The 57,671-nt window shown below is 55.5% G+C and carries 56 protein-coding genes and 2 riboswitches (2 of these 58 running past the window's edge); of the genes, 44 read left to right on the top strand and 12 right to left on the bottom strand.

Annotated features, from left to right (window positions below; translation table 11 throughout):
• Nucleotides 1-397, bottom strand: the 5' end (the start) of a protein-coding gene (locus HED22_RS13020) for an ABC transporter ATP-binding protein/permease (RefSeq protein WP_167722859.1). Its footprint begins 1,478 nt before the window's first position; the window shows 397 of its 1,875 coding nt (coding positions 1-397); its start codon is at nt 395-397; its stop codon lies beyond the left edge, outside the window.
• Nucleotides 398-653: 256 nt separating this feature from the next.
• Between HED22_RS13020 and HED22_RS13025 the strand changes: the two genes are divergently transcribed.
• From HED22_RS13025 to HED22_RS13055, 7 genes are all read left to right on the top strand, one after another.
• Nucleotides 654-1,940, top strand: coding sequence for a glutamate-5-semialdehyde dehydrogenase (locus tag HED22_RS13025; protein ID WP_167722861.1), 1,287 nt, complete (start codon nt 654-656; stop codon nt 1,938-1,940).
• Complete coding sequence (locus HED22_RS13030) at nt 1,937-2,545, top strand: nicotinate-nucleotide adenylyltransferase (RefSeq protein WP_167722863.1); 609 nt, start codon at nt 1,937-1,939, stop codon at nt 2,543-2,545. The genes HED22_RS13025 and HED22_RS13030 overlap by 4 nt, the downstream gene beginning before the upstream one ends.
• A gap of 54 nt (nt 2,546-2,599) precedes the next feature.
• Entirely contained in the window at nt 2,600-2,989 is a 390-nt protein-coding gene (gene rsfS, locus HED22_RS13035) for a ribosome silencing factor (protein WP_368484502.1), read from the top strand.
• Between the two features lie 82 nt (nt 2,990-3,071).
• Nucleotides 3,072-3,530, top strand: a complete 459-nt coding sequence (rlmH, locus tag HED22_RS13040) for a 23S rRNA (pseudouridine(1915)-N(3))-methyltransferase RlmH (RefSeq protein ID WP_167722865.1) — start codon at nt 3,072-3,074, stop codon at nt 3,528-3,530.
• A 227-nt stretch (nt 3,531-3,757) separates the two neighbouring features.
• On the top strand, nt 3,758-5,521 hold the full coding sequence (locus HED22_RS19745) for a methyl-accepting chemotaxis protein (RefSeq protein ID WP_167722867.1): 1,764 nt from the start codon (nt 3,758-3,760) through the stop codon (nt 5,519-5,521).
• 204 nt (nt 5,522-5,725) lie between these two features.
• Nucleotides 5,726-7,534, top strand: coding sequence for a methyl-accepting chemotaxis protein (locus HED22_RS13050; protein WP_167722870.1), 1,809 nt, complete (start codon nt 5,726-5,728; stop codon nt 7,532-7,534).
• A gap of 53 nt (nt 7,535-7,587) precedes the next feature.
• Nucleotides 7,588-8,361, top strand: a complete 774-nt coding sequence (locus tag HED22_RS13055) for a DeoR/GlpR family DNA-binding transcription regulator (protein WP_167722872.1) — start codon at nt 7,588-7,590, stop codon at nt 8,359-8,361.
• 11 nt (nt 8,362-8,372) lie between these two features.
• Here the strand turns inward: HED22_RS13055 and HED22_RS13060 are convergent, their stop codons facing one another.
• Both HED22_RS13060 and HED22_RS13065 read right to left on the bottom strand, forming a co-directional pair.
• The gene (locus tag HED22_RS13060; protein ID WP_167722874.1) at nt 8,373-9,707 is read right to left on the bottom strand and encodes an aspartate aminotransferase family protein; all 1,335 of its coding nucleotides are present in this window, start codon (nt 9,705-9,707) and stop codon (nt 8,373-8,375) included.
• A complete protein-coding gene (locus HED22_RS13065) occupies nt 9,704-10,705 on the bottom strand; it encodes a phosphotransferase enzyme family protein (protein WP_167722876.1) in 1,002 nt (333 codons plus the stop codon). The genes HED22_RS13060 and HED22_RS13065 overlap by 4 nt, the downstream gene beginning before the upstream one ends.
• A 237-nt stretch (nt 10,706-10,942) precedes the next feature.
• Here HED22_RS13065 and fabG point away from each other — a divergent pair, with 237 nt between their 5' ends.
• On the top strand, nt 10,943-11,722 hold the full coding sequence (gene fabG / locus HED22_RS13070) for a 3-oxoacyl-ACP reductase FabG (RefSeq protein ID WP_167722878.1): 780 nt from the start codon (nt 10,943-10,945) through the stop codon (nt 11,720-11,722).
• Nucleotides 11,723-11,803: 81 nt separating this feature from the next.
• On the opposite strand, the gene HED22_RS13075 is transcribed toward fabG, so the two are convergent.
• Both HED22_RS13075 and HED22_RS13080 read right to left on the bottom strand, forming a co-directional pair.
• A complete protein-coding gene (locus HED22_RS13075) occupies nt 11,804-12,337 on the bottom strand; it encodes a dihydrofolate reductase family protein (RefSeq protein ID WP_167722880.1) in 534 nt (177 codons plus the stop codon).
• Nucleotides 12,338-12,499: 162 nt separating this feature from the next.
• Nucleotides 12,500-13,939: an L-serine ammonia-lyase gene (locus HED22_RS13080; RefSeq protein WP_167722883.1), complete on the bottom strand. Its 1,440-nt coding sequence runs from the start codon at nt 13,937-13,939 to the stop codon at nt 12,500-12,502.
• A 69-nt stretch (nt 13,940-14,008) separates the two neighbouring features.
• A riboswitch (glycine riboswitch) is annotated at nt 14,009-14,130 on the bottom strand.
• A 3-nt stretch (nt 14,131-14,133) separates the two neighbouring features.
• A riboswitch (glycine riboswitch) is annotated at nt 14,134-14,239 on the bottom strand.
• A 273-nt stretch (nt 14,240-14,512) separates the two neighbouring features.
• Here HED22_RS13080 and gpmI point away from each other — a divergent pair.
• The 10 genes from gpmI to HED22_RS13130 all read left to right on the top strand — a co-directional run bounded on the left by gpmI (nt 14,513) and on the right by HED22_RS13130 (nt 24,987).
• On the top strand, nt 14,513-16,105 hold the full coding sequence (gpmI, locus tag HED22_RS13085) for a 2,3-bisphosphoglycerate-independent phosphoglycerate mutase (RefSeq protein ID WP_167722885.1): 1,593 nt from the start codon (nt 14,513-14,515) through the stop codon (nt 16,103-16,105).
• Nucleotides 16,083-17,438 (top strand): murein hydrolase activator EnvC, encoded by a 1,356-nt coding sequence (locus tag HED22_RS13090; protein WP_167722887.1) that lies wholly within the window; start codon nt 16,083-16,085, stop codon nt 17,436-17,438. Before gpmI ends, HED22_RS13090 begins: the two co-directional genes overlap by 23 nt.
• A complete protein-coding gene (locus HED22_RS13095) occupies nt 17,435-18,736 on the top strand; it encodes a S41 family peptidase (RefSeq protein ID WP_167722889.1) in 1,302 nt (433 codons plus the stop codon). Before HED22_RS13090 ends, HED22_RS13095 begins: the two co-directional genes overlap by 4 nt.
• A gap of 58 nt (nt 18,737-18,794) precedes the next feature.
• Complete coding sequence (locus tag HED22_RS13100) at nt 18,795-20,327, top strand: divergent polysaccharide deacetylase family protein (protein WP_167722891.1); 1,533 nt, start codon at nt 18,795-18,797, stop codon at nt 20,325-20,327.
• Nucleotides 20,328-20,364: 37 nt separating this feature from the next.
• Entirely contained in the window at nt 20,365-20,910 is a 546-nt protein-coding gene (locus tag HED22_RS13105) for an RNA pyrophosphohydrolase (protein WP_167722893.1), read from the top strand.
• A 78-nt stretch (nt 20,911-20,988) separates the two neighbouring features.
• On the top strand, nt 20,989-21,177 hold the full coding sequence (locus tag HED22_RS13110) for a hypothetical protein (RefSeq protein ID WP_167722895.1): 189 nt from the start codon (nt 20,989-20,991) through the stop codon (nt 21,175-21,177).
• Between the two features lie 121 nt (nt 21,178-21,298).
• Nucleotides 21,299-22,105: a methyltransferase domain-containing protein gene (locus tag HED22_RS13115; RefSeq protein WP_167722897.1), complete on the top strand. Its 807-nt coding sequence runs from the start codon at nt 21,299-21,301 to the stop codon at nt 22,103-22,105.
• A 34-nt stretch (nt 22,106-22,139) separates the two neighbouring features.
• Nucleotides 22,140-22,985 carry an alpha/beta fold hydrolase gene (locus tag HED22_RS13120; protein WP_167722899.1) on the top strand — a complete coding sequence of 282 codons (846 nt, stop codon included), beginning with the start codon at nt 22,140-22,142 and terminating at the stop codon, nt 22,983-22,985.
• A gap of 219 nt (nt 22,986-23,204) precedes the next feature.
• Entirely contained in the window at nt 23,205-23,882 is a 678-nt protein-coding gene (locus tag HED22_RS13125) for a hypothetical protein (protein WP_167722901.1), read from the top strand.
• Between the two features lie 118 nt (nt 23,883-24,000).
• The gene (locus HED22_RS13130) at nt 24,001-24,987 is read left to right on the top strand and encodes a squalene/phytoene synthase family protein (protein WP_167722903.1); all 987 of its coding nucleotides are present in this window, start codon (nt 24,001-24,003) and stop codon (nt 24,985-24,987) included.
• 74 nt (nt 24,988-25,061) lie between these two features.
• On the opposite strand, the gene pgk is transcribed toward HED22_RS13130, so the two are convergent.
• The 3 genes from pgk to HED22_RS13145 all read right to left on the bottom strand — a co-directional run bounded on the left by pgk (nt 25,062) and on the right by HED22_RS13145 (nt 27,858).
• Entirely contained in the window at nt 25,062-26,258 is a 1,197-nt protein-coding gene (gene pgk / locus HED22_RS13135; RefSeq protein ID WP_167722905.1) for a phosphoglycerate kinase, read from the bottom strand.
• Between the two features lie 138 nt (nt 26,259-26,396).
• Entirely contained in the window at nt 26,397-27,242 is an 846-nt protein-coding gene (dapF, locus tag HED22_RS13140; protein WP_167722907.1) for a diaminopimelate epimerase, read from the bottom strand.
• Between the two features lie 109 nt (nt 27,243-27,351).
• On the bottom strand, nt 27,352-27,858 hold the full coding sequence (locus tag HED22_RS13145; RefSeq protein WP_167722910.1) for a hypothetical protein: 507 nt from the start codon (nt 27,856-27,858) through the stop codon (nt 27,352-27,354).
• A gap of 402 nt (nt 27,859-28,260) precedes the next feature.
• On the opposite strand from HED22_RS13145, the gene ccoN reads away from it, so the two are divergent.
• From ccoN to leuB, 20 genes are all read left to right on the top strand, one after another.
• A complete protein-coding gene (gene ccoN / locus HED22_RS13150) occupies nt 28,261-29,733 on the top strand; it encodes a cytochrome-c oxidase, cbb3-type subunit I (RefSeq protein ID WP_254870024.1) in 1,473 nt (490 codons plus the stop codon).
• A 14-nt stretch (nt 29,734-29,747) separates the two neighbouring features.
• On the top strand, nt 29,748-30,479 hold the full coding sequence (gene ccoO, locus HED22_RS13155; protein ID WP_167722912.1) for a cytochrome-c oxidase, cbb3-type subunit II: 732 nt from the start codon (nt 29,748-29,750) through the stop codon (nt 30,477-30,479).
• Nucleotides 30,480-30,494: 15 nt separating this feature from the next.
• The gene (locus HED22_RS13160) at nt 30,495-30,656 is read left to right on the top strand and encodes a cbb3-type cytochrome c oxidase subunit 3 (protein WP_167722914.1); all 162 of its coding nucleotides are present in this window, start codon (nt 30,495-30,497) and stop codon (nt 30,654-30,656) included.
• Between the two features lie 15 nt (nt 30,657-30,671).
• Nucleotides 30,672-31,544 (top strand): cytochrome-c oxidase, cbb3-type subunit III, encoded by an 873-nt coding sequence (ccoP, locus tag HED22_RS13165; protein WP_167722917.1) that lies wholly within the window; start codon nt 30,672-30,674, stop codon nt 31,542-31,544.
• A gap of 314 nt (nt 31,545-31,858) precedes the next feature.
• On the top strand, nt 31,859-33,358 hold the full coding sequence (gene ccoG, locus HED22_RS13170) for a cytochrome c oxidase accessory protein CcoG (protein ID WP_167722919.1): 1,500 nt from the start codon (nt 31,859-31,861) through the stop codon (nt 33,356-33,358).
• Between the two features lie 32 nt (nt 33,359-33,390).
• Nucleotides 33,391-33,912: a FixH family protein gene (locus tag HED22_RS13175; protein WP_167722921.1), complete on the top strand. Its 522-nt coding sequence runs from the start codon at nt 33,391-33,393 to the stop codon at nt 33,910-33,912.
• Nucleotides 33,909-36,332, top strand: a complete 2,424-nt coding sequence (locus HED22_RS13180; protein ID WP_167722923.1) for a heavy metal translocating P-type ATPase metal-binding domain-containing protein — start codon at nt 33,909-33,911, stop codon at nt 36,330-36,332. The genes HED22_RS13175 and HED22_RS13180 overlap by 4 nt, the downstream gene beginning before the upstream one ends.
• Before the next feature lie 4 nt (nt 36,333-36,336).
• Nucleotides 36,337-36,525: a cbb3-type cytochrome oxidase assembly protein CcoS gene (gene ccoS, locus HED22_RS13185; protein WP_167722926.1), complete on the top strand. Its 189-nt coding sequence runs from the start codon at nt 36,337-36,339 to the stop codon at nt 36,523-36,525.
• A gap of 79 nt (nt 36,526-36,604) precedes the next feature.
• Nucleotides 36,605-37,303, top strand: coding sequence for a cyclic nucleotide-binding domain-containing protein (locus HED22_RS13190; protein WP_167722928.1), 699 nt, complete (start codon nt 36,605-36,607; stop codon nt 37,301-37,303).
• Nucleotides 37,304-37,516: 213 nt separating this feature from the next.
• Nucleotides 37,517-38,362 carry a 3-methyl-2-oxobutanoate hydroxymethyltransferase gene (gene panB, locus HED22_RS13195; protein WP_167722930.1) on the top strand — a complete coding sequence of 282 codons (846 nt, stop codon included), beginning with the start codon at nt 37,517-37,519 and terminating at the stop codon, nt 38,360-38,362.
• Nucleotides 38,363-38,407: 45 nt separating this feature from the next.
• Complete coding sequence (gene panC, locus HED22_RS13200; RefSeq protein ID WP_167722931.1) at nt 38,408-39,277, top strand: pantoate--beta-alanine ligase; 870 nt, start codon at nt 38,408-38,410, stop codon at nt 39,275-39,277.
• Between the two features lie 231 nt (nt 39,278-39,508).
• Entirely contained in the window at nt 39,509-40,996 is a 1,488-nt protein-coding gene (ffh, locus tag HED22_RS13205) for a signal recognition particle protein (protein WP_167722933.1), read from the top strand.
• Between the two features lie 149 nt (nt 40,997-41,145).
• Complete coding sequence (gene rpsP, locus HED22_RS13210) at nt 41,146-41,559, top strand: 30S ribosomal protein S16 (RefSeq protein WP_167722935.1); 414 nt, start codon at nt 41,146-41,148, stop codon at nt 41,557-41,559.
• 47 nt (nt 41,560-41,606) lie between these two features.
• A complete protein-coding gene (rimM, locus tag HED22_RS13215; protein ID WP_167722937.1) occupies nt 41,607-42,281 on the top strand; it encodes a ribosome maturation factor RimM in 675 nt (224 codons plus the stop codon).
• 3 nt (nt 42,282-42,284) lie between these two features.
• The gene (gene trmD / locus HED22_RS13220) at nt 42,285-43,001 is read left to right on the top strand and encodes a tRNA (guanosine(37)-N1)-methyltransferase TrmD (protein ID WP_167722938.1); all 717 of its coding nucleotides are present in this window, start codon (nt 42,285-42,287) and stop codon (nt 42,999-43,001) included.
• A gap of 3 nt (nt 43,002-43,004) precedes the next feature.
• Nucleotides 43,005-43,412, top strand: a complete 408-nt coding sequence (gene rplS / locus HED22_RS13225; RefSeq protein WP_167722940.1) for a 50S ribosomal protein L19 — start codon at nt 43,005-43,007, stop codon at nt 43,410-43,412.
• 543 nt (nt 43,413-43,955) lie between these two features.
• The gene (gene leuC, locus HED22_RS13230; RefSeq protein ID WP_167722942.1) at nt 43,956-45,362 is read left to right on the top strand and encodes a 3-isopropylmalate dehydratase large subunit; all 1,407 of its coding nucleotides are present in this window, start codon (nt 43,956-43,958) and stop codon (nt 45,360-45,362) included.
• Between the two features lie 12 nt (nt 45,363-45,374).
• Nucleotides 45,375-45,563: a hypothetical protein gene (locus HED22_RS13235; protein WP_167722944.1), complete on the top strand. Its 189-nt coding sequence runs from the start codon at nt 45,375-45,377 to the stop codon at nt 45,561-45,563.
• Nucleotides 45,564-45,567: 4 nt separating this feature from the next.
• Entirely contained in the window at nt 45,568-46,179 is a 612-nt protein-coding gene (leuD, locus tag HED22_RS13240; protein WP_167722946.1) for a 3-isopropylmalate dehydratase small subunit, read from the top strand.
• 105 nt (nt 46,180-46,284) lie between these two features.
• Nucleotides 46,285-47,388, top strand: a complete 1,104-nt coding sequence (gene leuB, locus HED22_RS13245; protein WP_167722948.1) for a 3-isopropylmalate dehydrogenase — start codon at nt 46,285-46,287, stop codon at nt 47,386-47,388.
• 58 nt (nt 47,389-47,446) lie between these two features.
• Here leuB and sigJ read toward each other — a convergent pair whose 3' ends face one another.
• From sigJ to HED22_RS13265, 4 genes are all read right to left on the bottom strand, one after another.
• Entirely contained in the window at nt 47,447-48,466 is a 1,020-nt protein-coding gene (sigJ, locus tag HED22_RS13250; RefSeq protein WP_167722950.1) for an RNA polymerase sigma factor SigJ, read from the bottom strand.
• Nucleotides 48,453-48,887, bottom strand: a complete 435-nt coding sequence (locus HED22_RS13255) for a carboxymuconolactone decarboxylase family protein (protein WP_167722952.1) — start codon at nt 48,885-48,887, stop codon at nt 48,453-48,455. Before HED22_RS13255 ends, sigJ begins: the two co-directional genes overlap by 14 nt.
• Nucleotides 48,888-49,023: 136 nt before the next feature.
• The gene (locus HED22_RS13260) at nt 49,024-49,440 is read right to left on the bottom strand and encodes a hypothetical protein (protein WP_167722954.1); all 417 of its coding nucleotides are present in this window, start codon (nt 49,438-49,440) and stop codon (nt 49,024-49,026) included.
• A 236-nt stretch (nt 49,441-49,676) separates the two neighbouring features.
• Complete coding sequence (locus HED22_RS13265) at nt 49,677-50,900, bottom strand: cyclopropane-fatty-acyl-phospholipid synthase family protein (RefSeq protein WP_167722956.1); 1,224 nt, start codon at nt 50,898-50,900, stop codon at nt 49,677-49,679.
• A 410-nt stretch (nt 50,901-51,310) separates the two neighbouring features.
• Here HED22_RS13265 and HED22_RS13270 point away from each other — a divergent pair, with 410 nt between their 5' ends.
• The 6 genes from HED22_RS13270 to HED22_RS13295 form a co-directional block, all read left to right on the top strand.
• Nucleotides 51,311-52,333, top strand: a complete 1,023-nt coding sequence (locus HED22_RS13270; RefSeq protein ID WP_167722958.1) for an aspartate-semialdehyde dehydrogenase — start codon at nt 51,311-51,313, stop codon at nt 52,331-52,333.
• Nucleotides 52,334-52,523: 190 nt separating this feature from the next.
• Nucleotides 52,524-53,474 (top strand): sugar-binding transcriptional regulator, encoded by a 951-nt coding sequence (locus tag HED22_RS13275; RefSeq protein WP_167722960.1) that lies wholly within the window; start codon nt 52,524-52,526, stop codon nt 53,472-53,474.
• 198 nt (nt 53,475-53,672) lie between these two features.
• The gene (locus HED22_RS13280; protein WP_167722962.1) at nt 53,673-54,983 is read left to right on the top strand and encodes a sugar ABC transporter substrate-binding protein; all 1,311 of its coding nucleotides are present in this window, start codon (nt 53,673-53,675) and stop codon (nt 54,981-54,983) included.
• Between the two features lie 151 nt (nt 54,984-55,134).
• The gene (locus tag HED22_RS13285; protein ID WP_167722964.1) at nt 55,135-56,007 is read left to right on the top strand and encodes a carbohydrate ABC transporter permease; all 873 of its coding nucleotides are present in this window, start codon (nt 55,135-55,137) and stop codon (nt 56,005-56,007) included.
• Nucleotides 56,008-56,016: 9 nt separating this feature from the next.
• Nucleotides 56,017-56,847: a carbohydrate ABC transporter permease gene (locus tag HED22_RS13290; RefSeq protein WP_167722966.1), complete on the top strand. Its 831-nt coding sequence runs from the start codon at nt 56,017-56,019 to the stop codon at nt 56,845-56,847.
• 39 nt (nt 56,848-56,886) lie between these two features.
• A protein-coding gene (locus tag HED22_RS13295; protein WP_167722968.1) for an ABC transporter ATP-binding protein crosses the window boundary here: on the top strand, nt 56,887-57,671 show its 5' portion. 223 nt of this gene lie beyond the right edge of the window; only the first 785 of its 1,008 coding nucleotides appear in the window; its start codon is at nt 56,887-56,889; the stop codon falls past the right edge of the window.

The following is a 57,671-nucleotide window of genomic DNA, read 5'->3' on the forward strand; positions in this document are numbered from 1 at the left end:
GTTCAAAGACGCTTAGGGCGGATCGACGAATAGCACGTTGTGCCACCTTGGCAAAGACCGCATCGCGCATCTCGCCAAAGGCCGAAACCAAGATCCGCACAAGGCCATAACCCACAATCAGCGCCACCGGCACGACGATCAGGGCTGTGGTATCGGTCGACCCCGACTGGGCCGCGTTTGCGGCTGTATCACCGGCCTTGTCCACACCGCCAAGCGCATCGACTGCATATTTGTACAGTACCGGGATATAGACATTAGCAACCTTCGCCCCGACCAGAAACAGCAAGGCCAGAACAACACGTACCTTCAATTCAACTTCGCCGCGCGGCCACAAATAGGGCAGGAACGTCTTGACGACGCCGAACTCTGCACGCGCAGTCGGTTGATCGGAACCCATATTTTTCAAAATCTTATCCCCAATCAGAAACCGGGCAGCATTGCGGTACGTGCACGGCATGTCTTTTCATTCTGTGATCAACAGATGGACCGATCAAACTAATTTGGCAAGCATCCAGCGCCGTTTATCCATGAAGGTCATTGCAGATAGCCGGTTTGACGGCTATTTTGTCAATTTGTTGATAAAATCTCAAAAACAAGGCGTCTGGTAGCTAATTACCAGCCCTGCCTTTACCTTTAGGAACGGAACCAGGACCATGACGGCGCTTGCCAGTATCGAAAGCCAGGATATCGCTGCATTGGTGCGCGATATGGGAATCAAGGCCCGCAAGGCGGCACTCGAACTCGCACAGGTCCCGGCCGAACCAAAAGAAGCCGCGCTTAAGGCCGCCGCAGCCAAGCTGCGCGAAAACTCCGATGCCATCCTTGCCGCCAACGCCAAGGATATGGAAGCCGGCCGTGCCAAAGGCCTGACAGCGGCCTTGCTGGACCGTTTGGCACTTGATGCTGATCGTATCGAAGGCATTGCCAAGGGTATCGAAGCGGTTGGCGAACTGCCCGACCCTGTCGGTCGTGAACTGGCCCGTTGGAGCCCGGAGCATAACGGCCTTGATATTGCCCGCGTATCCGTTCCGCTTGGCGTGATCGGCATCATTTATGAAAGCCGCCCGAACGTCACGGCCGATGCCGGTGCCATGTGCATCAAATCGGGCAATGCCGCCATCCTGCGCGGTGGTTCGGAAAGCTTCCATTCATCGCGTGCGATCTTTGACTGCATGGTGGCGGGCATCCGTGAAGCCGGCCTGCCCGAAAACGCCATTCAGATGATCCCGGTCACCGACCGTGCCGCTGTTGGCGAAATGCTGAAACTGTCGGACTATATCGACGTCATCGTTCCGCGCGGTGGCAAGTCGCTGATTTCGCGCATCACGGATGAAAGCCGAATTCCGCTGTTCAAGCATCTTGAAGGGCTGTGCCACACCTATGTCCACGCCAGCGCCGATCCGCAAAAGGCCGTCGATATTGTCGTCAATGCGAAGATGCGCCGCGTCGGTATTTGTGGTGCGACGGAAACCGTTCTGATCGACAGTTCGGTCGCAGGGCGCCTTTTGCCGCGCATCGCCGAAGCACTGGTTGCCAAGGGCTGTGAGCTTCGCGGTGATGAAACCGCACAGGCGATTGATGGCCGCATCAAACCGGCCACAGCCGACGACTGGGTCACCGAATATCTTGATGCGATTGTTTCGATCAAGGTTGTCTCGGGCGTCGAAGAAGCGGTTGATCACATCAACACGTTTGGCTCGCACCACACCGATGCAATCGTTGCCGAAAACGCCACCGCGACGGCCACTTTCCTGAACGGGGTGGATTCCGGGATCGTGATCGTCAATGCATCAACCCAGTTTGCCGATGGTGGTGAATTTGGCATGGGTGCCGAAATCGGTATTTCTACCGGCAAGCTGCATGCACGTGGCCCGGTCGGAGTCGAACAGCTGACCAGTTACAAGTATATCGTCCGTGGCCAGGGTCAGACCCGTCCATGACGTCGGCCGCCCCCAGATCACATGCGGCCCCACCCCGGGTCGGCCTGTTGGGCGGGTCGTTCAACCCCGCCCATGAAGGCCATCTTCACATCTCGCTCGAAGCCTTGAAACGCTTGCAGCTTGATGCGGTCTGGTGGCTGGTTTCGCCGCAAAACCCTTTGAAGTCATCTGCGGGCATGGCGGATATGGCCGACCGGTTTGATTCGGCACTGATGATGGCAAAGCATCCCCGCATTGTTGTTTCTGCAATTGAAACGGAGCTTGGAACCCGCTATACGGCCGATACTCTTGCAGCCTTGCAACGCCGTTTTACCAGAACAAAGTTCGTTTGGCTGATGGGAGCAGACAACCTGGCCCAGTTCCATAAATGGAAATGGTGGGAAAGGTTGATTTTACGTGCTCCCATTGCGGTTCTTGACCGTGAGGGGTATTCTATCAAGGCATTGTCCGGAACCGCCGCGCGCCGTATGGAACGCTGGCGTATTCCCATGGACAGGGCGGGTTTGCTGGCCGATCTAGATGTTCCGGCCTGGGTATACCTGCCAATCAAGCGCCATCCGGCCTCTTCGACCGCAATTCGCGCCGAAGGCAGATGGCAGGTGTAAGCATCGCAGCGATGTCTTTGTCGGGCCTTCCCGACCATCGCGCGAAACATTAAGGTGGCGACCATAGGTACCGCAAAACAGACTCTTAAACCTGGCGAAATGCTTTCGCTGATCAAGAGTACGCTTGAAGATGACAAGGCCGAAGACCTTGTCACCATTGATCTGACCGATAAAACCTCCCTTGCTGATCACATGGTTATTGCAACCGGCTCGTCCTCGCGTCGGGTGGCAGCCATGGCTGAGCACATTGTCGAAGCCATCAAGGAAGCTGGCCAGGGCCGTGCATTGGCCGAAGGCAAGGAACAGGGAGACTGGGTTCTGGTGGATACGGGCGATGTCATCGTGCATCTGTTCCGTCCGGAAGTTCGGGCCTTCTACAACATCGAAGAGATGTGGGGCGTTGAAAACCCGGCCCTGAAACAGCAGGCAGCGCGGCTGTACTAACAGCCCGCGCTGTTTGGCGCTTGCCCGCAGTCATCGGGACAGGCATCAAACAGATATCTGCGTAACGGTCTGGATCGAAAACATGCAAATCACCCTTGCTGCGGTGGGCCGGATGAAATCCGGTCCCGAGAAAGATCTGTTTGACCATTACGCTGCCCGACTGCGCTGGCCATTCGTGCTGCGCGAAGTCGAAGAAAAAAAGAAGCTTCCCCCCAATCAGCTCAAAGACCGCGAGGCAGACCTCCTGCTTGGCGTCATTCCGGAGAATGCCTTTCTGATCGCGCTGGATGAGCGCGGCAAGGAATATGGCTCGATCGAGTTTTCGCAAAAGCTTGAAGGCTGGATGGATCAATATGCCGGCAATATCGCCTTTGCCATTGGCGGGGCGGACGGGCATGGTGCAGCGCTGAAATCACGCGCCAACACGCTTTGGTCGCTGGGCAAGGCTACCTGGCCGCATATGCTGGTGCGTGCCTTGATTGCCGAACAACTGTTTCGCGCCCACGCCATTCAGACCAACCATCCCTATCACCGCGAATAGCGGCGCCGTCGCTTAATCTGCATCGCAGCATAAAGGTAGTAGAAACCCCACCTGTGGTGGAAGGGGACCTATACCCATGCTCAATCAAGACTAGAGAAAACAAAGAACTTTTCTCATTTCTGGCGCATGCTGCCTTGCAACATAGCCCTCCCCCGGCTAACATTCCCGAGAAGAAAAAAATATTCCCTAAATCAAAAAGACTCTTGGGCAATGGTAAGGCTTTGAACATGGAACAAACCGTTTTGACCGCGCAGAATGGCGAAACTGCAGGCCAAGTCGCCCAAACCAGTGCAAGTATCGAAGACCTGATGCGCGGGATTTCCACCGCACTGGATTACATCCAGCATCTTCTGGAATTTGCCAATACTGCGGGCGAAACCCAGGACAGCCTGATGCGCGAAATTGACGTGCGATCAAACAATCTGCGCGCAGGCCTTGATGATACCGGCCGCGAGATCGAAAACAGCACCAGTGTCGCCCAGGATGTTCAGGCTTCTACCCGCGCCACTGTCGCCGAAAAGACCGAAGCCATCCGCACCGATCTTGAACGTATCAGCGCCGAACTTGAAACAAAGGCCGAAGGGGCCAACAAGGTCCTGAGCGCGATTGAAGATATCGGCAAAGGAATCAAGCTTTTGGCCCTGAATGCCTCAATTGAGGCTGCACGTGCCGGTGACCATGGCCGGGGGTTTGCCGTGGTTGCCAAGGAAGTTGGCAATCTGGCCCAAAGCACCATGCAACGTACCCATGAGGCCGTCGATCTGATTGACCTTTCCGATGTGACCAAGGCACTGCGCGAAAGCATGTCCAATATTGGTAGCGACCTTGATAGCCTCGGCAATGAAATCGAAGGGTCGCTCACAACCCTTCAGGAACGCTTTGCCAATATGTCCGGGCGTTTGGCCGATATTTCCGAACATAATCAGGTGGTGTTTGAGCTGCTGGCCGGAAGCAAGGATGCTTCTGCCCGAACGCGCGGCAAAGTGACATGGGCGCACGAAGACACCAAGACACTTGGCGCAAGTCTTGCGGATGCAACCACCGCGCAGACCAACCTCAGCCGGTTCCTTAATACGCATCACTTGCACGATGATCCGACCTATGACCGCCTGGCCGACATCAAGGCGCGCGGCAAAATCCGCATCGCGATTGAACCGGCCTTTGTCGGGTTGTCATTCCGCCTCAAACCCAACGATCCGCTGCGTGGCCTTGATGCTGATTATGCAAGGGCGCTGGCCAAATGGCTGGGTGTTGAGTGCGAGTTTGTCGAACACCCGTGGGATTTGCTGACCGAACTGTTGTTCGTCGGGGCAAAACCCGGGGCACCCACCGCTGATGTGGTCTGGAGTGCGCTTCCCCCCAGCGACTTCTACAAAGGTGTCGCCTATTCCGACACATACACCTATCTGAATTTCGCGCTGTGTCGTCGGGCTGGAAATACCGAGATCAATCGCCTTTCGGATTTGAATGGCAAGGTACTGGGCATCATCAATGACCCGGTGGCATTTCAGGTTCTTGAAGAACAGGGATTGCGCTGGGCGGACAATGAAAACAAGCCCGGCGGCATTGCGAAGCTTTCCAATCTGATCGCCTATAGCGACCAAACCCGCCTGCATGATGCGCTGGCCGACGGGGCGGTTGATGCCTTTGCGGTCGATCAGCCGATCTTCCACTGGGCAGCCAACAACCCCGAAAGCCCGTGGCATGGCCGTATCGAAGTTCTGCCGGGCAATCTTCTGCCATTGCCATATTATTATACCGCTGCGGTCGCGGCCGAACCGGCATCGTGGAAACTGCTTTGTGCGATCAACGAATTCATTGCTGAATTCCGCAACACGTCCGAACGTGCCGAGATCGAAAAGCTTTGGCAGGGTCAGGCATTGCAGCATCACCTGACCTACAAGGACGAAGCCGGGAACCTGATCGGGGCCGAAGAACTCGCCACCCTGTATCACGCCCACTGCCGCAAGTTCGGTTTCGCAGACAGCTAGACATTGCATTGCAATATTGAATGCCGCTTTACGAGCGCGTTTCGCACAGCGGCGTTTGAAAAGCGTTGCAACTTCAGCGCATCACAAGACCTGTTATCAACTTTCACAGTATGCTGCCTTGCAACATTTTCCACCGAGCGATAGAGTTTCCTTATAAGAAATAAAAATTCACAAAATTCAGTGGCAGTGGTGAGGCTTTGAAAAATGGAAGAAACCATCATGGCTCCGCGTGCGGATTTGGTCGATCAGGACAATCCGCAACAATCATCGGACACGCCACCAGCGCTGCCTGATGCCGATGACCGACAGGTCGATCAGCTCGACGCGCTGATGCGCGGCATTTCCACAGCGCTTGATTACATCGAAAACCTGCTGGAATTCGCCAATACGGCTGGTGAAACCCAAGACAGCTTGATGCGCGAAATCGATGTGCGATCGAACAATCTGCGCACTGGCCTTGAAGAAACGCGTCGCGAAATCGAAGAAAGCACAGCCACCGCCAACGATGTGCAGGAAAGCACGCGTGTAACGGTTTCATCAAAAACCGATGCCATTCGTGGCGATCTTGAAAAGATCAGTCAGGATCTGGAAACCAAGGCCGAAGGTGCGGCAAAGGTTCTGAGTGCGATTGAAGATATCGGCAAGGGCATCAAGCTTCTTGCCCTTAATGCAACAATCGAGGCCGCCCGTGCGGGTGATCATGGGCGCGGCTTTGCCGTGGTTGCCAAGGAAGTCGGTAATCTGGCGCAAAGCACCATGCAACGCACCAACGAGGCCGTCGACCTGATTGATCTTTCGGATGTCACCAAGTCTTTGCGCGAAAGCATGGGCAATATCGGCAATGACCTTGATAGCCTGGGTGGCGAAATCGAAGAGGCGCTTGGTGGTCTCAAGGACCGCTTTGCCCAGATGTCCGGACGCCTTGAACATATCAGCGGCCACAATCAGGTCGTTTTCGAATTGCTGGATGCCAGCAAGGATTCATCGGCCCGCACGCGTAGCAAGGTCAGTTGGGCATCTGGCGAAATCGGCAAACTTTCTGACTGCACCACCGATGCGACAAATGTCGCAACCAAACTGTCGCAATTTCTGGCAACCAACCATATCCCGGAAGACCCGGCATATGACCGGCTGGCCGACATCAAGGCGCGCGGTAAAATCCGCATCGCCATTGACCCGGCACTGGTCGGTGCATCCTTCCGGCCGCAAAAAGGCGGGCCGCTCAAGGGTATTGATATCGACTATGCCGAGGCCTTCGCCAAATCCATCGGTGTTGAATGCGAGTTTATTGAACATCCATGGGATCTTTTGACCGAACTTCTGTTTGTCGGCAAAAATGCCGGACAGCCGCCCGCCGATGTTGTCTGGTGCGCACTGCCGCCCAGTGATTTTTACAAGGGTGTCGCGTTCTCAGATACTTACACCTATCTGAACTTCTCGCTGATCCGCCGTCCGGATAACACATCGATCAACACCATTGGCGATCTTGAGGGCAAGGTTCTGGGGACGGTCAATGACCCGGCCGCCCTTGCTGTACTCGAAGATGTCGGTCTGCGCTGGGCCGATAATGAAAACAAGCCCGGCGGCATTGCCAAGCTTTCCAATATGATTGCCTATGGTGATATTTCACGGGTGCATGATGCGGTCGCCGATGGTGCAATTGATGCCTTTGCCGGTGATCATCCGGTATTTTACTGGGCGTCTAGAAACTCGCAAAGCCCGTGGCATGGCCGTATGGAAGTCTTGCCCAAACCGATCCTGCCGCACCCGTTTTTCTATGTCGCGGCGGTTGCAGCCGAACCGGCCTCCTATCAGCTGCTTTGTGCCATCAACACCTTCATTGCCGATTTCCGCAAGACGCCGAAACGTGCCGAGATCGAGAAGCTTTGGCAGGGTGAGGCCATCGAGCATCACCTTACCTACAAGGACGAGGCTGGAAACCTGATTGGGGCGGACGAACTCGCCAGCAGCTATCATGCCCATTGTCGCAAATTCGGGATTTCGACAGACTAAATGACTGCTTAAAACGGCTGGCGCGATGCGGGTGCGGGCACTATCATCGCGTCATGGCAGCGAACAAGAAATCCCTTCGACAACAACGCATTCTGCGTGAACTCGACCACGAACCGTCGCTTCGGATCGCGGATCTGGCAGAACGGCTGAATGTCTCGAATGAAACCATTCGACGCGACTTTGACGAACTGACGTCGCAAGGGTTGATCAACCGCACCTATGGCGGGGCGGTCCGCCGTCAGGCCAGCGAGCCGGGGCTTAATGAACGTCATCAGCTTCACATTGCTGAGCGTGAAAGCATCGCCAAGCAAACGGTTCCGGTTCTGGCCGGTACACGCCATATCATGATCGGTTCGGGTGCAACCACGGTTCATGTCGCCAAACGACTGGCGGTGACCATGAACGATCTGACAGTGATCACCCATTCCTTTGGTGTCGCAACGGTTCTTGCCATCAATCCGACGATCCGGGTGATCATGGCACCGGGCCTTTATCACGCACAGGAAGGTGCCATGCATGGCGCACAGACCGTGCGGTTCTTGGAGAACTATCGGGTGGAATGGGCCATTCTCGGGGCCAGCGGCCTTGATGAAGATGGGGCTAGCGATGCATTGATCGAGGCGGCTGATGTCTATTCCGTCATGATGGAACGCGCGACGCGCAGCATGATCGTTGCCGATCACACCAAGTTCAATCAGGCCTTCCCGGCGCGCTATTGCGATTGGACGTCTGTCGATGTTCTGGTCAGCGATGAAAGCCCGATGGGCATGCTTGATGAAGCTATTCGTGCAAGTGGCTGCACGATCAAGGCTGCGACACGCAGCTAACAACGTGCTTCCTAGCGGCAGGCACGCAGGGACTTCGCCAGGGCCTCGATAAAGAAATCAACCTCGGACGATTTCAGACACAGCGGCGGGCGAATTTTCAACGTCTGCCCATATTTCCCGGCTGCCCCGATCAAAACGCGATGTTCGCGCATGGCGTTGATAACGTCACTGACCAGTTGCCCGCTGGGGTTTGCCGGATCACCATCAGGTGCCAGATCAACACCGATGAACAACCCCGCGCCGCGAACGTCCGTGATGCGTCCATCGATGTCGGCCAGATGCAGCAATCCTTCACGCAATGACTTGCCGCACAGGGCGGCATTGGCCTGAAGGTTTTCATCGCGGATGACATTCAAAACGGCAAGTCCCGTCGCCGATGCCACCGGGCTTGCGGCAAATGTGTTGAAATATCCGACATCGTCGCAAAATGCGCTGAGCAATTCCGGGCGCACAGCAATGCCTGCCATCGGAAAGCCATTGCCCATCGGTTTGCCCATGCTGACGATATCGGGTTCGACATCGTGGCGGGCAAAACCCCAGAAAGCATCGCCGGTTCTGGCAAAGCCCGGCTGCACCTCGTCAGCAATAAATATCCCACCGGCGCGATGAACAACGGCTATCGCCAAACGCAAGAAACCGCGCGGATTGGAAAACACACCATCACTGGAAAAAATGCTGTCGGCGATCAGGGCGGCAACACCGTATCCGCGATCCCGCAAAACCAGGACGGCCTTGTTCACCTCATCAGCAAAGCCGGCAGCAATATCATCACCATAGGCAAGCTTGCCGGGGGCCGGGACAGCGATGACATGATCGGGCAGATTGCCGCGTTTGAGTGCCGATGGCGAAATCTCGGTCACGGCTGTTGTATTGCCGTGGTAGGCAGCCTCGGTAACGATGATTCCGCGCGCCCCGGTCGCCCGCCCGGCAATGCGCAACGCAAGGTCATTGGCCTCACTTCCGCTGCAGGTCAGAACGATGTTTTCAAGATAATCAGGGAAAGTCGCCTTGAGACGATCAAGATATTCCTCGGTCGTCTGATGCAGATAGCGACTGTTGATATTAAGCTTTGCCGCCTGATCAGCCATCGCAGCCACCACACGCGGATGGCAATGCCCGACCGACGGTACATTGTTATAGAAATCAAGATAGCTGGTGCCATCAGCCGAAGTCATCCAGCAGCCAGACCCCGACACCATTTCAATCGGATCGCGGTAAAACAGAACCGATGCCGCCCCGAAGTTCCGGGTGCGTCGCGACAACAGGTCATCACTGGTGCCGGACTGACCGACTGACGTTTTACCGTTATAGGCATTCATATCAAGAATGGGGCGCGCAGATTTCATTGTGCACTCTCGGCGCTCAGGTAGTCCTTTGCCATTTGAAGGGTTCCGGCCGTAAAGCCTGTGCCCATTTCCTGCGCGGTCGGTGTTTCCGGATGGCTTGCGATCCATGCCGTCAGTAACAAACGCCGCAACATCACAAAGCTATCAAGCATTGCTTCGTCATCATCCGAGAACGGCGCGACAGTGCGGTATCCTTCAACCCATGCTTCCTTGAGTGCCGGGACAATCGGATCAAGCTCGATAAAGCTGATGGCAGCGGCAAAGTCGTAACCAAACCAGCCAAAACCACAGTCATCGAAATCAATCACCCCCAGCCGATCCCCATCGACCAAAAGGTTGGCCAAACGCAGATCGGCATGGATCAGGCCATAGCGATCATTGTCCATCCCGAAAGCCGACAATTTCTGATCAAGATGAATACAAAGACGTTCAAGCAATGCCAGACCATCCGCATAAAGGCCCGGTGCATCGCGCCAGTCCCCCCAATGCGGATTGGCCCCAAGCGTTGTGTCAAAGGTCCAGCTTTTGCGCACAAAATTAACCGAACGCGTCCATTGCCGCGCGTGACCATGCAGTCGCGCACTGATCGCACCCAGTTTGAAAAACCCATCCACCAATGCCTCGTCGGCAGAGGGTTCAGTACCACTCATGAAATCAAAGGCGACGACATGGCGACTGACCCCGTCATGATCAAATTCGGCGACCAATGATCCATCACTGCGCAGTCGTGGCTTGGGTGTATCAACGATGTCGCTGGCCCGAAGGGCATTGATCCAGGCAAGTTCAGACTCGATTTCAGCCCGCGTATGATAACCCGGTCGATGAACGCGCAAGATCAGTTTTGCCCCACTATTCGGGTCGATCGCCAGAAAGGTCGCATTTTCCGAAACGGTCAGAAGCGCAACATTGGCATCCGGCCCCATACCCCAACCGGGCAGAACCGATATCGCGCCCTGTTTCAGGACATCAATCATGTTGTCATCGTAAATACCGCCCAACCGATGCCTCCTGTCGCTTGCTCATGACCGCTCAGCCCCACGTTGCGCGCCGTTCCCAAGCTATTTTGTGAATAATGCGGCACAAAATGTGTAACTTGCAACATTTTTTGTTGCATCACGGAATATTTCGACCAATCATCAAGAAAAGATAACGCAGCGCACAATCAGGGACCGGCAATCCGCCAAAACGCCCCCAAGGCAGGCGCATTGCCCAGTGACTTCACGAAAGGATCAACCATGCTGACTTCGATTTCCGGAAAAAGTGTCATCGTGACCGGCGGCTCAAAGGGCATTGGCAAGGGCATTGCCCTGGTATTTGCCAGTAAGGGGGCCAAAGTCATGATTGCTGCCCGCACCGAAAAGGACGCGGCGGCAACGGTTGATGAAATCAAGGCCGCCGGGGGGACTGCCGACAAGTTCCTGTGTGACGTCTCGGATTTCGATCAGGTAAGTGCGCTTGCCGAATACACGGCCAAAACCTTTGGCGGCGTTGATATCCTGTGCGCCAATGCTGGCATCTTTCCGCAGGTCAAGATGGTCGATATGACGGCGGGCGACTGGGATCAGGTGATGTCGACCAACCTAAAAAGCAGCTTCTTGTGCGTGAAAGCCTGCATCCCCTATTTCGAAAAATCCGGCAAGGGTCGCGTGGTGATCACATCCTCGATCACCGGACCTGTCACCGGCTATCCCGGTTGGTCGCATTATGGCGCGTCAAAGGCGGGGCAACTTGGCTTTATCAAGACCGCCGCCATGGAATTGTCGCGCTATAACACCACGATCAATGCCGTCATGCCCGGCAATATCATGACAGAGGGTCTGGCTGATCTTGGTGAGGAATATCTGAGCTCGATGGCCAACTCGATCCCGCTCAAACGCCTTGGCAGTGTCGAGGATATCGCCAATGCCGCGCTCTTCTTTGCATCCGACGAAGCAGCCTACATCACCGGTCAGCAAATCGTGGTTGATGGCGGCCAGATCCTGCCGGAATCGCTTGAGGCACTTGAAGAGATTTAAACAGCCACAAGGCGTCAAAGACGGTAGAGAAAAGCAAAGACCGCATCGCGTTCATTCGATGCGGTCTTTCTCTTTTTTGGATTACGCCAGACCGTATTGACTGCGTACGACGCCTGAATTGTATCGCTCGGACGCCAACAGGCGGGGCTTGAGCCCCCCGGCATCACGCCCGAACAGCGATATCCCGTCCCCCAGCACTTCCGGGATCGTAAAGATATCCAGTTGATCAGCAAACCCGCCAAACAGGAACTGTGTCACCACACTGCCCCCGCCAACAACCCAGATGTCACCATCCCCGGCCCGGCGGTCACGCAATTGATCAACCAGTTCAATGATGCTGCCACCATAGGCCTCGGTATTGGCAGGCCGGTCATGGGGCAGGTCGCGCGATGTCAGAACGATTGTGCGCCGGGCCTCATAGGGCCAGTCGCCAAATTCCATCACCTGGTCAAAGGTATTTCGCCCGATGATCAGGGTGCCTACGGAGTCCAGAAAATCGTCAAAGCCGAACTCGGCCGGGTCGTAGTCACCCAACCAGTCCACCGCACCATTGGCGCGCGCAATGAAGCCATCCAGACTGACCGCGATATAAATGCGGAACAGTTTTTTGCTCATGTCTATGTCCAACCGATATTGGGGTCTTTGCCCCTATTTTTAATCGGCAAATCATAGCAAAACACCAACCGCAAGTCGCAAGAAACAAGTACAACAAACCGGTTCATTTACATGAAACATGCCAAAAACCCCGGGTTTCCGCCCTATTCTTAAGAATTGGAATTAGCACTCGACCACGTTGACATTGACCGCAAGACCGCCCTGGCTGGTTTCTTTGTACTTGGTTTGCATATCGAGTCCCGTCTGACGCATGGTCTCGATCACCTTGTCCAGCGACACGGTATGTTGCCCGTCACCACGCAATGCCAGACGTGCAGCATTGATCGCCTTGACCGCCCCCATGGTGTTGCGTTCGATGCAAGGCACCTGCACCAGACCACCAATCGGATCGCATGTCAGACCAAGGTTATGTTCCATGCCGATCTCGGCGGCATTTTCGACCTGTTCAGGTGTTCCGCCCAGAACCGCACATAGCGCGCCAGCCGCCATCGAACAGGCAACCCCGACCTCGCCCTGACAGCCGACCTCGGCCGCCGAGATCGACGCACGTTTTTTATAGATCGATCCGATTGCCGCCGCTGTCAGCAGGAATTCTCGGATATTGTGCTGATTGGCATTGGCGCCGAACTTTTCGTAATAGCGCAGGACCGCCGGGATAACACCTGCCGCCCCGTTTGTCGGCGCGGTCACAACCCGCCCGCCAGCAGCGTTTTCCTCGTTCACGGCAAGGGCATACAGATTGACCCAGTCAATCACGGTCAACGGATCACGCAAGCCCGCTTCGGGCTTTTCGGTCAGTTCCTTGTAAAGGTTTGATGCCCTGCGTTTGACATTAAGACCACCTGGCAAAATGCCATCGCTACGAACGCCCCGATCAATGCAGTTCATCATCGCGTCATGGACGCGATCGACAAAGGCGATGGTTTCTTCCGGGCTGCGCCAGCTTTGCTCGTTCTCCATCATGATTTCCGCAATCGAGCGCCCTTCGCGCTTGCAGATTTCCATCAGTTCATCGGCTGAGGAAAACGGGAATGGCAGGGTGATGTTATCGCCGGAATATTCCGCACCGTGATCATCGCTTGAAACGATAAAGCCCCCACCCACCGAGAAATATTCCTGGGTGTGGATTTTCACGCCATCGCGGTCAAAGGCCGTGATACGCATGCCATTGGGATGCTGCGGCAGGGTTTCGGTGAAATGAAACACCAGATTGGTATCGCGGTTAAAGGCCACCGGATATTGGCCATAAAGCTGCAAAAGATTGGTGTCATCAATCGCGGCCACCGTTGGCGCAATGTCATCGGGATCAATATTGCGCGGGCGCTTGCCATTAAGCCCCATGATCACGGCGGTATCCGTGGCATGGCCCTTGCCGGTCAGGGCAAGCGAGCCATACAGATCGACCACAACACTACCGGTATTTTGCAAAAGATTGCGCGCCTCAAGCTCGAGACAGAAACGATATCCTGCCCGCATCGGGCCAACCGTATGTGAACTCGATGGACCAATACCAATCGTGTAGAGGTCGACAACCGACAGGTTGACGTCATGCTGGGAATTGTCTTGCGATCCCGAAGACGGATCGGTTGCGGGGTTGGTCATCAAGGGCCTCCTTCACGGCTCAATAACGCGCTTATTGTCGCGCTGTTTAAGAACCGGTGTATTTGCCCCCTCTGTCCCTTGACCTGAGATTATCCGCCCTGACCGATCAAGATCGACCAATGGCGTTCATCCTTCGGTGGAAACCTGACCAGCGCTTTCTCCCAGTCGCTTTTTGGTTTCTCTCTCCAGAGCCTCTATCCGTGACGGTCCATCTGCCTGAGAGTGTTATGAGGCAATTGCTCCTTCGGCGCCGCACATCATGCAAATCGCGTGATATCCGGACTCTCCCGTCACGGTGCGAAATGGCATTTCTGCCACCTCAGAGGTTCACCGTCAGATTGAACACTATCTGCGTCATTAGACACTGTCAAAAGAACTGGTTTGCATCTGCAAAATTTTCTTCGGCGGATGCTGTTAAGCACCGGCAATCGTGCTAAATTGCCGGTATAATTCATGTACCTGTTGTGCGCGAAGGTTGACCCACCCTGCCCGCATAGCGGGATTGATGGCGAAACATCCCGTAAGTCACCATATTTACGGGACATTCAGCCTTTTCCTTTATCTGTGGGGTTTATGAACGTGACTGTATCGAATTCCGTAAAGCGCCCGCGCCCGGTGGTGCTGTGCATTCTGGACGGCTGGGGATATCGCGAAGAAAGCAAGAACAACGCTGTTGCGCTTGCCAATACGCCTGTCTGGGACGACCTTTACGCCAACAATCCGACCGGATTCCTCAAGGCCTGTGGTCTGGATGTCGGCCTGCCAGAAGGTCAAATGGGCAACTCGGAAGTCGGTCACATGAACCTCGGCGCTGGCCGTGTGGTCATGCAGGAACTGCCCAAAATTGACGAGGCCGTCAAAGCCGGCAGCATCGCCGAAACCGACGCCGTCAAAAAAATCATCGACAAGCTTTCCGATTCCAAGGGCGTTTGCCATATCGCCGGCCTTCTGTCCGAAGGCGGGGTGCATTCCCATCAGGCCCATATGGCAGCCCTTGCCAAAATCATCGCGGGTGCCGGTGTACCGGTTAAGATCCACGCCTATCTTGATGGCCGTGATACGGCGCCGAAAAGTGCGGCCAAATTCCTCGAGAAATTCCGCGCCCTGATTGGCGATGCCAATGTTGAAATCGCGACAGTCACCGGGCGTTATTACGCCATGGACCGCGACAATCGCTGGGAACGTGTCAGCCAGGCCTATTTCACCATGGTGAAGGGCAAGAATTACGCCGATGGGCGCACGGCTGAAAGTGCCGAGGCCGCAATTGCCAGCGCCTATGAAGCCGACACAACCGATGAATTTGTTCTGCCGACCATAATTGGCGACTATGACGGAATGAAAGATGGCGACGGCCTTCTGATGACGAATTTCCGTGCGGACCGTGCACGTGAAATCCTTGCAGCCCTTTGCGCGCCGAACTTTGACGGCTTTGATCGCGGCACCCCGGTGAAATTCGCCGTTCAGGCCGGGATGGTCGAATATTCGTCCGAACATGCGAAATACATGGATGCGATCTATCCGCCCCAAACCCTGCCAAACATCTTTGGCGAAGTGGTTTCCAAGGCTGGCATGAAGCAGCTTCGCATCGCCGAAACCGAAAAATACCCGCATGTGTCCTTCTTCTTTAACGGCGGCGAAGAACAGGTTTTCGAGGGCGAGGAACGTATTCTGGTCGCATCGCCAAAAGTCGCGACCTATGACCTGCAGCCAGAAATGTCGGCCCCTGAAGTCACCGAAAAGCTGGTGGCTGCCATCAAGTCGGAAAAATACGACACGATCATCCTGAACTTTGCCAACCCGGACATGGTCGGCCATAGCGGCATCCTTGAAGCCGCAATGAAGGCAGCCGAGGCCGTTGATACCTGTCTTGGCAAGGTCATTGATGCGATCAAATCGGTTGGGGGCGTGGCCTTTGTCACCGCCGACCACGGCAACTGTGAAGTGATGGTCGATCCCGAAACCGGTGAACCGCACACCGCACATACGCTTAATCTCGTGCCGACCATTCTTGTTAACGCTCCCGAAGGGGTAACGTTGGAAGATGGTCGTCTGGCCGATGTCGCGCCGACCTTGCTGCAATTGCTGGGTCTGCCGCAACCGGCTGAAATGACCGGAAAACCCTTGCTTAAGGGCCTGAAACAGAATGACGCGCTTCTTGCGAGCTAAATCAGTCTCGAAGATATTCTCGCCTGCCTTGACCGCGATTGCGCTGTGTCTGGCAGGCGGGACAGCGCCTTCTTTTGCCCAATCGCTGCAAAAGGTTGATCAGCAGCTTGATCAACTTGAAAGCCAGCTTTCCGAACAGCAAAAACAGGAAGAGTTCCTGTCACGCAAATCGCGTGAACTCTGGACCGAGGAACAAGCTCTTCAGTCCGAGGCGATCTCTGTCGCCAGACGCACCCAGCGCCTTGAAACCACGCTGACCGACCTGGAAGATCAGCTTGAAACGCTTGAAACGCGTGAAAAGGTCGCCGCCACCAGCCTCGAAGACAAGGCCGGGCAGTATGCCCGTATCCTGATGGCCCTTCAGCGTCTTTCGACCACTCCGCCCGAGGCGGTAATTGCCTTGCCGACCTCGCCACAAGATACGCTGCGCTCAGCCGTTTTGCTGAAGGCTGCCCTGCCCGGCGTCGAACAACATGCGCGCGATCTGCGCAAGGAACTGGTCGAAATCGCATCGCTGCGTGACGACATTCGCGACCGAAGAACAGACGTTGCAAGTGCAACCGATGAACTCCAGCAAGAACGCGCATCCCTTGCGGCCCTTCTTGATGAAAAACGTCGTCTGCGCGCCCAGACAGAGGCCGAAGCCGAAGAAGCTGCCAAAGCGGTCAGCTTGCTGGCCGATGAAGCCAAATCGCTCGGTGAATTGTTGCGCAATCTGCAAAACCGCGCCGAAGGTCTGCCGATACCGCGCGCGCGCCCGGAAGTTCGCGTTGCCTCACGCACCGAACCGGATGCAGACACGCTTGGCGCGACACCAATTGCCAGAAACACGCCGCCACCACCGCCCGAAAGCAAGGCTGATACGGGCAATAGCGGCGACAATGATACCAGTGACGAAGAATTCGCCGTTGGCAGTTCAATCACCCTGGCGCAAGGCAATCTCAGGATGCCGGCCAGTGGTAAAGTCGTTACACTTTTTGGTGAAAAATCACGTGGTCCCGATGGTTTGACAGTTAACCGGTCAAAGGGAATTGAGATCAGCACACGCGCAAACGCGCAGGTTGTCTCGCCCTTTGACGGCAAAGTTGTCTTTGCGGGCCCCTTCCGCGGCTATGGCCGACTCTTGATTATCGAACACGGCGAAGGATACCATAGCCTTATCGCCGGTTTTGATCGGCTGGACAGTGTGGTAGGACAATATCTATTGGCGGGCGAACCTGTTGGTATTATGGGTGAAACTGCGCCAAAACTGTATCTGGAGATGCGCCAGGATGGGGAAGCAATCAATCCGCTTCCATGGCTGGCCTCGAAAAACGGCAAGGTAAGTGGATGAAAACCTCTCGATTGGCAGTACTCGCACTCGCGACCGGCATGACTCTCGGCCTTGCGTCGCCAGGATTGGCGCAATCTTCAACCTCCTCGGCTGAGACCTATCGCCTGCTCAATCTGTTCGGCGATGTCTTCGAGCAGGTCAAAGGCAAATATGTCGAACAAGTTGATGACAAACAACTGATCGAAGCGGCCATCAACGGCATGCTGACATCGCTTGATCCGCACTCTTCATATCTGAATATGGATAATTTCGAGGAGATGCAGGTCGATACCCGTGGTGAATTCGGTGGTTTGGGTATCGAAGTCACCATGGAAGACGGCTTTGTCAAAGTCATCGCACCGATCTATGACACACCGGCTGAAAAGGCCGGTCTGCAGCCGGGCGACTTCATCACTCATATCGATGGCACCGCCATTCGCGGCCTGACGCTTAATGATGCGGTCGAAATGATGCGCGGCAAGGTCAATACCGATATTGTCCTGACCATCATCCGCAAGGGCGAACAGGCGCCGTTTGACGTTACCCTGACCCGTGCCGTGATCAAGATCCAGTCGGTCCGCGCCGAACCGAAAGACGATATCGGCTATATCCGCATCACCAAATTCAATGAACAGACCGCCAGCGGCCTGCAGCGCGCCATTGCCGACATGCGCGAAGAAATCGGCCCGGAGATCAAGGGGCTTGTGATTGACCTGCGCAACAATCCGGGTGGCCTTCTTGATCAGGCGATTTCGGTTTCGGATGCCTTCCTTGATAAGGGCGAAATCGTATCGACCCGTCCGCGCGACACTGAGAATACTGAACGCTACAATGCACGTGCAGGCGATCTCAGCGAAGGCCTGCCGATCGTCGTTCTGATCAATGATGGTTCTGCCTCGGCATCGGAAATTGTTGCGGGCGCCCTTCAGGATCACCGTCGCGCAGTCATCATGGGCACGCGCAGCTTTGGCAAGGGATCGGTTCAGACCATCCTGCCGATGCCCGGCAACGTGGCGCTTCGCCTGACCACGGCGCGCTATTATACGCCATCTGGAAAATCCATTCAGGAAGTGGGCATTGTACCGGACATCATTGTTCCGCAGGCACGTGTCGAAAGCATCGAAGCCGACACCCGTCGCTCTGAAGCGTCCCTCAACGGAGCGCTTCGCAACGAGGACGAAGGCATCACCGATGCGGAACAGGATGCTAATTCCCGCCGTGACGAGGCCGAACAGCTGGCGATTGACGATTATCAGCTGTCGCGCGCGCTGGACATGATCCGGGGTATTTCCCTGTTTGGCCCGCGTCCGAATGGATAAGGTTGGGCCCGGCATCGTGAGAGACTGACTGTTCGTGTTCAGGAAAATCCTAAATTCCTTGCCGTTCCGAAAAAAGAAGAACGGCGATATCGACGGGGAAATGGCCGATGATTTGGCCGACGACCTTGGCGAGGGGATGACTGACGCCGACGACGATGAAGAAGACGTCAATCTTGATGACCTGCCCTTTAACGAACTGCCGATCGAGGAACAGTCCAAACGGCTGCCAAAGCGTCCGAAATCGCGGCGCAGCTGGCTGTCGAAGCTGCTGATCATTACTCTGTTCCTGTCACCCTTTGGTGCGACAGCGGTCGCGATGATCCCGATCCTTGATCCTGAAACCGGTTGGCGCCTTTTCCATACCGGCGGGCCGGAATCGACGATGACGGTTCCGGGGACCGAACGTGAACTGCAAGAAGAAATCGCGCGTGGCGTTCAGGATGTTCAGGATCGCGACCGCGCCGCACAGGAAGCTGCGAACGGTGAAAATGGTGACGGACAGTCTGCCGAGGACATTGCAGGTGACCTTGACGGTGTTTCCGACCTGATCGGCACCCCTGGGGCAACTGATAGCACCGGTGATAACGCCCCGACCCCCGAAGAACTGGCCGCCCTGATCGAAGAAGAAGGATCACTTGATGATCCGATCGAACCCGATCCCCTGCGCCCGGCCCCGCTGCCGGGCCTTGATGAGGAAGGCAGCTTTGGCCGCGTGCCGCGCATTGGTGATGATGGCACTACACCGTTTGATGCCTATAAACGCCCGTTCGAACTTCCGGAAGACACGCCTGTTGTTGCGGTTGTACTGACCGGTGTTGGCTTAAACGATCAGCGCACAGAAACAGCGATCAATGATTTGCCGCTGAATATTTCACTGGCGATTTCGCCCTATGCCCGCGATCTGCAGACAGTTGCGCGAGATGCGCGCGCCATGGGCCATGAAGTCTTCCTTGAACTTCCGATGGAACCAGCCGACTTCCCGCTTTCCGACCCCGGCCCGCGTGCACTTCTGACGTCTCTGTCAGAGGGTGAAAACCTTGTCCGTCTGGAATGGCTGCTGGCCCGTTTCCCGGGCTATGCGGGACTGGTCAGCCGTCAGGGATCAAAGTTTGGCAGCCTTGATAGCGCCATTCGCCCGGTAATCGAATTCATCTCGCGGACCGGTCTGATGTATATCGAAGGATCAGGCAGTGGCGTTGCCAGCTATGGCGCGCAATTGGCCGCAAACGCTGGCAGCCCGAATGCGATTGGCAATGTGATCATTGATGACACGCCAAGCCGCCGCCAAATCGACAGGCGATTGGCGGAACTGGTCGAGATCGCCAAACGCGAAGGCGTTGCCGTCGGGATTGCGCAATCCTATCCGGTAACGATCCAGCGTCTGCGCAACTGGGCCTTCCGCCTGAAACGCCAGGGCGTAGTTCTGGTGCCGGTCAGTGCCGTTTCTGGCCAACAGGTCCCGGAACAGTCAGCCGACGAGGCCGAAGCTGCGCGCCTTGAAGCCGAAGAACGCGAACGCGAAGCGATGGCCGAACAAGCCGCCCAGGAAGAAGAAAACGCCGAGCCCGCCAACACAATCGAGAACGAGTGACAGATGCCGGACCCCGGCCCGTCCGTCAGGAGAAATCATGGCAAAGAAGTCCGATAAACCCAAAAAGACGGAAACCGTTACCCCTGATAAAGTCACGGCAGAGGATCTTCCCTATCGTCCGTGCGTCGGCATTGCCCTGTTTAATGCTGACGGGCTTGTCTGGATGGGCAACCGGTTCGGGTTCGAAGGTGCCTGGCAGTTACCCCAGGGCGGCATCGATGATGGTGAAACCCCGGTCGAGGCCGCCATGCGCGAACTCAAGGAAGAAATTGGTACCGATAAAGCCGAAATCGTGGCCGAAACACCAAGCTGGCTGACCTATGACTTGCCAAAACATCTGATTGGTAAGGCGTTTAAGGGCAAGTATCGTGGCCAGAAGCAGAAATGGTTTGCCATGCGCTTCACCGGCAAGGACAAACACATCAATATTGATGTACCGCATCCAGAGTTCGATAGCTGGCGCTGGAACGATTTGGCGACGCTACCCGATCTGATCGTGCCATTCAAAAGACCGGTTTATTTGCAAATTGCCGCTGAATTTCATGATATACCGCAAAGAATTCGCGACATGAGTCAGTCATAAGATGACTTTTGCGGTTTGATCGCAGCTCAGTTTTCGCTAAATTTGAATAACAAACATTCGGCTTAGAGGAGTTCCAGCATGGGTATGGATCGGTTGATCTTTGGTGTTCTGACCATCGTGGTCGGTCTTTTCGGCCTGTTTTATGCGTCAGGTTCGCACGATGGCTATTCCTATTTTGTCGGCCTTGCCCTGTTCTTTGGCGCCGTACTGTTCATGTTCCAGCTGATCAAGGGCCATTATGACCAGCTTGAAGCTGCTGATCACTGATCGCTAAGGTGATTTAAGGTCCGGTTTGCTGCGCCCCGTTCTTTGGTTCGGGGCGTAAGTCTTTGAGGTTTCATCACCTCAATGCTTCAAACGACTCCCGAAACGCGATAAGAGTCTCCCCATGAGCAATACACATTGGGACCCTGCCCGTTACGGTTTGTTTGGCAATGAGCGCCTGCGACCGGCCATCGATCTGATTTCACGTTTGCCCAAACCGGCGAACGGGTTTTCTCCCCGCAATATTGTCGATCTTGGCTGTGGTCCGGGATCGGTAACTGCCGTCCTCGCAGATGCCTATGGCGCTGGCACGGCGGGCGGGCCAAGCATCGTCGGGGTCGATTCTTCTGACGAAATGCTGAAAACCGCGCGCGAACGCGACGAAAATATCACATGGCAAAAGGCCGACATTGCCGACTGGCAGCCTGATGAACCGGTTGATCTGCTGTTTTCCAACGCAGCGCTGCACTGGGTGCCAGATCACTCAAAGCTTTTCCCGCGGCTTCTTGAACATTTGCGCCCAGGCGGCATGATCGCCATTCAGGTGCCCAACAACTTCCTTGCCCCCAGCCACCAACTTATCGGAGAAGCAGGCATGGATTGGCGCAAGGAAGTGGCAACCGCAATGCATGCGGCACGTATCATGCGTCCGGGTGATTATTTCGATGTCTTGGCCCCCGTCTGCGATGACATCGACCTGTGGCAAACCCAATATTGCCATGTCCTGACCGGACCAGATGCTGTGTATAACTGGACCAGTTCAACCATCCTGCGCCCGGTCATGGACGCGCTGCCGGATGACGAAGCCCGCGAAAAATTCACCACGAAATACAAGGAACGCCTTAATCAGGTTTATCCTTCACGTGATGACGGACGGACGCTGTTCCCTTTCAACCGACTGTTCATGATCGCCCGCAAGAAATCCGGATAACGATCAACCAGATATCCCTGACAAGGAGCGCCCCATGGCGGACTTTCGCGAACATTTCGTCAAATGCTGCGGTTATGAGGTTCACGTCAGGGCATGGGGCGATCCGACCAAGCGGCCACTTCTGATGATCCACGGACTTGCCCGTCTGGCAGATGACTTTGACCATGTCGCCCCGCATTTCACTGATCAGTATTACGTCCTGTGCCCGTCGATGATCGGGCGCGGGTTTTCTGGCTGGGCGCACGATCCTGACGCGGAATATACCGTTCCCTTCTATGTCGCGCAGATGTTTGAACTGCTCGATCATTTCAACATCGATACCTGTGACTGGATCGGAACATCCATGGGCGGCCTGATTGGGCTATATGCCACGACCGAAGTCGCCGGACGCATCGAACGGCTGGTGCTGAATGACATTGGCCCGGAACTTGATCCGAATGCGGTTGCGCGCATCAAATCCTATGTCGGGGCCTCACCAGAATTCGAAACCATCGACGAGGTCGAACAGCTTGTTCGGTTGGTTTATGCCTCTTTCGGGGTCGCCGATGACGCCACATGGGCATTTTTGGCATCAAGGTCAGTACGCCGCCTGCCGAATGGTAACTTCATGATGCATTACGATCCGGAAGTGATGCGGGTCTTTGCCGAACATATTGATTCTTTTGACGCATGGGCCGAATTCGAAGCCCTCCCCTGCCCTGTCATGCTGATCAGCGGCGAACAATCCGACCTGATTCCCAAGGCAATTGTCGACAAGATGAAGCAGAAAAAACCGGAAATGCCGGTTTTTGCAGTGGCGAACTGCGGACACGCACCCCATCTGAATGATAAAGCGCAAGTCGACGCAATCCGGGACTTTCTGAGCAAAAGCACATCCTGATCGGCCAAGGCCCGATCACACAGAAGATGTCGTCACGCCATAAAATCCCGTCCGTCATGAATCCAGCGATCATTTGCTGCGCGCCAAGAACGCAGCAAGGGTTCAACGGTTGTTGGTTGGGACCAACAAAATCATACCATTCAAGCGTCCGGTACAGGATGCAGTCTGGCCGTTGCCTCGATTTCCGTGGTTGTTCAATCACCTGTGGGCACAGGCGACATGACAAAGCTGTATTGGTTAGTTCGGGTCAAAAGTATCAAGACCCTGACGTTTCTGATGACCTTGCTGATCGCGGGTCTGGTTCAGAGCCCCCTTGTCATGGCCCAATCACTTGAAACTGATCCTGCTTCGCCACCAGCCATTCAACTGGTCCCGGGCGGCAGTGCCTTTGGTCCCGGGGGGATTCGCACCGCCAATCCGACCGGCTTTGATCGCGATTTCACCCCGTCTGCACGGTATGGCATCACGCTGAACCCGGATGCCAACGCGCCCGATGACCCGGCGCAATACTGGCTTGAATTCGGGGGTGCGCCGCGCGCAGATCACGGCATGAATGCCCGGATCGGCCTTGGCTATTCCCCATCCCCTGATCTCGGCTTTTCACTGGGGCCGTTCGTTGATCTTGATGCCGCAGCACCCGGCACGGTTGGCGTGTATCAAACCGATCCGTTCGGGACACAGCGCCCCATGCGTCCGGGCTTTGGTCACTCTTCCACAGGAATTACCCATGATGCCGGGCTTGCCGGGTCGCTATCCTATATGCCGCTTGAAGATATCTGGATCGGCCTGCATGGCACGCTTTCGCGCGATCTCAGCACCCAGAACCCCGAAGACGGACTGCTTGACGGGATTGATGCCATGTTGGGTCTGACGGCACGTTATCGCATTGAATTCTGATCACGTAACTTCGTCCGACTTGCTGACTTCGCGGCCAGTTCCCGATTCTGCTGTTGCACCGGGCTGGCAGTCCTGTATGACTGTTTGATAAGGAAACCAAAGGGACATTCAGACGCGCATGAGCCATTCGCTCCCCCCTGAACATGCTGTGCTTGGTGCACCGTTCGATGCTTGCAACGAACTGGCCGCAGCAAAGAATGCCAACCTGTACCGCGCGGCCATGCGCCTTTCGCCTGAACGGCAACGTTTCTTTCTGGCGGCTTATGCATCCATGCGCGTGATTGACGACATCGTCGATGATGGCTTCCTTGAACTCCCTGATGCCCAGCGCGATGCTGAACGTGAAAACGTCCTTGAAACCATTCATCAATGGCAGACCCAGATCATTTCCGCCAAGGCGGATGTTGATAATCCACTGCCCAATCATGGCCCACTTGAACAGCCGGTCTACGACGCGCTGCGTCTGACGCTGGGGCGTAGCGATCTGCCTGCAGATCCCTGGATTGAACTGGCAGATGCGTTGCATCGCGACATCGCGGAAGAACCGATGGATGAATGGGATGATTTCATCGCCTATTGCGAGGGTGCGACTGCGGCGCCGGCATCGATTTTTGTTTATCTGCTTTCAGCACGCCATGATTCGGAAATCGGCTATACCTCGCCGCTGACCAATCCCCCGATCTATCACGCGCGCGACATGGCGATCTTTTGCTATATCATTCACATCCTGCGCGACCTGCCCGACGATATCAAAGGTCCGGATCGCCTTGTGACCATCCCGTCTGAAATGCTGATCGCGGCTGACATCACCTTGGGCGAGATCCGCAACGCCATCGGTCAGGCCAAATACGAAGACCTCGATTACCTTGGCAAGATCATGCTCGAACACGCGTGGGAGCATTTCGAAACAGGTCAGGCCAGATCCAGTGAACTTCTGTCAGTCCTTGATACTGACGAGGCCGATACCCTGTCCCGCCTGTTCACGGTTTATATCGAACTGGGCAGTGCCATGATGGAAGACGGGTATGCAGGCTTCCTGAAGAACCGCGACGAGATCATGAAAAACACGGCGCAAAACAGCCTGCCTGACGTCAAAAAGGACTAAGTCCGACCCGAACCAGACAAAAGAAAACCCCGCCAGCTTGGCGGGGTTTTCTGTTTTTTCTGACGCCAGAAGGCCTAGCTGGCGCGAAGCGCCGCCACCCCTGGAAGGGTTTTACCTTCCAGCCATTCCAGGAACGCGCCGCCAGCAGTCGAGACATAGGAAAATGCCTGATCAGAATCGGCATGACGCAGGGCTGCGACCGTGTCGCCACCCCCGGCAACCGACAGCAGCTTGCCCGCCTTGGTCAGTGCAGCCGCATGCTGGGCAACCGAAACAGTTGCAGTGTCAAACGGCGTGATTTCAAACGCACCCAGCGGACCGTTCCAGACCAGTGTTTCACACGACTCCAGACGCTTATTAAGATCCTCGATCGTTGCCGGACCAGCATCAAGGATCATACCGTCTGCCGGGACATCATTGATGTCAGAAACATCATGTGGCGCATTGGCGGCAAATTCCTTGGCGACCAGACCGTCAACCGGCAGAACGATTTCGCAATTGGCGGCTTCGGCTTTCTTGAAAATCGCGCGCGCAGTTTCAAGCAGGTCATGCTCGCACAGTGACTTGCCAACATTCACACCCTTGGCCGCCAGGAACGTGTTGGCCATGCCACCGCCAATGACCAGCTGATCAACCTTGGCAACCAGGTTGCCCAGAAGATCAAGTTTGGTGGAGATCTTTGCGCCACCAACAATCGCCATCACCGGATGTTTCGGTGCTTCCAGCGCATTGCCAAGTGCTTCGAGTTCAGCCTGCATCAAACGACCGGCATAAGCCGGAAGAGCACGCGCCAGTCCCTCGGTCGAGGCGTGCGCGCGGTGCGCACAGGAAAACGCATCATTGACATACATGTCGCCAAGTTTGGCCAGTTCAGCCACAAAATCCGGATCGTTCTTTTCCTCTTCGCCGTGATAGCGCAGGTTTTCCAGAAGGGCGATTTCACCGTCTTTCAGGCTATTGACCACGCTTGCCGCCGCATCACCGATGCAGTCATCGGCGAATTTCACCGGACGACCAAGCTGCTTGGAAAGTGCTTCGGCCACCGGTTTCAGGCTCATTTCCGGAACGCGCGCACCCTTCGGACGACCGAAATGGGTAATCACCACCAGTTTCGCCCCGGCATCAGCCAGTTCGATCAGACCCGGCACGGTGCGGTCAATACGAGTCGTATCGCCAACAACCCCATCCTTCATCGGAACGTTAAGATCAGCGCGCAGCAAAACGCGCTTGCCAGCGACATTGACACCGTCAAGCGTATTGAAGTCAGCCATTATCTGAACCTGCTTTTGAGTTTTACAAAAGACGGGATTGGGTGTCCCGACATGGATTGAACCAAATCCTGATGCGCCCTTTTTTGCCCGATCAGCGCAACCGACGCAAGGCCGTATCAGGCCCGCAAAAATACCTGATCAATGGTTCCCCAGAAGGGACGCATGCAAAAAGCCCGAGAAACTGGTCGCCACCGGACCGGTCATCAGCACATGATCATCTGGCAGCCATTCAATGGTCAGTGGCCCGCCATCAAGGATGATCTCGACCTTGCGCCCGGTCAGCCCACGGCGCGCAGCCGCAACACCTGCGGCACAGGCCCCGGTACCGCAAGCACGGGTTATCCCGACGCCGCGTTCCCAAACCCGCATGCGCAACTTGTTCTCATCAATGATGCTGCAAACTTCGATATTGGCGCGCTCCGGGAACATTTCGTGATGTTCAAGCACGGGGCCGAGTTTCTCGATATCAATGGACTCGGCATCATCAACAAAGAAGACGCCGTGCGGATTGCCAACATTGACACCGACCGCATCCGAAAGCGGACCAAGCGATAGCGGAATATGGTTGGTATCAACCGCCTCGGACAGCGGGATATCCCGCCAGTCCAGTTTAACCTGCCCCATATCAACCGTAACACGGCCATCGGCCAGACCATTGGCATCAAGCAACCCGACAACGGTTTCGATGATGACTTCCTTGCGGCCAAGCTCGCCCATGACAACGCTGGCAATACAGCGCGCGGCATTGCCGCAGGCTTCAACCTCGCCACCGTCATTATTGCGGATGCGCATAAAGGCGTCGGCAAGATCATCACTGGCCGGTTCAATCACGATCAACTGATCGCAGCCAACCCCGGTCTTGCGATCGGCAATACGGGCTGCGGTTGCGTCATCAAGATCAAGCACAGCGGGATCGCGTCGTCCGTCCAAGACAACGAAATCATTTCCCAAACCATGCATTTTGACAAAAGGAATACCGTTCATACCCGCCTTATAATCCTGATTTCACACTGCGTCCACAGGTGGAATCCCCGATAGATCAGGGGGTGTTTTCAAACCGGATTGTCAGGTTGAAGGAAGACAGCAAGCGCGATCAAGCCGTCATTCGTGGATCGGCCGGGGCACAATAGCGCACCTTGCTTGGCGCATAGCCCGAGCGTGCGAAATAGGTCCGAAGACGGTCGTCCGGCTCCCCGAGGGAGACATAGACATTGCTGCACTGGTGAATACGCGCCAGACGGGCCATCCCGTCACGCATGGCATCAAGGACATAGTCGCCGGAAACGATTTCAACCGCCATGACATTGTCAACATGCAGCACGAGGCCATCGGTCATGTCATCGCGGACGTAATAGGAAAACAGCCCGTGGATATAGCCACGTTCATTGGCAACCACGATGATGCCACGCTGGCGCTGCCAAAGAATGTCATCACCATTGTTTTTTTCACTCGCAAAGCTTTTGGTGACCGGCATGCAATACTGGTCAACAAATGCCCGCCAGCGGTCAAAAGACATGTCGACTTTCAACATCTGAACCAGCGGATATGTCATATCCGCAGTTTGTGCTGTAAGTGGAAGTGACTTATAGGCTTCTGACATGATCCTGCCCTCTGGAATTTGCCTGATCATGCCGCAAATAATTCGACCCCACCTTGATGTGTATCAACACCTTTTAAGGGTTTGGCGCGCATAAACACAGCCAGTACAGAAGTACCAGCCGAAGGGCCTTAACGTTTCCGCTGATTGAATTTCTGACGGGTTTGCAAGCCGATATTGACGTAGGTCAATGGCTTTCGGATGAACAGTCCGCATACTCATCGAACGAAATAGGAAACCTCGCCCGGAATAGCGCGCCCTGATCAGAGACCAAGGCGCATTTTGGGTGGGGCTTTTTGTGCAGGTGAATCGAAGATCGCAAGGGTTATCGGTTCATCAGGACTATTGAAACTGCCCAAGAGGGTTTTGGGCAGTTCACCCGACCACCTTGAACGGGAGTCAAGCATGAGCCAGGGGAGCATGGCACAGGCAGCATCGCCTTCAGTTGCTGTCGATTATAATATGGACGTTGTGCGCTGGGGCGCACTTGCGACCGTATTTTGGGGAGTAGTCGGATTTTTGGTAGGCGATGTCATCGCATGGCAGCTTGCTTTTCCGGTTCTCAATTTTGATATCGAATTTTTGAACTTCGGACGTTTGCGTCCGCTGCACACGTCCGCAGTGATCTTTGCCTTTGGCGGTAATGCGCTGCTGGCGACGTCATTCTATGTCGTACAGCGAACCTGCCGCGCCCCGCTTTATGGTGGCAAGGCTCTTCCGGCGTTCGTTTTCTGGGGCTACCAGCTGTTCATCGTGATGGCAGCCATCGGTTATGTTACCGGTGTGACCCAGGGACGTGAATATGCCGAACCGGAATGGTTTGTTGACCTGTGGCTGACCATTGTGTGGGTTTGCTATCTGGCGGTCTTCGTCGGTACTCTGCTCAAGCGTAGAGAGCCGCATATTTACGTTGCGAACTGGTTCTATCTGGCCTTTATCGTGACCATTGCGATGCTCCATCTGGGCAACAACTTGGCGATTCCGGTCTCGTTGTTTGGCACGAAATCCTATTCGATGTTCTCTGGTGTGCAGGATGCCCTGACCCAGTGGTGGTACGGCCACAACGCTGTGGGCTTCTTCCTGACGGCTGGTTTCCTCGGCATGATGTACTACTTCATTCCGAAACGTGCCGAACGTCCGGTTTATTCCTATCGCCTGTCGATCATCCACTTCTGGGCGCTGATCTTCCTGTATATCTGGGCTGGTCCGCACCACCTGCACTACACCGCACTTCCTGACTGGGCACAGACCCTTGGCATGACCTTCTCGATCATGCTGTGGATGCCGTCATGGGGTGGTATGATCAACGGTCTGATGACGCTTTCGGGCGCCTGGGACAAACTGCGCACTGATCCGGTTCTGCGCTTCATGGTGGCGGCTGTCGGTTTCTACGGCATGTCGACCTTCGAAGGCCCGGTCATGTCGATCAAGGCGGTCAACGGCCTGTCGCACTATACCGACTGGACCATTGGTCACGTGCATTCCGGTGCATTGGGTTGGGTTGCCTTCGTATCGTTCGGTGCGATCTACTTCCTGATCCCGGTCCTTTGGAACCGTGAACGCCTGTATTCGATGCGCCTTGTTGCTCATCACTTCTGGCTCGGCACCATCGGGATCGTTCTTTACATCACCTCGATGTGGGTTTCGGGGATCATGCAGGGCCTGATGTGGCGCGCCTATGACGAGCTTGGCTTCCTTCAGTATTCCTTCATCGAAACTGTCGAGGCAATGCATCCCTACTACATCATTCGTGCAACCGGTGGCCTGCTGTTCGTGCTGGGTTCGCTGCTGATGGTCTGGAACGTTTACAAGACCATCAAGGGTGACCTCCGAAACGAAGCACCGATCGGCACACCTGCAACCGTTGCAGCCGAATAAGGGGGGAACCAGAGATGCTTCTTAAAAAACACCATATCGTAGAGAAGAACGTCTTCTTTCTGATCCTTGGTATCTTCATGACCATCATCATCGGCGGTATCGTTGAAATCGTACCGTTGTTCACGATGGAACAGACCATTGAGAAGGTTGAAGGTGTCCGTCCTTATTCGCCGCTCGAACAGGCCGGTCGTAACATCTATCTCCGCGAAGGTTGCTATAACTGCCATTCCCAGCAGATTCGTCCCTTCCGTGACGAAGTCGAACGTTATGGCCATTACAGCCTTGCAGCAGAATCGATGTATGACCACCCGTTCCAGTGGGGTTCGAAACGAACCGGTCCGGATCTGGCACGTGTCGGCGGAAAATATTCCAACGCATGGCATGTGGCCCACTTGATTGACCCGCGCGCTGTTGTGCCGGAATCGATCATGCCGGGTTATCCGTTCCTGGCGGAACGCAAACTGAATTTCGATGACGCTCAGGCACATCTCGAAACCCTCAAGCTGGTAGGTGTTCCCTACACAGACGAGATGATCGAGGCGGCCAAGGCAGACCTTTACCTGCAGGCCAGCGAGGATGCGGCCTATGACGATGATTTCCTCGCACGGTATCCGAATGCGGCAACAGGTGATTTTGACGGCAACCCGGCAGAACTGACCGAAATGGATGCGCTTGTTGCGTACCTGCAGGTCCTGGGCCGGATGGTCGACTTCACCACCTACAACCCGCAGATGAACCTGCGCTAGTGCAAGGGGATCGTCATGGAATTCTTTACGCAACTCGCTGACTTTTTCCGCCCTCTGTGGGGTTTGTGGCTGATGCTGCTGTTCAGCGCGATTATTGCCTGGGTCATGTGGCCTAGCAAAAAGCGCAACAAGGACATGGAAGCACATGCACAGATCCCCTTCCGGGATCAGGATTGAGGGGAGAACAGAGCAATGTCGACAAAAGTCGAGAAAGATCAGGTTTCAGGAACTGATACCACCGGTCATGAATGGGATGGCATCAAGGAACTCAATACTCCGCTGCCGTCCTGGTGGGTCTATGTCTTCTGGATTACCTGCATTTGGTCGGTTGGTTATTGGGTGGTTTACCCTTCCTGGCCGACCGCCAGCGATTATCTCAAGGGTACGTTTGGGACCACCAACCGTACCGAACTGCACGAAACCATGGCCAATGTTGCGGCCGAACGTGCACCTTACATGGAACGTCTGGCAGCCCTGGATGTGTCGGAAGTCGTCAATGACCCCGAACTTCTGAACTTCTCCATGGCGGGTGGCAAGGCTGTCTTTGCCGACAACTGCGCACCGTGTCATGGCACCGGTGGTTCGGGTAACCCGGGCTTCCCGTCGCTGCAGGATGATGCGTGGCTTTGGGGCGGTACGCTTGGGGCGATCAACGAAACACTGCATGTCGGTGTGCGTTGGGACGCCAACGAAGATACCCGCTTCAACGACATGCCGGCATTTGGTCGTGACGGCCTGCTTGAACGCGACCAGATCGAAGACGTGGTTGAGTATGTTCTCTCCTTCACGAACCGTGCAACCGACGCCGCAGCAGCGGATCGCGGTGCGGTCGTGTTCGAAGAGAACTGCGCGGCTTGCCACGGCGAAGACGCCAAAGGCATCCAGGATCTCGGTGCTCCGAACCTGACCGACGCCATTTGGCTCTATGGTGGTTCAAAAGAAACCATCACCGAGACGGTCGTGAATTCCCGCCGCGGCGTCATGCCCGCCTGGGGTGATCGTCTGGACGAAGAAACCATCAAAATGCTGACGGTTTATGTCCACTCTCTTGGTGGCGGTCAGTAAGCCAACATTTCCGAAAAAGGCCAGTGATCACAGATCACTGGCCTTTTTCTTTTTCAGCGTCTTTTCCCAGGTCTTCGGCCCGAACCGATTGGCGCAAACATTTCAGACGAATATGCATGATTAAATTGACATGTGTCATGGTGTGTTTGCTGGGCCTCTCGTATCTTCTGCCTGAGATTTGAATAATTAGAGTTTGCCCTGCAAAGCTGCCAGAAACCCAAGTTCTCCTGACAGCCCAACCTTCAAAACGACTGGTGGGTCCAACCCACGAAGAGAGCAGCCGTAAGGTTCAGAGCAACAACCAGGTAGCGAACATGGCCATGTCCAATTTGCAGCATTCCGAAGTCACCCCGCAGGGCAATCCGGACCTCACGCCAGAGGAAGAGGATATCCAGCTTTATAAAACGCGCGACAAAGTCTATCCGAAACGCGTGTCTGGTAAGTTCAGGAACCTCAAATGGTTTGCACTGATCGCCCTTCTTGGCATCTATTGGGTTGTGCCATGGCTGCGCTGGGACCGTGGACCAAGCGCGCCTGATCAGGCCGTTCTGATCGATATGGACCTTGGCCGCGCCTATTTCTTCTTCATCGAAATCTGGCCGCAGGAAGTCTACTACATCACCGGCATCCTGATCATGGCGGCAGTCGGTCTGTTCCTTGCGACATCGCTGTTTGGGCGCATCTGGTGTGGCTATGCCTGCCCGCAAACCGTATGGACCGACCTGTTCATGCTGGTGGAACGTTATATTCAGGGTGACCGCAACGCGCGTGTACGTCTCGACAAGTCGAAATGGACGCTCGAAAAAATCTGGAAAATCAGCGCCACCCATCTGGCATGGATCGCCATTTCCATGGCGACCGGTGGTGCCTTTGTCCTGTATTTCCACGATGCACCAACCGTCATGGTCGATATTTTCACCGCCAACGCGTCATTTGGCACCTATGTCACCATCGCCTTCCTGACGGGCTCCACATACCTTCTGGCTGGTTGGGCACGTGAACAGGTCTGCACCTATATGTGCCCGTGGCCGCGTTTCCAGTCGGCGATGCTTGATGATGAAAGCATGATCGTCACCTATGAAGACTGGCGTGGCGAGACGCGCGGTCCGCTAAAACGCAAAAACCTGGTGCGTGGCGAAGTGCCCGAAACCGGTCACTGCATTGACTGCCATGCCTGCGTCAACGTTTGCCCGACCGGCATTGATATCCGCGACGGCCTGCAACTTGAATGCATCGGCTGCGGTCTGTGCATTGATGCCTGCAACGAGATGATGGACAAGGTAGGCTTCCCGCGCGATCTGGTCCGCTTTGATTCGGTCCAGAACACCCAACTTCGCGCACAGGGCAAAGCAACCCGGGTGCGCATCATTCGTCCGCGCACGATCTTCTATTCGATCCTGCTGGTGATCATCGCCTCGGTGATGATGTTTGGCCTTGCCAACCGTTCGGTTCTGGAACTGAATGTCCTGCGCGACCGCAACCCGCTGTTTGTTGCCCTGTCCAATGGGGATGTACGTAACGGCTACACCATGAAGGTGCTGAACAAGGAACAGGCCGAGAAAACCTATGTCCTGTCCATTCAGGGGCTTGATGCCACCGAACTGCAGGTGATTGGCCTGACGCCAAATCAGGATGGCACCTTTGACCTTGATGTGGCACCGGACCGTGTTGGCAGCTTCCGCGTCTTTATTGCCGCCGATCCGCAAGAGCTTGACGGCAAATCAACACCGTTCGAGTTTACGGTAACCGATCAGGACACCGGAAACACCGAAACCTATGATACAGTGTTCGCCGGTCCCGAGACCGACAACTGATCGCAATAGCGTATCAGTATTGGAGACAAGAAATGGCTATGCAGATGACGACATCCCCTAATTCAGATCAAAACGGTCCGCGCAAGTCAGACCGTTGGATCCCGTGGTACTTTGTCGGTGGTTTCGCCATCATGCTGATCGCCAATATCTCGCTGATCACTTTTTCGATGACCAGCTGGAATGGCCTCGTGACCAAACACGCCTTTGAAGAAGGCAACAACTATAACGCGGCCATTTCCGGTGCCGCCCGTCAGGAAGAACTTGGCTGGCGCAGCAAGCTCAGCGTTGATGGTGTCATTAATCAGAATGGCACCATTACCGTCCTGTTTCGCGACAAGGACTCCAACCCGATTACCGGGGCTAAAATGTCAGTCATGATGTCGCGTGCCGACCGTGATGATCTTGATATTACCGTCCCGATGGCGGAAATCGCGCCAGGCGAATATCGTGCAAGTGCCTCCTTCCCTGTTTACGGGCGCTGGCAGCTGCGCACTATCGCCAATGCGATGGGTGATGATTATCAAACCGTCGAGTATGTCGTCGTAAATCCATGAACGCCCCCCTTCAGTCCTGTCGTCATTGTGGCGAGCCGGTGACAGCCATGTCACCGGCCGCACCCGATTTTTGCTGTGCCGGGTGTGCGGGTGCCTATGAGCTGCTGGGCGAACTGGGACTGACATCTTATTACAAGCGACGCGCAATCGATCCCAAGGTCCGCGCCCTGCGCCCCGACGAGGACGAAGTCGCAAACTTCGATTTCACCGAACTTGCCAGCACGGGTCCTGATGGCAACCACCATCTAAACCTGATGGTCGACGGCATTCACTGTGCGGCCTGCGTCTGGCTGATTGAAACCCTGCTGCAACGAAACAGTGCCGTGTTGCAGGCCCGGGTTAATATGACCACCCGCCGCCTGCGACTTAGCTGGCAGGGTGAAGTCGCCGATATTGAAGATATCATTCGCCCGGTGATGCAGATGGGCTATCGCCTAATCCCGTTTGACCCGGCCGCCCTTGAACAGGCCACCACATCACGGAACAAGGAATTGCTCCGCTGTCTGGCGGTCGCCGGTTTTGCGGCAGGCAATGTCATGCTGCTGTCAGTATCGGTCTGGGCCGGGTATTTTCAGGGCATGGGCGGGGCCACGCGCGATCTGTTTCACTGGATTTCAGCCCTGATTGCGCTGCCGGCTGCGGCATATGCCGGTTTGCCGTTTTATCGATCCGCGCTTGGTGCCATTCGCAATGGCCGGGTCAATATGGATGTCCCAATCAGTCTTGGCGTTATTCTGGCGCTGGGCATGAGTTTGGCACAAACCATTCGCGGCGAACCGCATGCGTATTTTGACAGTGCGATTACCCTTCTGTTTTTCCTGCTGATCGGACGCTATCTTGATGGCCGTGCGCGTGGTCAGGCACGTTCGGCGGCCGAACATCTTTTGTCGCTGAATGCCCGCTCGATCACGGTGATTGAGCCTGACGGCACAAGGCGTCTGGTTGCACCACAAAAAGCCCGACCCGGCATGATCGTTCTGGCAGCTGCCGGTGAACGCATCGGCATTGACGGCAAGGTCGTCGAAGGCCAGTCCGATATTGATACCAGCATCATCACCGGCGAAAGCATCCCTGAACTGACCCGACCGGGTAGCACCGTGTTTGCCGGAACCACCAATATTTCCGCACCGCTGCGCATCGAAGTCACCGCGACCGGTGGCAATACCTTGCTGTCGGAAATTGTCCGCCTGATGGAAAATGCCGAACAGGGTCGCGCGCGATATGTCGCGATTGCGGATCGGGTGGCCAAGGCCTATGCACCCGTGGTGCATTCATTGTCGCTGGCAACATTTGTCGGCTGGTGGCTGATTGGTGGCATTGGCTGGCAGGACGCACTGATGAATGCCATCGCCGTTCTGATCATTACATGCCCCTGTGCACTGGCCCTTGCGGTTCCGGTCGTGCAAGTGATCGCCACCGGGCGTCTGTTGCGTGCGGGTATTCTGGTTAAATCGGCAACCGCCCTTGAACGTCTGACCAAAATCACCGGCATCATCTTTGACAAGACCGGCACGCTGACCACAGGCAAACCCGAACTGGTCGGCCAGCCGGCAGAAGAAAAACTGATGCTGGCCGCTGGCATGGCCGCCAACAGCAACCATCCGCTCTCGCGTGCATTGGTGCGTGCGGCAGGAAATGTCACAGCACTACCCAATGTGACGGAACAAGCGGGCCTTGGCCTGATGACCCGGGGCCCGGCCGGACCGATCCGGCTTGGCAGCCGCGCCTTTTGCGATGTCTCTGAAAATGCCGCTGCACCATCCGATATCACCGGACCGGAATTGTGGCTGTCCGAACCGGGCGTCGCACCAACCCGTTTTGTTTTCCGTGACACCATGCGAAGCGATGCGCCCGAAGTGATCGACACCCTGCGCAAGCGTGGCATTGAAATGACCCTGCTGTCAGGTGACCGCGAAAGCACGGTGCGCCAGCTTGCCGAAACGCTGGGCATTCCCAACTGGCAGGCACGCATGTCGCCGACCCAAAAGGCCAACCATATTCAGACCCGCTCAGATGCAGGTAAACATGATCTGATGGTCGGTGATGGCATCAATGATGCGCCCGCCCTCGCGGCCGCCCATGCATCGATGTCGCCCGCCACAGCTGCCGAAATTTCGCAAAACGCTGCGGATATTGTTTTTCAGGGTGACCGGCTTGGCGCCGTGATCGAGGCAATCGACGTCGCGCGCAAGGCGAACAGTCTTGTCCGTCAAAATTTTGCCCTGTCCTTTGCCTATAACGTGATCACGATCCCGCTGGCCGTATCAGGTTTTGTCACCCCGTTATTTGCGGCAATCGCGATGTCATCTTCTTCACTGATCGTGATCGCCAATGCCTTGCGTTTGCATGCGAAATCAGGCAAGCCTGACAAGGCCAGCACGAAACCGGCAACCAAGTTGTCGCAGCAGGCAGGAGCATAATGCCATGAGCAACCTCCTTCTCCTGATCCCGATTGCATTATTTCTCGGCCTTTTGGGCCTTGGCGCGTTCTTGTGGGCGTTGCGTTCGGGACAGTTTGACGATATGGAAGGTGCGGCAAACCGTATTCTTTTTGATGACGATGATGTCAAGCCTTCGGACAATTCAAAAAAGTTCAATCAGGGCGATAGTTAGAATTGCTTGAAACAGGCCTATCGCATCGGATAGATTCAGTTTCATTCCGCCTACCGGGTCACCAGCATCGGAGTCTACGATGGCAGTCCGCCCCCAACTCTGCGAAGCCTGTTCTATCAAGGACTTAACTTTCTGCTCGGCCTTGCATGGCGACGAACATGATGAACTGCGTCAGCTGCTGACTCATGCTCACTATGACCCGCACAGCACGATTTTCCACGAAGCCGAAGACGCCGATTACGTCTTTAACGTTACGTCAGGCTCGGTAAAGTTGTATAAATTGCTGGGTGATGGTCGCCGCCAGATTACCGGTTTCCTGTTTGCTGGCGATTTCCTTGGTCTCGCACTTAATGCCAATTACAGCTACACAGCCGAGGCAATTGAACCGGTAACAGCGTGTCGTTTCCCGCGCCAGAAGCTCGAAAAGCTGTTTGACAAGTTTCCGCATCTTGAAAAACGTATGCTCGGCATGGCGGTCGATGAACTGGCTGCCGCACAGGATCAGATGCTGCTTCTCGGGCGCAAGACCGCCAAGGAAAAGGTTGCATCCTTCCTTCTGATGCTTGCCCGTCGTCAGGAACTGCGCGGCGAAAGTACCGAAACCATCAATGTCCCGATGAGCCGTTCGGATATTGCCGATTATCTTGGTCTGACGATTGAAACCGTTTCGCGGACCCTGACACAATTGCGCAAGGAATCGACCATTTCGCTCAAGGATAACCGCCATATCGAGGCGGTCGGTCTGGACATGCTTGAAGATCTTGCCGAAGGTCTGTGATTTCGTCGTACCTGTGAATGGCCAATCGCAATAAGCGGCGCAGATCATTCGAACCATCCGTGTCGGCACGCCTGAAATGGCGGTTATTGGCCGAATTGCCTATTTCGCGATTGCAAAAAAAGTTTCCTGATTGAGGTCATGATATTGTAAACATGACCGCACGCCTGACAGAGATCGGGCAGCGAAATCCGGTTGTACCGGGGGAGAAACGTCATGAGTGCCACCAATAAAAAGATGGGCCGGACCTCCGTCCCTGAACTCCGTGCCCGCAAGGGGCATGACCCGATTGTCTGCCTGACCGCCTATACCGCGCCGATGGCCCAGCGCCTTGATGAACACTGTGACCTGCTTTTGGTCGGTGATTCACTGGGCATGGTTGTCTATGGCATGGAAAGCACCCTTGCCGTGACTGTCGATATGATGGTCAACCATGGCAAGGCCGTCATGCGCGGATCAAAGAATGCCTGTGTTGTTGTTGATCTGCCCTTTGGCAGCTATCAGGAATCCAAGGAACAGGCGTTCCGTACAGCATCCCATATTCTGGCTGAAACCGGCTGTGCTGCAGTCAAGATTGAAGGTGGTGCTGAACTTGCCGAAACCATCGAATTCCTGACCATGCGCGGTGTACCGGTCATGGCCCATATCGGCCTGATGCCCCAACAGGTCAACACCATGGGCGGCTTTAAAAGTCAGGGCCGCGATGAAGAAACCGCACGCAAGGCCCTTGCCGATGCCAAGGCGGTTGCCGATGCTGGGGCCTTCTCCGTCGTCATCGAAGGCACGGTCGAGGCGGTCGCACGCCAGATCACTGAGACCATTGATATTCCGACCATCGGCATTGGTGCCTCGGTCGCCTGTGATGGTCAGGTTCTGGTCACCGAAGACATCCTTGGCCTGTTTTCCGATTTCACGCCAAAATTCGTCAAACGCTACGCCAATCTTGGCGATGCGGTTTCCGAGGCCGTTGGCCAATATGCCGATGAAGTGCGCACCCGTCAGTTCCCGGCGGATGAACATTGCTTTGGTATTGCGAAAAAAGGTAAGTTGCGCGCGGTCTGATAAAGACCGCCGCGATTTTCTGCAATCTTCGATACGACGAAAACAATGTCCCTTACGACTGTTCACACTGTCGCTGATCTGCGCGCGACTGTTGCCGACTGGCGCGCCAAAGGCCTGCGTGTCGCCCTGGTGCCGACCATGGGCGCCCTTCATGATGGCCATGTCAGCCTGACCCGTCTGGCCCGTGAACATGCCGACCGGGTGATTGTGTCAATCTTCGTCAATCCAACCCAGTTCGCCCCGAACGAAGATTTCGGGGCCTATCCGCGTACCCTGCCCGCCGATCAAAAGCTGCTGAATGATGCAGGGGTTGAGCTGTGCTTTGCCCCGTCGGTTGATGAAATGTATCCCGACGGTTTTGCCACCAAGGTTTGTGTCGATGGGGCGATGACCAATGTGCTCTGTGGCGCAGCTCGCCCCGGTCACTTTGATGGTGTCGCACAGGTTGTCACCAAATTGCTGCTTCAGGCCCTGCCAGATTGCGCAATTTTCGGCCAAAAGGATTACCAGCAACTGATGGTCATCCGTCGTTTCAGTGCGGATCTGAATATTCCGGTCGAGATCATCGGGGCGAAAATCCTGCGCGAAACCGATGGTCTGGCGATGTCATCGCGCAACCGCTATCTGACACCTGATGAACGGGCTATCGCCCCGACACTGAACAAGGTTCTGGGTGACATCACCGCCAAGGCCGCAACGGGTGCTGAACTCGGCCCGCTTCTGGCCAAGGGGCGCGAAGAGATTCTCAAGGCCGGGTTCAATCCGATTGACTATCTTGAAGTCCGCGATGCAGCGACACTCGAACTGATTAGTAATACGGTCACAAAACCCGCGCGAATCTTCGTTGCCGCCCGCCTTGGCAAAGCGCGTTTGATTGATAATCACGCGATTGAACCGGCCACGACCGGGGGTTAACCACCCGGGCAAAGTGGCGGAATCGCCAATTGCACGGGAAACCGGATGAAAAGCGCGGAATAACGCGCTTTTGCGCCCGATTGCGCTTGACTCCCACACCCCGATCCAATAAACCCTCCCCACCAAAGGTCGCCCAAGAGGTGACTCCCCCAGTCCTCGAGTTTCGAGCACTGGGTTTTAGTTTTTTGTGCGCATTCGGTGGAAACACCGGCAACACAGACGGGATTTGGAATGTTTGAAGGACTAAGCGATCGCCTTGGCGGGGTTCTTGATAAGCTGCGCAAACGTGGCGCGCTGAAAGAATCCGACGTTAAGGAAGCCATGCGCGAAGTACGCGTCGCCCTGCTTGAGGCGGACGTGGCACTTCCGGTCGTCAAAACCTTTATCTCCAACGCAACCGAACGTGCTGTTGGCCAGGATGTTCTGCGCTCGGTCACGCCGGGTCAGATGGTCGTCAAGATCGTCCATGATGAACTCAAAAACATGCTGGGCGACGGCGAGGAAATCAATCTTGCCTCTACCCCGCCTGTTCCGATTCTGATGGTCGGTCTGCAGGGCTCCGGTAAAACCACCAGCTCTGCCAAGATCGCGCTGAACCTGACCAAAAAGCGCAACAAGAAAGTCCTTCTGGCTTCGCTTGATATCTACCGCCCGGCCGCCCAGCAGCAGCTGAAAGTTCTGGCCGACGATAACGGTCTTGGCGTTCTGCCGATCGTCATGGGCGAGAAGCCGGTCTCGATCGCCAAGCGCGCGATGGATATGGGCCGCAAGGAAGGCTACGACGCGGTGATCCTTGATACCGCTGGCCGCCTGCACATCGACATGGAACTGATGAGCGAAGTCGCCCAAGTCCGTGACGCGGTCAACCCGGTCGAAACCCTTCTGGTCACCGACGCCATGACCGGTCAGGACTCGGTCAACGTCGCCAAGGAATTTGCCGAAAAGGTCGGCATTACCGGTATCGTTCTGACCCGTGTGGATGGTGATGCACGTGGCGGTGCAGCACTTTCGATGCGTCAGATTACCGGCTGCCCGATCAAGATGCTTGGTACCGGCGAGAAAATCGACGAGATGGAAGCCTTCCATCCTGATCGTATCGCCAACCGTATTCTTGGCATGGGCGATGTTGTCAGCCTTGTTGAAAAAGCAGCTGAGAACATCAAGGCCGAAGATGCCGAGAAAATGGCCAAGAAGCTGCGTAAAGGTCAGTTTGACCTGAACGATCTTCTGGCACAGCTCAAACAGCTTCAGAAAATGGGTGATCTTTCCGGCATCATGGGGATGCTGCCGGGCATGGGCGCGCTGAAAAAACAGATGTCGCAGACCAAGCTTGATCCCAAACTTCTGACCCATCAGGAAGCGATCATCCTGTCGATGACGCCGAAAGAACGTGAAAACCCGGCGATCATCAAGGCATCACGCAAAAAGCGTATTGCTGCGGGCTGTGGTCTTACCGTTCAGGAGGTCAACAAGCTTCTGAAGCAGTACCAGACCATGTCCACCATGATCAAAAAGATGGGCAAGCAGGGTAAGAAGGGTCTGTTTGGCGGCATGCCGAAAATGGACCCCTCCATGCTTGAGGGCGGCGAAATGCCGGATCTCAACAACCTGCCAAAAGGATTGACCGGTGGCGGGGGCGGATTGCCGCCCGGGTTGCCGGGATTGGGAGGCGGCGGTGGCCTGCCTCCGGGATTCCCGGGGTTCGGCAAGAAGAAATAGCCAAGCCCCCGGTTCTGAAATGAGTTCTTCAAGAATTCCTCTTAGGAACCAAAACCGGCCCATAAAGCCGGATCAAAGACCAAGTGAATAGGCCCCTCGGGGTCATGATTTAGAAGACTACAAACCCAAGCTGAAAGGAACTTATCCGAATGGCTGTCAAGATTCGTCTTTCCCGTGGCGGTGCCAAGAAACGTCCGTACTACCGTATCGTAGTTGCTGACGTTCGTGCCCCGCGTGACGGCAGCTTCATCGAGCGTGTCGGTACCTACGACCCGATGCTCCCGAAGGATGCTGACAACCGCGTAACCTTCAAAGAAGAGCGCATCAAATACTGGCTGTCCGTTGGCGCACAGCCGACCGACCGTGTTGCCCGTTTCCTGGGCAAAGCTGGCCTGGCTGAAGCGTTCAAACCGACCGAACAGCCGCAGAAGTCTGCTCCGAAAGCGAAAGCTCAGGAACGTCTTCGTGAGAAAGCTGAGAAAGCCGAAGCTGCTGCTGCCGCTGCTGCGGAAGCCGCTGCCGAAGCAGCAGCACCTGCTGAAGAAGAAGCTGCAGGCGAGTAATCGCTGAACGCACGCTTTGATCAGATACCGGAAACTTGTGAACCGAAATGGCTGATACCCGCAAATCCAAAAACGACGAAGCTTATGTCTGCGTCGGCATGATCACCGCCCCGCACGGGGTGCGTGGTGCCGTGCGCGTCAAAAGCTATACCGTCGATCCGGATAACCTTGTCGGTTACGGCCCGTTGTTCGACGCCAAGGGACGCGTGAAATACAAGCTGTCTCCTGTCGGACATGTCCGCGACCAGTTGATCGCCAAGATCGAAGGTGTGGACGATCGGGACGCCGCCGAACGGTTGCGGGGCACCAAGCTGCATGTACCGCGTGCTGCACTGCCTGACACGGTTGAAGAAGATGAATTCTACCTTGCTGACCTTGTCGGTCTGAAAGCGCACCACATTGATGGTTCGATTTTTGGCACCGTTCGGGGTGTGGCTGATTTTGGCGCTGGCGACGTAATCGAAGTCGCGCTCGAAGAAGCCAAGAACAAGGTTGTGGTTCTTCCCTTCACCAAGGAAGTCGTGCCCGAGGTCATTCTTTCGGAACGCAAGATGGTGGTAAATCCGCCCGAGGGGCTACTGCAGGATGAGGACGGACCCGGCAATCGCAGCCGTCGTCCGAACAAATCCCGCAAGGACTCTCAGGCCGACCGCGATTCTGATGCCGTTACTGCTGATGCAGTAGGCGCGGAAACCGCGACCGGCAGCGGGAAGGAGGCCTGATCGATGTCTGTGTGGCAGGCAAAAGTTGCAACCCTGTTCCCGGAAATGTTTCCGGGTGTGCTTGGTCAGTCCTTGGCTGGCAAGGCGCTTGAAAACGGGATCTGGTCGCTGGAGGTCAAAGACATCCGCGATCATGCGACCGACCGCCACCGCACTGTAGATGACAATCCCTTCGGGGGCGGGGCCGGCATGGTCATGCGCCCGGATATTGTCGACGCCGCCCTGTGTGAATTGCGTGGTTCTGCACCGCAATTACCGCTGATTTATCTCAGCCCGCGGGGAAAAGTGCTGAACCAGAAACGCTGCCGCGAATTGGCAGCAGGCCCGGGGGCCATCCTGCTTTGCGGTCGTTACGAAGGTATCGACCAACGGGTTCTGGATGAACATCAGGCCGAGGAAATCAGCATCGGTGATTACATCCTCATGGGCGGCGAGTTGCCGGCCATGGTCCTGATTGAATCGTGCATTCGCCTCATCGAGGGAACGGTCAACAAGACCGAGTCTGTCGACGAGGAAAGCTTTGAAACCGGGTTGCTTGAATATCCGCATTACACGCGCCCGGCCAATTGGAACGGGCGTGACGTGCCGGAGATCTTGCTTTCCGGACATCATGCCAAGGTACAAGCCTGGCGGCATGCTCAGGCAGAAGAAATTACCCGCGCGCGACGCCCGGACCTTTGGGACCGGTACGTGGCAAACGGGAACATCAAAGAGGGTTAAACCATGACCAACATCATCCAGCAGCTCGAAAAAGAGCAGCTCGACAAAATCGCTGAAAAGCGCGAAGTACCGGAATTCGATGCAGGTGATACCGTTCGTGTGCACCTGAAAGTCGTTGAAGGTACCCGTGAGCGTATCCAGCAGTTCGAAGGCGTTTGCATTGCGCGTAAAAACCGCGGCCTGAACTCTTCCTTCACCGTGCGTAAAATCGCATCGGGCGAAGGCGTTGAGCGTATCTTCCAGTCCTACTCCCCGGCAATCGACAAAATCGAAGTCGTTCGCCGCGGTGACGTACGTCGCGCGAAACTTTACTACCTGCGTGGCCGTACCGGTAAATCTGCACGTATCGCCGAGCAGACCACCGGCCACAAAGGCAAACTGACCGCTGCAGAGCGCACCAAGAAGAAGTAATTCTTCGCGCTTCTCGCATCAGAATAAAGACGGGCTCACCTTCGGGTGGGCCCGTTTTCGTTTCCGACCCGTCGACCAAGGGATCAGAATTCAATAAATACACGCAAAGATTGCATTATAGCGAATCGACTGATTTCACAGAACTAAATGCAATCCCGCAGAAACCCGACGATAAATTCATCAGCTTATATTATATCAGATATCCCTTACCTATATCGGATAAGCCCGATTTGGCTACTTTGGGATGCTGTAAATCACCCCGCTCTATTTAAAAGTGTGGCGCAAACAAAAACACGCGCCCGATACCTTGCGATTTGGAAGGCGGCGTGTATAAAGGCACTCCCGCGGCAAAAACGATCAAACCCGCGTGGTTCTGGATAATAAAATTTCGCAGACCGGATAAAGCCGGTTGCGCCGGAGAAACGTCAAGTCCCGCCCGCCGTCAACGGCAGGTATTGCACCGAATCTTCGTGACATTCAGAACCGCACCCGGCGGGCAGAGAGTTGCTGCTCAAAAGATCGATGTTTTATGAGGAGGTCGAGATGGGTCAGCCTAAAACCCTTTTTGACAAGATTTGGGAAAGCCATGTGGTCGACACGCAGGATGATGGTACCTGCCTGCTTTATATTGACCGTCATCTCGTCCACGAAGTGACCAGCCCGCAGGCATTCGAAGGCCTGCGCAACACGGGCCGCAAAGTGCGCCATCCGGAATTGACGCTGGCAGTACCCGATCACAACGTTCCGACGTCTGACCGTTCCGAAGGCATCAAGGAAGAAGACAGCCGTATTCAGGTTGAAACCCTTGACCAGAACGCCAAGGACACCGGCATTCACTACTTCCCGATGAACGACCTGCGTCAGGGCATCGTGCACATTGTCGGCCCGGAAGAAGGCTTTACCCTTCCTGGCGTGACCATGGTTTGCGGTGACTCGCACACCTCCACCCACGGCGCATTCGGCGCACTGGCATTTGGTATCGGCACCTCGGAAGTTGAACACGTTCTGGCCACCCAGACCCTGGTTCAGAAACCGGCCAAGAACATGCTCGTCAAGGTCGAAGGCGACCTGCACCCGGGTGTAACCGCCAAGGACATCACCCTTGCGATCATCGGCCGCATCGGTACGGCTGGCGGTACCGGCTATGTCATCGAATATGCAGGCTCGGCCATTCGTTCGCTGTCGGTTGAAGGCCGCATGACGGTTTGCAACATGTCGATCGAAGGCGGCGCACGCGCCGGCCTGATCGCACCGGATGAAAAAACCTTTGAATATATCAAGGGCCGCCCGATGGCACCGAAGGGTGCCGCATTCGAACAGGCTGTTGAATATTGGAAGACCCTGCCATCTGACGAAGGCGCACATTACGACAAGGTTGTCGAGATTGATGCCGCAGACATCGTCCCGCAGGTTACCTGGGGCACCAGCCCGGAAGACGTCGTTCCGGTCACCGGCACCGTGCCGTTCCCGAAAGATGGCAAGGATGCTGGCAAGCAGAAAGCCATCGAGCGTTCGCTGGAATATATGGGTCTGACCGCAGGCACCCCTATCGAGGAAATCAAGATCGACCGCGTCTTTATCGGTTCGTGCACCAACGGTCGTATCGAAGATCTGCGTGCCGTTGCTGAAGTCGCCAAGGGCCGCAAGGTTTCCGAGACCGTTAATGCCATGATCGTTCCGGGCTCCGGCCTTGTGAAAGAACAGGCAGAGGCCGAAGGTTTGCACGAGATCTTCATCGAAGCAGGCTTTGACTGGCGCGAGCCGGGCTGCTCGATGTGTCTGGCGATGAACCCGGACCGTCTGGCCCCGGGCGAGCGTTGCGCCTCGACCTCGAACCGTAACTTCGAAGGCCGTCAGGGCCGTGGTGGTCGTACCCACCTCGTCAGCCCGGCCATGGCAGCTGCGGCTGCGATCACCGGTCATCTGACCGACATTCGCAAACTCGGTTAAGGAAGGTTCCCCATGGCCGATCAAACATTGATCAATTTCCGCGAAAGTGCCCCGCGCCTTGGCCGTGCACCGGTGCTTGAGCAGCTCCTGCCGCAACTGACCGGTATCAACCTGCCGGACTTCATTGCGCAGGAACTCGACGCGACCGAAGAATTGATCGAAGCACTCGGTCTGGCCTGGGAAACTGGAAGCAAGGGATAAAACAATGGAAAAATTCACCAAGCTCACCGGTGTTGCAGCACCGCTGCCGATGATCAATGTCGATACCGACATGATCATTCCCAAACAGTTCCTCAAAACCATCAAACGTTCCGGCCTTGGCAAGAACCTGTTTGATGAAATGCGCTATGACGACAACGGCAACGAAATTCCGGATTTCGTTCTGAACAAGCCGGCATACCGTAACGCCAAGATTCTGGTATCGGGTGATAACTTTGGCTGTGGTTCTTCGCGTGAACACGCACCGTGGTCACTGCTTGATTTCGGCATTCGCTGCGTTATTGCACCAAGCTTCGCCGACATTTTCTATAACAACTGCTTCAAGAACGGCATCCTGCCGATCCGCTTGCCGCAGGAAGATGTCGACAAGCTGATGTCTGATGCCGAACGCGGTGCCAATGCCACCGTCACCATCGATCTTGAGAATCAGGAAATCACCGGTCCGGATGGCGGCTGCATCAAGTTTGAAGTCGAAGAATTCCGCAAGCATTGCCTGCTGAATGGCCTCGACGACATTGGCCTCACCCTGCAGAAGGGCGACGCCATCAATGATTTCGAAGCCAAGCGCGCTGCGTCGCAGCCCTGGCTGTCACTGTAATTGCAAAACGGGCGGCGAACATCGGTTCGTCGCCCGTTTTCTGATCGTTACGGGGTAAAGCACCTCGAAAATATCTGGCCGGAAATATCTGGGAAGGAAGCATTTATGAGCACCACCAAAAAAGTACTGATGCTGCCGGGCGACGGAATTGGCCCGGAAGTCATGCGTCAGGTTCAGCGCGTCATGGACTGGATGGCAAAAAAGCGCAGTGTGAATTTCGAAATCACCGAAGGTCTGATCGGTGGTGCGTCGATTGATGCGCACAACAACCCGCTGACCGACGAAACGCTGGCCGATGCCATGGCCGCAGACGCCGTACTTCTTGGTGCTGTTGGTGGTCCGAAATGGGACGATATGCCGTTCGACATCAAACCGGAACGCGGCTTGCTCAAAATCCGTAAGGAAATGGGCCTGTTTGCAAACCTGCGCCCGGCACTTGTGTTTGATGCGCTTGCAGGTGCTTCCTCGCTGAAAGAAGACATCGTCAAGGGTCTGGACATCATGATCCTGCGTGAACTGACCGGTGGTATCTATTTCGGTCAGCCGCGCGGCATCGAAGAACGCGACGGTGTCCGTCATGGCTTCAACACGCTGGTTTATTCCGAGCCGGAAGTCGAACGCATCGCACGCGTTGCCTTTGACATGGCGATGAAACGCGACAAGCGCCTGTGCTCTGTAGACAAAGCGAACGTTCTGGAATCGACCGTTCTGTGGCGCGAAGTTGTCGAACGTGTTGCCAAGGACTTCCCGGAAGTCGATCTCAGCCACATGTATGTCGATAACGCCTCCATGCAGCTGGTTCGTAACCCGAAACAGTTCGACGTTATGGTCACCACCAACATGTTTGGCGACATCCTTTCGGATTGCGCGGCCATGCTGACCGGATCGCTTGGCATGTTGCCGTCGGCTTCCCTTGGTGCAGCCGACGCAAACGGCGCACGCAAAGCCCTTTACGAGCCGGTACACGGCTCCGCCCCGGACATTGCCGGTCAGGACATCGCCAACCCGCTGGCAACCATCCTGTCCTTTGCCATGATGCTGCGCTATTCGTTCGACATGGGTGATGATGCCACCCTGATCGAAGATGCCGTTCAGAACGTCCTTAAAGGTGGCCTGCGGACTGCAGACATCATGCAGGATGGCATGGCCAAGGTTTCGACCACCGTCATGGGCGAATCCCTGATCAACGAACTCGACAAACTCGTCTGATAGTTCGTTCCGATCGAGAATTTAAAAAGGCCGGATATTTGTCCGGCCTTTTTTCATTCTAACGACCGATCTCCACCGCATCGGCAAGAACTGTTGAAAACAGCGCAAGCTTATCCGGGTTCCGATGCACAAACAGATCAACAATCTGTCCATCGCGCTCGGTCGCACAGATTGCGGATGCGACACCCCCGCCTTCCGCCATCAAAATCCAGCATTCGCCTTCAATGGTGATGGCAAAGACACGTTCATTGGGGCTGCGCTTGCCCCAGATGCCGACAAAGAAGCGTGAAACATGGTCTGCCCCAAACAGCGGATTGACCGTCGCCATTGCCTTGCCACCACCATCTGAATGCAAGATGACATCCGGGGCCAGCAGATCAAGCAGCCGGGTGACGTCGCTGCGCCCGATGGCCGTGACAAACGCATCCAGTCTGTCGCGATCACAGGCCGTTGCATCGGGTTCGGGCGTGGCATCCCGGTCACTTTCGCGCTGCATCTTACGCCGGGCACGAAACAAAATTTGACGCGTATTATTGGGCGTTCGTTCGATCAGCGGCGCAATATCATCATGCATCCAGTCAAACACTTCATGCAGCACAAGGGCGACGCGCTCCACCGGCGCCAGACGTTCAAGCATCAACATATAAGCCTGACCAAGACCATCGCGTTCGATCAGTTGTTCCTCGGCCTTTGGCCCCTCGGACGGCAACCACGGTTCGGGCAGCCAATTGCCAACATAGTTTTCGCGCTGGCGACGCGCAGATTTCAGAACATCCAGGCAGATATTGCTGCACACCCGCACAAGCCAGCCGGTGGCATCATTGATCGTCTCATGATCCTGATTGCGCCAACGCAACCATGCATCCTGAACCGCATCCTCGGCATCGGCATGACTGCCCAGCATGCGATAGGCAAGTGCCGTTAGCCTTGCGCGATGTTGTTCAAAAATCCGGTCTGCCACAGAAGCCCCACCAAACGCATGAAGCGATACGGGCAAATCCCGTATCGCGGCTCGTGACCCATTGTATGGGCTTTTGTGATCGTCGTCAGGAAGCTTGCGAAGATTATGCAAATTCATGCTGCGCAATACCCAACCGGTTCCAGGCATTCATCGTGGAAATGATGCAGGTCAGTTCGGAAATTTCCGCTTCCTCGAAATGATCCAGAAGCACACGATAGCACTTTGAAATCGTGACTTGGCATTCCGCCCGAGTCAGGCATTCCGCCCATACCAATGCCGCGCGCTCAGCCTCGCTGAACCCTTCTGCACTCTGCCAAACCGGCAACATCGTCAGTTTGATCGGGTCGCCACCATGTTTGGCAAAGCTGTCTGAATGCATCCGCACGCAATAGGCACATCCGTTGATCTGTGAGACCCGGCATTCGATTAGGTCGCGCAACACAGGTTTAATCAATGGTTCCTCGCCCAGCTTGGTGGCAAGAGCAAACTGGGCCTGAAATAGTTCCGGTGTGACTTCGTGAAAAGCAAAGCGGGTCATGACAATTCTCCTTGGTGACACGAGGAATAGCGGGGGAATGCTCCCCTCTGCCCACAAGGACGAAGTAAGGACGATCCGCGTTACACGAACCGCCCGCAAAATTTGAATTTTATGAAGCTGGCAATTTTTATGAGCCTCAGACCAGGCCTGAATCTTCAAGCGCGCGGGCGACATTGTCATGCATCACCCATGTCCAGTCCTCGCCATCGCTTTGCGTGCCATCGGCAAGGGTAAAGATCGCCGCAAGATAGTCACTGACATCCGTCTTGCACATCGGAAGGTTCGCGGCCGTCGCGATCTTCGCCGCAAGCCGCCCATACTTCTTGTTGCCAATACGACACCCGAAATACCCAACCGTTTCAGCCAGTTTCAAACCGGTGATCTTGCGGCCTGGTGCATTGGCGTGCGCGCGCAGCATGTCGCGTTCACAACTCGACATTTCAATCGCGCTCAAGGCACGGACATAGTCCTCTGGTTGTCCGATATGCGGGGCAAGCACCGTATCCGCCTTTGTTCCGCGCTCAGCGTCATCCCGGTCGATCAATTCAAGCATGTCGTTTCCTCCCGACAAAATGACCGGTATTTCGCTTTTCACATCTGTCGTGCCGGTCCATCACGCGATGTGGTTTGGTTTACAGGCACGCTTTTGACCTTGATTAGGTTGATTTTGATTTGCAGTCATGCGGTGCTTTTTGCCGCAGCAAAATTGGGTGCCCATCTAATTGATATGGGAAGTGGCAGGCGTAAAACAAACAGGGCGGGGAAATCATCGCTCCCCGCCCTGTATCATCAGGCATAATCAAAGCCCGGCTTGGTAAAGACGAACTGGCCAACCCGCATGCCCCCGCCGCCCTCGTCGGCGTCAAAGGCATTGATGCAGCCTGCCAGATAGAATTCCCACATGCGTTTGAATTCTTCGTCGTACTTTTCCGGGTCAAGCTCATCAGCGACTTTGCGGAACCGGTCGCGCCATTCAATCAATGTCTGGGCATAGTTGCGACCGGGATGGAAATGCGATGCCTCGACGGTCAGGTTGGCATGCTCGGCCGCCTCGATCACCTCATGAACCGCCGGGATATAGCCGCCCGGGAAGATATATTTATCAATCCAGGGCGAGGTGAATTCTGCGCGTGGCTTGATGATCGTATGGATCACCGCCCGGCCGCCGGCCTTAAGGAGCTCGCCAACCTTTTCGAAATAGGTTTTGAACTGATGACGACCAACATGTTCAAACATGCCGACCGACACCACGCGGTCATACTTGCCGGCATTGGCATCGGCAAACAGGCGGTAGTCCAGCAAGTGATAATCAAGCCCCGCCTTCATATTGCCGCCCATCTCGGCGCGTTTTTCCTGAGCCCAGCTATATTGCTCGGTCGACAGCGTGATGCCATGCACCTCCGCCCCGGTTTCACGGTGGATAAAGCGGCTTAACCCGCCCCAGCCACAGCCGATATCAACCACCCGCAGGCCCGGCTCATTGATATTCAGGCGCTGTGTGGTCAGGCTCATCTTCCGATGCTGGGCTTCTTCAAGGGTTTGCGCCCCGTCATCCCAGAAGGCACATGAATATTGCATCTCCGGATCAAGGAACCGGGTGTAAAGATCATTGCCAATATCATAGTGATGGCGCACGCGGTGCGACGCTGCCCTGACCGAGGTAAATTGTCCGATCTGGAATTTGAGCGCCTGCAACTTTTCAATAAAGCTGCCAAATCCGCTGGTCGAATGCCCGCCTTCGAAATTAAGGCGCAACACCCGAATCAGGTCCTCCATCTCACATTTGACAAGGTCGAACCCGCCATGCATGAAGGCCTCGCCAAAGCCCGGATCCGGGCTAAGTGCCATTTTAAGTGTGTTGGTCCAGTCCGGAACGGTCATACCCGCCCGCGGTTCTGTTCCATCCCCCAGCACGATCTCGTGCTTGTCATTAACGCAAAATACCAAAGTTCCGCGCGTGACATGTTCCCGAAAGAAATCGAGAACCTTCTTCTGTGTCCAATCCAAAGTCATCGGGTACGTCATTGGCCGTCCTTTTTGCAAAAGTCGGAATAGTGATCGCCCCATATGCAGCAACGCCGCATATCTGCAGTGAACCCTTGATCAGGATCGTGTATCTGGCCGTCCGGAAAAGTCGTCAGGTCAGGTCATGGCATTGGTGGCGCCAGCACCCGTCAGGCAGAAATTCAGAAATCAACCCGGCAAGATGCAAAACGATTCTGATTTCGGGTTCATTACAAGAACCCCTTTAACAATTCTGCCAGATTTTTTAACAATCTCAAGTAGTAATCCTGATCGCCTTGCCAACGACACGCTTGCGCAATCGCCCAGAAACCCTTACATCTCGCCCCAGATTATCAGACATTATTCACAGGCACGCGCAACTGTCGCCGCTGCCTGACAGACTGAAAAGAGGCACCCTGATGGGCTACAAAATCGCCGTTGTCGGCGCGACCGGAAATGTCGGGCGCGAAATGCTCAACACCCTTGCCGAACGCAACTTCCCGGCAGACGAAATCTTTGCACTGGCATCGTCGAAATCCATCGGGCGTACCGTCGGTTATGGCGAAGATGACGAGATCAGTGTTCTCGATGCCGCGAGCTTTGATTTCTCAAAGGCCGATATCGCCCTGTTCTCGGCCGGCGGCGAAACCGCCAAAAAGCTGGCCCCCAAAGCTGCCGAAGCAGGCTGCGTTGTCATCGACAATTCCAGCTATTGGCGCATGGAACCGGGCGTTCCGCTGATCGTGCCAGAGGTCAATGGCGATGCGCTCGCCGGATACGCCAAAAAGAACATCATCGCCAACCCGAACTGCTCGACCATTCAGATGGTTCTGGCGCTTAAGCCGCTTCATGACATTGCAACGATCAAACGCATCGTTGTTGCGACCTATCAGTCGGTGTCGGGCGCCGGCCGTGCCGCAATGGACGAGCTGTTTAACCAGACCAAAGGCATCTATGTGAATGATCCCCCCAAGAAGGAGGAATTCACCAAACAGATCGCCTTTAACGTCATCCCGCATATCGACAATTTCATGGATGATGGCGCGACCCGCGAAGAATGGAAAATGACGGTCGAAACCCGCAAGATCCTTGCACCGGAAATCGCCGTCCACGCCACCTGTGTTCGCGTCCCGGTCTTTGTCGGCCATGGCGAAGCGGTCAACATCGAGTTCGAAAAACCGATCACGGTCGAAGACGCCCGCAAGGCAATGAAAAACTTCCCGGGCGTTTCAGTCGTCGATTATCGTCAAGACGAAGGTTACGTCACCCCGCAGGAAGTCCAGGGCGAAGACAATGTCTTTGTCTCGCGCGTGCGCAAGGACCCGACAGTCGCAAACGGCCTGTCGCTGTGGTGTGTTGGCGACAACCTGCGCAAGGGTGCGGCCCTGAATGCGGTTCAGATTGCCGAGAAACTGGTCGCAGAATTCCTGCCGAAGAAATAAGCGATCCCACGCATCGGCAACAAATTTCAAACAAAACCCGCCCATGATGGGCGGGTTTTGTCGTTCCGCATCCCGGCAAGATGCTGGTCAGAGACAGAAAAAGGCGCTAGGGAAAAAGAAGACACAAATTCAAAATCAAAAAATGCCTGTTTGCCTTTTGGGCGACGGATCAAAATGTCCGGGGAATGAGATGGTCAAACGCACCCGCAAGGAAGCAGCCCGCCTTGATGAAGCAGCCCGTGCCGGCTGGCTTTATTATTGCGCTGGCAATACGCAAGATGAAATCGCCCAGAAGCTTGGCGTGTCACGGCCGACCGCGCAGCGTTTGGTATCGGCGGCTGTCAGTGAAGGACTGGTAAAAGTCCGCCTGGATCACCCGATTGCCCGTTGCATGGAACTGGGCAAGGCGATCTGCGAAACATACGGTATTGCCGGTTGCGATGTGGTGCCGACCGATCCAGCAGCACCAGACGCAATGTTTGGCATGGCGCAGGCCGCGGCGAACTATCTGGAACGCGTTCTGCATGCCTCCGACCCGCAGATCATTGCCCTGGGCACCGGGCGTGCCATGCGCGCCATGGTCGACGAGATCGGGCGCATTGATGCCCATCATCACAAGATCGTCTCGCTTGTCGGGACCATCGCCCATGACGGCGCGGCAAGTTTCTATGACGCGGTGACAGACCTTGCCGACCGCACGCGGGCACCGCATTACCCGTTGCCGATCCCGGTCATCATTGCCGATCCGCAAATGCGCCAGCGCATGCAGCAACAGCCCCCGATGGACAATATCCTCAAACTCGCGCGCGAAGCCGACATCCGCTTTATCGGTGTCGGGCACCTTGGTGACGACGCACCGCTGCATATTGACGGTTTTATCTCGAAAGATGAACTCACCTCTCTGCGCGACAGCGGGGGCATCGGTGAAGTCATCAGTTGGTCCTTTGATCAGGATGGTAATATCCTCGATCACCCGGTCAATCAGTGCGTGACCAGTGCACCTGCCGTGCAGCCCGCAACCAACACCATTGCCGTCGCCAAAGGGGCCAAAAAGGTCGCTGCGATTCGCGGCGCAATGCGCGGTAGATTGATCTCAACTCTCATTACCGACGAAGCCACTGCGGAAAGTTTGCTGCGCTAGCGCGCCATGTTTTTTGCACACAGATGGAATGCTTTCGCGCCCTGACAACCTTGTTGTCGGGGCGTTTATTTGTGCGCCGCAAAAACGATTTTGTTTGACAAGCAACCCTTAAATTGAGTGAATGCTCATCACCTGAACAAATGATCAATATGGGCAACTCAAGTTGCTCAGCGGGTAAATAGTCCTTTGGGAGGAAATATGAAACGCGTAATGGGAGCAGCGCTATGTGCGTTGCTGGCGGGCGGTATCGCACACGCCAATGCCGAAACGAAATTGACCATCGCAACCGTCAACAACGGTGACATGATCCGCATGCAGAAGCTGACGGATGATTTCACCTCCAAGAATCCTGACATTTCCCTTGAGTGGGTCACGCTTGAGGAAAACACCCTGCGTCAGCGCGTCACCACCGACATCGCCACCAAAGGCGGTCAGTATGACGTCATGACCATTGGCACCTACGAAGTGCCGATCTGGGCGGAAAAAGGCTGGCTCGCACCGCTTGATAGCCTCGGCTCTGACTATGACGTCGATGACCTGATGCCTGCAATCCGCTCTGCCGTTTCCAACGACGGCCAGCTTTATGCGGCACCGTTCTACGGCGAAAGCTCGATGATGATGTACCGCAAGGATCTGTTCGAAGCGGCTGGCATCTCAATCAACGGTCGCCTGACCTGGGACCAGACCCTTGAAATCGCCAAGAAACTCCATAAGCCTGACGAAGGCGTTTATGGTATCTGCCTGCGCGGTAAAGCTGGCTGGGGCGAAAACATGGCGCTGATCACCACCATGGGCAATGCCTTTGGCGCGCGCCTGTTCGACGAAGAGTGGAACCCGACCTTTGATAGTGCCGAGTGGAAAAACGCGCTCGACATGTATACCAACATCCTTGGTAACTATGGCCCTCCGGGTGCGACCTCGAACGGCTTTAACGAAAACCTTTCGCTGTTCAACTCCGGCAAATGCGGCATGTGGATTGACGCCACCGTTGCTGCATCCTTCGTGACCAACCCCAAAGAATCCAAAGTTGCAGACAAGGTCGGCTTCACCGAAGCACCGTGCGCTGTCACCTGCACCGGCGCCAACTGGCTCTGGGCTTGGAACCTTGGCATTCCGATGGGTTCCCAGAAAGTAGACGCTGCTCAGAAGTTCATCTCCTGGGCGACCTCGAAAGCCTATCTGGAACTGGTTGCCTCCAAGGAAGGTTGGGCAAACGTACCGCCGGGCACCCGCATGTCGCTTTATCAGAACCCGAAATATCTTGAAGCGGCACCGTTCGCAGACGAGACCCTTCTGGCGATCGACAGCGCAGACCCGATCAACTCGACCCTGGAACCGAAGCCCTATGTTGGTGTTCAGTTCGCTGCAATCCCTGAATTCCAGGGTATCGGCACCACGGTCGGTCAGCAGTTCTCCGCAGCCCTTGCCGGTCAGATGAGTGTTGAACAGGCCCTTGCGGCCGCACAGTCCAGCACCGATCGCACCATGCGCAAGGCTGGTTACTACTGATACACTGCCCAGACCGGAATTCATTACCTGATTGTGCGTTCCGGTCTGGACCTCCTTAACCTGAGAGAAACTTGGGTGGTGGTTGCATAACGCACCACCCTTTTTTTCCCTTAGGGGCATGGATAGTAACGTCAATTTCGGGGAGCACATCATGTCGACACGGGCCTCGACCCTTACCGGGCGCATCATGTCCGCACCGTCGATCATCGTCCTGTTCTTGTGGATGGCCGTCCCTCTGGGCATGACGATTTACTTCTCCTTCCTGCGCTACAACCTGTTGTCGCCGGGAATGGAAGAGTGGATCGGGACACTTAACTACGAATTCTTCCTGACAGATCCGGCATTCTTTGCATCCCTTGCCAACACCCTGTTGCTGGTCGGCTCGGTTCTGGTCATCACGGTCGTGGGTGGCATTCTTCTGGGACTGATGCTTGATCAACCGATCTTCGGGCGCGGCATCCTGCGTCTGCTGGTGATCGCACCGTTCTTCATCATGCCGACCGTGAATGCGCTGGTTTGGAAAAACCTTTTGATGGATCCGGTTTCGGGCATGTTTGCCTGGATTGCCAGCCTGTTTGGCCTGCCCGCGATTGACTGGTTCACCAATGCGCCGCTGACCTCGATCATCATCATGGTGTCCTGGCAATGGCTGCCCTTTGCCGTGCTCATCCTTTTGACGGCCCTGCAGTCGCTTGACCGCGATCAAAAAGAAGCCGCCCAGATGGACGGTGCCGGTCCGGTATCGATCTTCTTCTATATCACCCTGCCGCATCTTAGCCGCGCGATCACGGTCGTCGTTCTGATCGAGACCATCTTCCTGCTGACCGTGTTTGCCGAAATCTTTGTCACCACGGGTGGTGGCCCGGGTCTGGCAACGACCAACATCGCCTTCCTCGTCTATACGCAGGCGCTGTTGCAGTTCGATGTCGGTGGTGCGTCCGCAGGCGGCATTGTTGCGGTCATTCTGGCCAATATCGTGGCGATCTTCCTGATCCGCCTTATCGGCAAGAATCTGGACAAATAGGGGCACGACATGGAAAGCAAACAAACACCTCTTGGCTATGTCAGCTTCTCGGTTTTCGCCTGGATCGTCGGGCTTCTGATCTTCTTCCCGATCTTCTGGATGGTCCTGACCAGCTTCAAGAGCGAACTCGAAGCGGTTTCCATCCCGCCCAGCTTCATCTCGTTTGACTGGACGCTGGAAAACTATGCCGAGGTTCAGGAACGCTCGAACTATTTCAAGTTCGCCATGAACTCCGTCATCCTCGCGGTTGGCTCGACGCTGGTTGGTCTGGTCTTTGCTGTGACCTGCGCCTGGGCGATGGCATTCAATCCGACCAAACGCACCAAGGATGCACTTCTTTGGATGCTCTCGACCAAGATGATGCCGCCGGTCGGCGTCTTGGTCCCGATCTATCTGATGTTCCGCGACTGGGGGCTTCTTGATACCCGCTTTGGTCTGATCATGGTTCTGTTCTTGATGAACCTGCCGATCATGGTCTGGATGCTTTACACCTACTTCAAGGAAATCCCGACCGACATCCTCGAAGCGGCCCGCATGGATGGTGCAACCCTGCCCAAGGAAATCATCTTTGTGCTGTTGCCCATGGCGGTTCCCGGCATCGCATCGACCATGTTGCTCAACATCATTCTTGCATGGAACGAAGCCTTCTGGACGCTCAACCTCACAACGTCCGATGCAGCCCCGCTGACAGCTTTCATCGCCTCTTATTCAAGCCCGGAGGGCCTGTTCTGGGCAAAGCTTTCAGCCGCATCGACCTTGGCGGTTGCCCCAATTCTCGTGATTGGCTGGTTCTCTCAGAAACAGCTGGTTCGTGGTCTGACATTCGGCGCGGTCAAGTAACCGCAGCCTGATAGCAATCTGGAAAGAAGGAACACCAAAATGGGTGCTATCCGACTGGAGAAAGTCAAGAAAACCTTCGGCACACTCGATGTCATTCCCGGTGTCGATCTTGATATCAATGACGGCGAGTTCGTTGTCTTCGTCGGCCCGTCTGGCTGCGGCAAATCAACGCTTCTGCGTCTGATTGCCGGCCTTGAAGACGTCACCGATGGCAAAATCCTGATCAATGGTACGGATGTCGCGACCGAGGCCCCGGCCAAACGTGGTCTGTCCATGGTCTTTCAGTCCTATGCGCTCTATCCGCATATGACGGTCTATAACAACATTGCGTTTGGCCTGAAAATGGCGGGCGAAAGCAAGGAAGTTATCGAAGAGAAAGTCCAGTCTGCGGCCAAGATCCTTAACCTGACCGACTATCTCGAACGCCGCCCAAGTGCGCTTTCGGGTGGTCAGCGTCAGCGTGTCGCGATTGGCCGTGCAATTGTCCGTAACCCGGCGGCCTTCCTGTTTGACGAACCGCTGTCCAACCTTGATGCAGCCCTTCGCGTGAACATGCGGCTTGAAATCACCGGTCTGCATCAGGAACTCAAGACCACCATGATCTATGTGACCCACGATCAGGTCGAAGCCATGACCATGGCCGACAAGATCGTGGTACTTCAGGCCGGTCGTGTTGAACAGGTCGGCAAGCCGATGGAACTCTACAACAGCCCGGCAAACAAGTTTGTCGCAGGCTTTATCGGATCGCCGAAAATGAACTTCCTGGGCGGGGAGCTTGCCAAAAAATACGATTGCCATGAAATCGGCATTCGCCCGGAACATGT

It is taken from the genome of Thalassospira sp. HF15 (genome assembly GCF_011806525.1).
Lineage (GTDB): Bacteria > Pseudomonadota > Alphaproteobacteria > Rhodospirillales > Thalassospiraceae > Thalassospira.

Excerpts from the sequence above, each read along its gene's own strand:
- HED22_RS13025 (WP_167722861.1), top strand. The coding sequence starts at position 654 with ATGACGGCGCTTGCCAGTATCGAAAGCCAGGATATCGCTGCATTGGTG.
- HED22_RS13030 (WP_167722863.1), top strand. The coding sequence starts at position 1,937 with ATGACGTCGGCCGCCCCCAGATCACATGCGGCCCCACCCCGGGTCGGC.
- rlmH (WP_167722865.1), top strand. The coding sequence starts at position 3,072 with ATGCAAATCACCCTTGCTGCGGTGGGCCGGATGAAATCCGGTCCCGAG.
- HED22_RS19745 (WP_167722867.1), top strand. The coding sequence starts at position 3,758 with ATGGAACAAACCGTTTTGACCGCGCAGAATGGCGAAACTGCAGGCCAA.
- HED22_RS13050 (WP_167722870.1), top strand. The coding sequence starts at position 5,726 with ATGGAAGAAACCATCATGGCTCCGCGTGCGGATTTGGTCGATCAGGAC.
- HED22_RS13055 (WP_167722872.1), top strand. The coding sequence starts at position 7,588 with ATGGCAGCGAACAAGAAATCCCTTCGACAACAACGCATTCTGCGTGAA.
- HED22_RS13060 (WP_167722874.1), bottom strand. The coding sequence starts at position 9,707 with ATGAAATCTGCGCGCCCCATTCTTGATATGAATGCCTATAACGGTAAA.
- fabG (WP_167722878.1), top strand. The coding sequence starts at position 10,943 with ATGCTGACTTCGATTTCCGGAAAAAGTGTCATCGTGACCGGCGGCTCA.
- HED22_RS13075 (WP_167722880.1), bottom strand. The coding sequence starts at position 12,337 with ATGAGCAAAAAACTGTTCCGCATTTATATCGCGGTCAGTCTGGATGGC.
- HED22_RS13080 (WP_167722883.1), bottom strand. The coding sequence starts at position 13,939 with ATGACCAACCCCGCAACCGATCCGTCTTCGGGATCGCAAGACAATTCC.
- gpmI (WP_167722885.1), top strand. The coding sequence starts at position 14,513 with ATGAACGTGACTGTATCGAATTCCGTAAAGCGCCCGCGCCCGGTGGTG.
- HED22_RS13090 (WP_167722887.1), top strand. The coding sequence starts at position 16,083 with ATGACGCGCTTCTTGCGAGCTAAATCAGTCTCGAAGATATTCTCGCCT.
- HED22_RS13095 (WP_167722889.1), top strand. The coding sequence starts at position 17,435 with ATGAAAACCTCTCGATTGGCAGTACTCGCACTCGCGACCGGCATGACT.
- HED22_RS13105 (WP_167722893.1), top strand. The coding sequence starts at position 20,365 with ATGGCAAAGAAGTCCGATAAACCCAAAAAGACGGAAACCGTTACCCCT.
- HED22_RS13110 (WP_167722895.1), top strand. The coding sequence starts at position 20,989 with ATGGGTATGGATCGGTTGATCTTTGGTGTTCTGACCATCGTGGTCGGT.
- HED22_RS13115 (WP_167722897.1), top strand. The coding sequence starts at position 21,299 with ATGAGCAATACACATTGGGACCCTGCCCGTTACGGTTTGTTTGGCAAT.
- HED22_RS13120 (WP_167722899.1), top strand. The coding sequence starts at position 22,140 with ATGGCGGACTTTCGCGAACATTTCGTCAAATGCTGCGGTTATGAGGTT.
- HED22_RS13125 (WP_167722901.1), top strand. The coding sequence starts at position 23,205 with ATGACAAAGCTGTATTGGTTAGTTCGGGTCAAAAGTATCAAGACCCTG.
- HED22_RS13130 (WP_167722903.1), top strand. The coding sequence starts at position 24,001 with ATGAGCCATTCGCTCCCCCCTGAACATGCTGTGCTTGGTGCACCGTTC.
- pgk (WP_167722905.1), bottom strand. The coding sequence starts at position 26,258 with ATGGCTGACTTCAATACGCTTGACGGTGTCAATGTCGCTGGCAAGCGC.
- dapF (WP_167722907.1), bottom strand. The coding sequence starts at position 27,242 with ATGAACGGTATTCCTTTTGTCAAAATGCATGGTTTGGGAAATGATTTC.
- HED22_RS13145 (WP_167722910.1), bottom strand. The coding sequence starts at position 27,858 with ATGTCAGAAGCCTATAAGTCACTTCCACTTACAGCACAAACTGCGGAT.
- ccoN (WP_254870024.1), top strand. The coding sequence starts at position 28,261 with ATGAGCCAGGGGAGCATGGCACAGGCAGCATCGCCTTCAGTTGCTGTC.
- ccoO (WP_167722912.1), top strand. The coding sequence starts at position 29,748 with ATGCTTCTTAAAAAACACCATATCGTAGAGAAGAACGTCTTCTTTCTG.
- HED22_RS13160 (WP_167722914.1), top strand. The coding sequence starts at position 30,495 with ATGGAATTCTTTACGCAACTCGCTGACTTTTTCCGCCCTCTGTGGGGT.
- ccoP (WP_167722917.1), top strand. The coding sequence starts at position 30,672 with ATGTCGACAAAAGTCGAGAAAGATCAGGTTTCAGGAACTGATACCACC.
- ccoG (WP_167722919.1), top strand. The coding sequence starts at position 31,859 with ATGGCCATGTCCAATTTGCAGCATTCCGAAGTCACCCCGCAGGGCAAT.
- HED22_RS13175 (WP_167722921.1), top strand. The coding sequence starts at position 33,391 with ATGGCTATGCAGATGACGACATCCCCTAATTCAGATCAAAACGGTCCG.
- HED22_RS13180 (WP_167722923.1), top strand. The coding sequence starts at position 33,909 with ATGAACGCCCCCCTTCAGTCCTGTCGTCATTGTGGCGAGCCGGTGACA.
- ccoS (WP_167722926.1), top strand. The coding sequence starts at position 36,337 with ATGAGCAACCTCCTTCTCCTGATCCCGATTGCATTATTTCTCGGCCTT.
- HED22_RS13190 (WP_167722928.1), top strand. The coding sequence starts at position 36,605 with ATGGCAGTCCGCCCCCAACTCTGCGAAGCCTGTTCTATCAAGGACTTA.
- panB (WP_167722930.1), top strand. The coding sequence starts at position 37,517 with ATGAGTGCCACCAATAAAAAGATGGGCCGGACCTCCGTCCCTGAACTC.
- panC (WP_167722931.1), top strand. The coding sequence starts at position 38,408 with ATGTCCCTTACGACTGTTCACACTGTCGCTGATCTGCGCGCGACTGTT.
- ffh (WP_167722933.1), top strand. The coding sequence starts at position 39,509 with ATGTTTGAAGGACTAAGCGATCGCCTTGGCGGGGTTCTTGATAAGCTG.
- rpsP (WP_167722935.1), top strand. The coding sequence starts at position 41,146 with ATGGCTGTCAAGATTCGTCTTTCCCGTGGCGGTGCCAAGAAACGTCCG.
- rimM (WP_167722937.1), top strand. The coding sequence starts at position 41,607 with ATGGCTGATACCCGCAAATCCAAAAACGACGAAGCTTATGTCTGCGTC.
- trmD (WP_167722938.1), top strand. The coding sequence starts at position 42,285 with ATGTCTGTGTGGCAGGCAAAAGTTGCAACCCTGTTCCCGGAAATGTTT.
- rplS (WP_167722940.1), top strand. The coding sequence starts at position 43,005 with ATGACCAACATCATCCAGCAGCTCGAAAAAGAGCAGCTCGACAAAATC.
- leuC (WP_167722942.1), top strand. The coding sequence starts at position 43,956 with ATGGGTCAGCCTAAAACCCTTTTTGACAAGATTTGGGAAAGCCATGTG.
- HED22_RS13235 (WP_167722944.1), top strand. The coding sequence starts at position 45,375 with ATGGCCGATCAAACATTGATCAATTTCCGCGAAAGTGCCCCGCGCCTT.
- leuD (WP_167722946.1), top strand. The coding sequence starts at position 45,568 with ATGGAAAAATTCACCAAGCTCACCGGTGTTGCAGCACCGCTGCCGATG.
- leuB (WP_167722948.1), top strand. The coding sequence starts at position 46,285 with ATGAGCACCACCAAAAAAGTACTGATGCTGCCGGGCGACGGAATTGGC.
- sigJ (WP_167722950.1), bottom strand. The coding sequence starts at position 48,466 with ATGAATTTGCATAATCTTCGCAAGCTTCCTGACGACGATCACAAAAGC.
- HED22_RS13255 (WP_167722952.1), bottom strand. The coding sequence starts at position 48,887 with ATGACCCGCTTTGCTTTTCACGAAGTCACACCGGAACTATTTCAGGCC.
- HED22_RS13260 (WP_167722954.1), bottom strand. The coding sequence starts at position 49,440 with ATGCTTGAATTGATCGACCGGGATGACGCTGAGCGCGGAACAAAGGCG.
- HED22_RS13265 (WP_167722956.1), bottom strand. The coding sequence starts at position 50,900 with ATGACTTTGGATTGGACACAGAAGAAGGTTCTCGATTTCTTTCGGGAA.
- HED22_RS13270 (WP_167722958.1), top strand. The coding sequence starts at position 51,311 with ATGGGCTACAAAATCGCCGTTGTCGGCGCGACCGGAAATGTCGGGCGC.
- HED22_RS13275 (WP_167722960.1), top strand. The coding sequence starts at position 52,524 with ATGGTCAAACGCACCCGCAAGGAAGCAGCCCGCCTTGATGAAGCAGCC.
- HED22_RS13280 (WP_167722962.1), top strand. The coding sequence starts at position 53,673 with ATGAAACGCGTAATGGGAGCAGCGCTATGTGCGTTGCTGGCGGGCGGT.
- HED22_RS13285 (WP_167722964.1), top strand. The coding sequence starts at position 55,135 with ATGTCGACACGGGCCTCGACCCTTACCGGGCGCATCATGTCCGCACCG.
- HED22_RS13290 (WP_167722966.1), top strand. The coding sequence starts at position 56,017 with ATGGAAAGCAAACAAACACCTCTTGGCTATGTCAGCTTCTCGGTTTTC.